The sequence below is a fragment of the Acidovorax sp. DMC1 genome (assembly GCF_056314325.1).
Map to the genome: position 1 here is coordinate 1 of NZ_JBQUYO010000013.1, position 56,607 is coordinate 56,607.

Below are 56,607 nucleotides of genomic sequence, written 5' to 3' on the forward strand. Positions count from 1 at the left end.
TGACCAGCGAGGTCTCGCCTGCGGTCAGGGCCGCATCGGATACCACCACGGTAGCGGTGGGGCGCTGGCTGTCGATGGCGTAGTTGTTGGAGTCGGTGGTGCCCGTGCCTGCGTTGCCTGCGGTATCGATCACCCCGGTGTTGTCAAGGGTGATGAGGTTGGTGGTGTCGGTGATGCCCGCGTTCGGGGTGAAGGTCGCGGTGTAGGTGATATTGTCGCTGGTGCTCAAGCCGCTCAAGGCGCCATTCTCCGACGTCAGATCGGCGAGGGAGAAGCCGGTGACGGCTTCGCTGAAGGTGATGGTGACCAACGAGGTCTCGCCAATTGCCAGTGCAGTGTCCGCCACCACCACGGTGGCTGTGGGACGCTGGGTGTCGATGGCGTAGTTGTTGGAGTCCGTGGTGCCGGTGCCTGCCGTGCTCCCAGCGTTGGTGACACCGGTGTTTTCCAGGGTGATAACGTTGGTGGGGTCGTCAATACCAGCCGTGGGGGTGAAGGTCGCCGTCCAGGTGATGCCACCGTCGCTGGAAGACGCTGCGCTGAGCGTGCCATTGGCAACGGTGAGGTCGCTGTTGTCAAAGCCAGTGACCGCTTCGCTGAACGTGATGGTCACGCCGGAGGTCTCACCTGCAGCCAGCGCGGTGTCTGCGACGACGATGCTGGCCGTAGGGCCCATCGTGTTGACGGTGTAATTGTTGGAGTTGGTGGTGCCCGTGCCCGCGTTGCCCGCTTGGTCAGTCACACCCGTGTTGTCCAACATGATGACATTGTTGGCGTCGTTGACGCTGGCCGTTGGGGTGAGGGTCGCAGTCCAGGTGATGCCGCCATCGCTGGAAGAGACCGCGCTGAGTGTGCCGTTGTCCACCAAGAGGTCGGCATTGGTAAAGCCCGTGACGGCTTCGCTGAAGGTGATGGTGACCAGGGACGTTTCGCCGCCGGTCAGGTCTGCGTCTGCCACCACCACGGTGGCGGTGGGGCGCTGGGTGTCCACCGCGTAGTTGCCACTGGTGGCGCTGCCGGTGCCAGCATTGCCCGCTGCATCAGTGATGCCCGTGTAGTCCAGCGTGAGCACATTGCTGGCAGCCAAGGTACTGGCGCTGGGTGTCAGTGTGGCTGTCCAGGTAACGCCGCCGTCGCTGCTACTCAGGCCGGAGAGAGATCCATTGGGAACCGTCACATCTGCGGTGGTGAAGCCACTCACGGGTTCGGTGAACGTAAAGGTGACCGTGGCCGTGTCACCAATGCGCAAGGCGGTGTCGCTGATGGTGATCGCCGAGGCTAGCGTCGGGCGCACCCCGTCAATGGCGTAGTTGTTGGAGTCCGTGGTACCTGTACCCGCATTGCCTGCTGCATCAACAACGCCGGTGTTGTCCAGAGTGATGACGTTGGCGGCGTCCGTGACGCTGGCTGTGGGTGTAAAGGTTGCCGTCCAGGTAGTACCGCCGTCGCTGGAGGACACGGCGCTGAGTGTGCCGTTGGCGATGCTGAGGTCGGCGTTGGTGAAGCCCGTAACGGCCTCGCTGAAGGTGATGGTGACGCCGGAGGTTTCTCCGATGGCCAGCGCGGTGTCCGCCACCACCAGGGTGGCTGTGGGGCGCGCGGTATCGATGACGTAGTTGTTGGAGTTCTGGGTGCCCGTGCCGGTGGCCGCCGTGGTGACCATGGCCACGCCCGCCATGTTCAGGACGATCAGGTTGGTCGTGTCGGTGACACCGGCCGTGGGCGTAAAGGTGGCCGTCCAGGTGATACCGCCATCGCTGGAACTGACGGCGCTCAGGCTGCCATTGGCGATGCTCAGGTCCGCATTGGTGAACCCGGTCACCGCCTGGGAGAAGGTGAACGTGACCAGCGAGGTTTCTCCCGCAGCCAGCGCTGTGTCGGCGACCACCACGGTGGCGGTGGGTCGCACGACGGCAGCCACAGTGATGTCGTCCACATAGATGGAAATGTCGGTCTCCCCGCTCTGGCGCACGATACGCACTTCATCCAGGTTCTGCCAAGCGTTGCCGGAGACCGTGACCAGGTTGCCGTTGTTGGGATATGTGCCTGCGGTGAAGTTCTGCGTGGCGCCACTGACAGCGCTGCCGTTGCGATAGCCCACCAGGCGATAGTCAGCGCCGCCCGACAGGTACTGTTCAACAACGATGGACTGGAACGCAAACTCCGATCCATCCGAAGCCGCCAGCACAGCAGCGGCTTGCCCCGTCCCCGCTGCATAACTGCCGTTGAGCAAGGCCGCGTGATCGCTTCCGTCGTTCGCCAGGGAGGATTCGTCAGTGCGATTGGTCACATCGACATAGCTGTTCACGCCGGTGTCGAGGGCGCCGTTGGCATCCAACAAGGAGAAGGTCCAGCCATTGATGACGCGTGCCTGACCGGGGGTGCCGAAGCTGTGACCGGAACCATCCACCGTGACACCGTCGAAGGTCTCCGTGGTCGGCGCCGCCAGCAAATGGGCATAAGTCACCCTATCGCCAACACCAAACAGCCCCGCTTCAATGCTGCCAGTGTGACGTTCGAGCTCCCAATCGCCTCCCAGGAGACTTGACCCGGTCGGGTTGGTAGAAGCCGCCACATCGCCCTCGGTCAACGACGACATTTCGCTGACAAAAAGTGCCCCTGCCTCACCCTCGGCCAGATTACAGCCATACAACAGGATGTCGCCATACTCCCCAAGCGCCTGGCCAATGCGCGCCAGCGCCTCGGCCTCTCCAGCCAAGGCCCCCTGGTCCAAGACCCTCGCGCCAAGTGTCAATTGCGCCTGCCCCCCGTGGCTGAAGATATGCAGCGCGTCAATGCCGCTTCGGCCTTCCAGATGCTGAACAATCAGCGCTAGGCCATCTTGACCGCCATCCAGCACCACCACTTCGGCCCCTGCTGGCAAGCCAGCTACAAGCGATTGCCAATCAGGCAAATCATCGAAAACAAAAACCACCTGGGTTTTGGCCGACACGCTGGCTGGAGCGGGTGGGAATGTGGTGGAGTCGCTGCTGTTCTGGGTCATATGTGACTTTCTGGTGCGATGAAGGCCACTGCCTGCAACTTGCCGGGCGTAGGCTGAAACGAGAAGGCGGAAACAGGATTCACAAAAAATGCCTCAGGAACATTTCCGGGCAGCATGCGAGCGGAAGTTTTTGGCTTCAGGCAATTGCCTGCGACGGCCCCTAGTGGAGCGCAACCAATTTTTACCAGAAAGTTACACATCTTCCCCGAACTTTTCGCACCAGCGCCTTTCGTGGATTCCCTCGCTCCAAAAAAAACCCCTGCGGGCACCAGCCGACAGGGGTTGAGCACGTAGGGTGTTGAAGCCCCAGGATTTACCAGCGGTCCGACCGCATGCGCAGCTCCCAGTTGCCGCTGCGCAGTTCGTACACCCCCACGGCGCCGTAGCGCTGCTCACCCTTGTCGTCCCAGGTCATGGTGCCAATCACCGGGGCGTAGCCGTTGATGCTGTGCAGCGCTTTGGTGATGTCCTTGGGGTCGGCGGACTTGGCTTTCTGGATGGCGGCCGAGAGCACGTAGGTGCTGTCGTAGCTGTAGTGGCCGCCATAGGCAGGAGGCTTCTTGAAGGCTGCGATGTACTTTTCAAGGAAGGTCTTGCCGGTGGTGAACTCCTTGGCTTCCAGCACGGGCGAGGTGGCGTACAGCCCCTGCACGATGCCTGCGCCCTTGGTCATGTCGGTGGTCTTGATGGTGTCGCCGCCCAGCAGGCTGACCTTGGTGTGGTCTACCTTCTTGAGCGATTCGAGCAGCGCCAGGGCCTGGAAGTCGTTGAGGGTTGAGACGATCACCTCCACATTGGCCGCCTTGAGTTCACCAGCCAGTTCGTCAAAGGCCACGGTCTTGTCGTCGAACGACTTGCGCACCACCACTTCTTTTTTCTCGGCCTTGAGCTGCGCTGCAGCACCGTCAGCCAGGCCCTTGCCGTAGGGCGTGCCGTCGTCCAGCGCGGCGTAGCGGTTGGCGCCCAGTTGCGTGGCGGCAAACGAGCCGATGGCGCGCGCCTGCAAGGTGTCGTTGGCCACCATGCGGAACGTGGTGGGGAACCCGAGCTGCGTGAACTTGGGGTTGGTGGAGATGGCGATCTGGGGAATGTCTTTGGCGGCATAGATGGGGGCGGTCTCGATGCTCACGCCCGAGTTGAGGTGGCCCACCACGGCCACCACTCCCGCATCCACCAGCTGCTGCGCCACAGCCTTGCCGGTGGTGGCGTCGGCCTTGTCGTCCACGGACACGACCTCCAGCGTCACGCGTTTGCCGTCCACGGTGTAGCCGGACTTGTTGAGTTCATCCACCGCCAGCTTCACGCCGTTGAGCAGATCCTGCCCCAGGGCGCCCAGCGGGCCAGAAAGGGGCTGCGCTACACCAATTTTGATGGTGTCCGGCACCTTGCCGCATCCGGTCAGGAGTGCGGCAGTCGCCACTGCGGTCAAGGCCATGCTGGCCGAGAAGCGGCGCCGGTTGATGTGCTTGTTCATGCAAAAAACTCCATTTCAGTGTGACTGTGTGTGCAGATGTATATGCGACGCCCTGCTGGGCGGGCTACCGGGTATGCCCTCCCACGGTGTCAGTATTAGCAACTTTCAGGCCCTGCAACGGGGCCCAGTACCGCGAGGCGCAGCGGGCTTGTGGCCGGGATAACCCGGAGCGCAGGGAGGCTGCAAGGGCCCGCGGAGGGTGTGCACCACCCCGGCGCACCAATTTGTGGCGTAAAAATTGCTTATCCTCGCCGGTATGAATGAGGCTTTGCGCATCGTGGTGGTGGCCCCGGATCTGGCAGTCGCCGACCCTGACGACGAACACTCCGTGGAACAGGCGGAGCGGTCGCGGGCGCTGCGCATCGGGCTGCTGGAGAACAACTTCAACCTGGTGGCCACGCTGCCCGCCGACGTGTTTCTGAGCGAGCGCATTGCCCAGCTCCAGCCCGACCTGATCATCGTGGACGCCGAGAGCGAGGCCCGCGACGCACTGGAGCATGTGGTGATGGCCACACGCGACGAACGCCGCCCCATCGTGATGTTCACCAACGATGAAGACACCTCGCACGTGAAGGACGCGGTGGCGGCCGGTGTGTCTGCCTACATCGTGGCGGGCCTGGCACCGCAGCGCATCCGCCCCATTCTGGACGTGGCCATGGCCCGCTTCCAGCACGAGCAGGCGTTGCGCGCCGAGCTGGCCGACGCCAAGACCGAGCTCAAAGACCGCAAGACCATCGACCGCGCCAAGGGCCTGTTGATGCAGCGCCAGGGTCTGACCGAACAGGCCGCCTACGAAAAGCTGCGCAAGACCGCCATGGACAAGGGCTTGAAGCTCGTGGACGTGGCCCAGCGCATGCTGGACGTGATGGATCTGCTGGGATAAAACCAGAGACCCCCCCCTGAGCGGCTGCGCCGCTTCCCCCTTCTCTCGAATGACTGCGTCATTCGGGAAGGGGGACGATGCCCTCGCACGCAAGCGAAGCGCCGCATACGCGGCTCGGCGGCCATTGCTTGGCATCCCTCGCCTGGGCCGCGCCCAATTCCAAGGCCCCTCCCAAATGGTGCGCCGCACAAAGGCAGTGCGACCACACTGATCACAACAAGAACACCCCTGCTGCAAGCCCCGCAGACGTGTAGCGCTTATCAATCAACCGCAGACAGCTATTCATTCCATAGCAACCAACGCTCCAATATGGCGCAGCGCACGCTGGCACGCGCTTTGCATTGCACAGTGCAAGACCAATGCAGGTCTGACCACTGACAGCACTGACCCAACGGCGGGCCGGTGCTGGCAAGGAGCCCCGGCCCCGTTCCAGGCTTCACCCAGGACAAAGGCGTCCCCACCCGCTCCCGGCGTTGCTTTGATGCAGCCAGGCGCGGTGTGAGGACGCCTTTTTTGTTTTTCACGCCACCAGGGATGCCCCATGACCGATCTGTTGAAAACCAGCCTCAACCGCCGCACCGTGCTGCAGGCCGCCACCGTGGGCGCTGTGGGTGTGAGCCCCGCGCTGCGCGCGCTTGTCCACGCAGCGGGCTCCGACGCCCCCGAGAAGAAGGAAGTCAAGATCGGCTTCATTCCGCTGACCGACTGCGCCAGCGTGGTCATGGCCTCGGTGCTGGGCTTTGACAAGAAATACGGCGTGACCATCGTCCCCAACAAGGAAGCCAGCTGGGCTGGCGTGCGTGACAAGCTGGTCAACGGCGAACTGGACTTTGCCCACGTGCTCTACGGCTTGGTCTACGGGGTGCACCTGGGCACCGCCGGTCCCAAGAAGGACATGGCCGTGCTGATGAACTTGAACAACAACGGCCAGGCTATCACCCTCTCCAAGGCCCTGGCCGACAAGGGCGCCGTGGATGGCCCGTCCCTGGCCAAGCTCATGGCCAGCGAGAAGCGCGAATACACGTTTGCGGGCACCTTCCCCACCGGCACCCACGCGATGTGGATGCACTACTGGCTGGCGGCTGCGGGCATCAACCCGCTGTCGGGCGCCAAGCTCATCACCGTGCCGCCGCCCCAAATGGTGGCCAACATGCGGGTGGGCAACATGGACGGCTTTTGCGTAGGCGAGCCCTGGAACCACCGCGCCATCATGGACGGCATCGGCATCACGGCCAACACCACGCAGGACATCTGGAAGGACCACCCCGAGAAAGTGCTGGGCACCACGGCCGAGTTCGTCAAGAAGTACCCCAACACCACGCGCGCCGTGATGATGGCCGTACTCGAAGCCAGCCAGTGGATCGATGCCAGCCTCTCCAACAAGATGAAGATGGCCGAGACCGTGGCCGGCAAGGCGTACGTGAACACGGGCGTGGACGCCATCAACCAGCGCATCCTGGGCCGCTACCAGAACGGCCTGGGCAAGACCTGGGACGACCCCAACCACATGAAGTTCTTCAACGACGGCGCGGTGAACTTCCCCTACCTGTCGGACGGCATGTGGTTCCTGACCCAGCACAAGCGCTGGGGCCTGCTCAAGAGCCACCCCGACTACCTGGCCGTGGCCAAGGAGGTCAATCAGGTCGATCTGTACAAGTCGGTGGCCAGCGCCATGAAGATCAGCGTGCCCAAGGATGTGCTGCGCACCAGCAAACTCATCGACGGCGTGGTGTGGGACGGCAAGGACCCCGCCAAGTACGCCGACGGCTTCAAGATCAAGGCCTGACGGCAACCCTGCCCCAGCGCCCGCCCGGCCACCCCGCAAGCAAGCCCTGCACAGGAGAAAACCATGGTCAGTGCCGTCTTTCACTCCCCGTTGGATGCAGCCCCCGTGGCCGCACAGAATGCTATGAATACTGTAGCTGCAAGCGCATCATCCACTAGCGCAAGAAGCCAAAAGGCTGCGATATCTGCCCCCAAGGCACCTGCAACGCCCTCCAGCGTGGCCACTGGCCGCGACTGGTCCGCCCTCTCGCGCAGCTTCTGGCTGGCCGTGCTGCCGCCGCTGTGTGGCCTGGGCCTGCTCATCGGCCTGTGGGCGGTGGTCTCCACCACCACGGGCGGCAGCATCCCCAGCCCCAAGGACACCTGGCTGCAGGCGCTGGAGGTGTTCAGCAACCCCTTCTACCGCAACGGCCCCAACGACCAGGGCGTGGGCTGGAACGTGCTGATGAGCCTGCAGCGCGTGGCCATCGGCTTTGGCATGGCGGCGCTGGTGGGCATTCCCGCGGGCTTCGTGATCGGGCGCTTCAGCTTTCTGTCGCGCATGTTCAACCCGCTGATCAGCCTGCTGCGCCCCGTGTCGCCACTGGCCTGGTTGCCCATCGGCCTGCTGGTGTTCAAGGGCGCCAACCCCGCCGCCACCTGGACCATCCTCATCTGCTCCATCTGGCCCATGATCATCAACACCGCCGTGGGCGTGCAGCGCGTGCCGCAGGACTACATGAACGTGGCCCGCGTGCTGAACCTGAGCGAGTGGAAGATCGCCACCAAGATCCTCTTCCCCGCCGTGCTGCCCTACATGCTGACCGGCGTGCGCCTGGCCGTGGGCACCGCGTGGCTGGTGATCGTGGCGGCCGAGATGCTGACCGGCGGCGTGGGCATCGGCTTTTGGGTGTGGGACGAGTGGAACAACCTCAACGTCAAGAACATCATCATCGCGATCTTTGTGATCGGCATCGTCGGGCTGCTGCTGGAGTACGCGCTCATCAAGCTGGCCACCGCATTTACTTTTGAAGAGGTGAAAGCATGAACACGAGCGCTACAGCATCCGCACACCCCTCCATGAGCACCAAGTTCATCGAGATCCACGGCGTCGAGCAGACCTTCAAGACGGCCAAGGGCTTGTTCCCGGCGCTGCGCGACATTCACCTGACGATTGCCAAGGGCGAGTTCGTCGCGCTCATCGGCCACTCGGGCTGCGGCAAGTCCACCCTGCTCAACCTGATCGCGGGCCTGACCACGCCCACCAATGGCGCGCTGCTGTGCGCCAACAAGGAAATCAAGGGCCCGGGGCCGGAGCGCGCGGTGGTGTTCCAGAACCACTCGCTGCTGCCCTGGCTCACCTGCTTTGACAACATCTACCTCGCGGTGGAGCGCGTGTTTGGCGCCAAGGAAAGCAAGGCCCAGCTCAAGGCCCGCACCGATGCCGCGCTGGCGCTGGTGGGCCTGACCCACGCGGGTCAAAAGCGCCCCGGCGAAATCTCGGGCGGCATGAAGCAGCGCGTGGGCATTGCACGGGCGCTCTCCATGGAGCCCCAGGTGCTGTTGATGGACGAGCCCTTCGGCGCGCTCGACGCCCTGACCCGCGCCAAGCTGCAGGACGAGTTGCTGGAGATCGTGGCCCGCACCCAAAGCACCGTGGTCATGGTGACCCACGACGTGGACGAGGCCGTGCTGCTGTCCGACAAAATCGTGATGATGACCAACGGCCCGGCCGCCACGATTGGCGAGGTGCTAACCGTCGACTTGCCCCGCCCCCGCAAACGCGTGGAACTGGCCGAAGACCCGCAGTACGTGCACTATCGCAAGGCGGTGATCGACTTTCTCTATACGCGGCAGGGCCACGTCGAAAAAGCTGCCTGAGCGGCCAGCTCAGACACCGCGCAGACCACCAAAAGGAAAGGGCACTGACCAGATCGGTCAGAGCCCTTTTTGTTTAGGTACCCATGCCAGAACCATAGCCCCCCCCCAAGGGGCGCCCCATCGCGCCGGGTGCGTCCCCCTTCCCGAACGGCACAACCCTTCAGAGAAGGGGCAGAAGGCGCATAGCGCCTCGGGGAGCTGCCCTCAATGGCTCCCGGTGATGTAGTTCTCCAACTGCTCAATGATGAATTTCTGCTCGGAGATGATGTCCTTGACCAGGTCGCCAATGGAAATCATGCCCACGAGCTTGCCGCCATCCACCACGGGCAGGTGGCGCAGGCGGTTGTTGCTCATGAGCTGCATGCACTGCTCGCTGGTCTGGTCCGGGCGCACAAACATCACGGCCGAGGTCATCACATCCTTGACCTGGGTGACGGCCGACGTGCGCCCCATGAGGGCAATTTTGCGGGCGTAGTCCCGCTCGGTGAAGATGCCGACGATGGACGCACCCTCGGTCACGATGAGCGCACCGATGCCCTTGTCGGCCATGAGCTGGAGGGCATCCAGCACGGAGGCAGCAGGGCTGATGGTGTGGACGGTGGCGTCGGGTTTGGACTGAAGAATCTTGGCGACTGCGGTCATGGAAACCTCCCTCGTGAAAACGGAAACAGGCACAGAGAGATTTCAGCCCATAAGCCCCGTGGGCGCAACCCACGCAAGCCCCATGTGCGGCGCTTTTTGAGCGTGCTGTTGCGCGGCGAACGCAACGGATGTTTCTGCGCCGTTGCATAGCGCACGCTGCGAAACAAACTGAAAAGAAGCGAAACCGCGGCGAGACGACGCCCCCGGGCTGCCCCGGCACGATGGAGCCCATGTTCACCGCACCGACCACACACCTCTTTCCGGCATCTGCGGCTTGCCAGCGCCCAGCGGTTTCCATGGCAAACCGCCACGGTTCCGAAGGCCGGCAAACACGGCAGACAGTCCGAAAGATTGTTTCCAATACTGGAACAGTTAGTTCGCGACTCAGTGGTTTTTCTCTGAACAGCACCGGCGTACAGTTCATCCCATCGATGAGCCGAACCCGCAAGGCGACTCACCGAACCCGGTGCGAAGCGAGTCGTTTCTGATCTTCACCCGGTTTTTTGAGACGCTTTTTTAACTTCAAGGATTTCCATCATGAACAACACCGCACGTTTCCTGTCTATCGCCGCTGTCGCTGCTTTCGCCTCTTTTGGCGCCCAGGCTGACGAAGCCGACGCTTCGCAATTCGCCACCCAATTCCAGACCAGCCGCACCCGCGCTGAAGTGATCGCTGAAGCCACCACCGCCGTGCAAATGCGCAGCCAAGAGCCCGCTGGCTCCCGCGTGGTGACCTACAAGTCCACGGCTGACCGCGCTGCCGTGCGTGCTGAAGCTGCTGCACAAGCCATGCGCACTGGCCGCGTGGGCCCCGCTGAAGGCGGCTGATTCAACCCGTTGAATCCACCACGTCACCCACCGCGTATTCCAGACACATCGTCCCCAATTTTTTGAATTTCACAGGAGTTTCATCATGAACAACGCTGCCCGTTTCCTCTCCATCGCTGCTGTGGCTGCTTTCGCCTCTTTTGGTGCCCAGGCTGACGAAGCCGATGCTTCGCAATTCGCCACCAAGTTCGAAACCAACCGCACCCGCGCTGAAGTCCAAGCTGAAGCCGCTACCGTGGCTCAAACCCGCTCCATCGAACCCGCTGGTTCGCGTGTGGTGACCTACAAGTCCACCGCTGACCGTGCTGCTGTGCGTGCCCAGGCTGCTGAAGCCGTGCGCACCGGCCAGATCTCTTCCGGCGAAATCGGCTCCCTGTAATTGGACCGGCCTGCACTTCGGTGCAGGTGGAAGATTGCAAATGCCAAAAGGCCGAGGCCCCTATTGGGGCCTCGGCCTTTTTCATGGCGCTTCGCTACACGGAGAGGTCGAAGCCTGCCATCGACAGCTCAAAGGCTGCCAATGGCGTCCACCCCGACTTACTTGCCAGCGCGCGCCTGGGCCACGGCTCCCTGCACTTCCTTCCACAAACCCTCACCCACGTTGGCGGCAATGCTGGCGTTCACAGCACTGAGCTTTTCGCGCATGCGGTTGGCTTCGGCGGCGGGCAGTTCGTTGACCTGCATGCCCTTGCCCTTGAGGTCGGCCAGCGCCTTGTCGGCCTCGGCACGCGTGTCCTGGCGCTCGAAGTCGCGGCTCTTCTTGGCGGCATCGAGCAGCACCTTCTGCTCGGCCTTCGACAGGCCGTCCCAGTACTTCTTGCTGACCAGCACGATCCAGGGGCTGTAGACGTGGTTGGTCACCGTGAGGTACTTCTGCACCTCATAGAACTTGCTCGACAGGATGGTGTTGTAAGGGTTCTCCTGGCCGTCCACCGTCTTGGTTTCCAGCGCGGTGAAGAGTTCGGAGAACGGCAGCGGCACAGCATTCGCGCCCAGGGTCTTGAAGCTGTCGAGGAACACGTTGTTCTGCATCACGCGCAGCTTGATGCCGTCCATGTCTTCCAGCTTGTTGACAGGGCGCTTGCTGTTGGTGAGGTTGCGGAAACCGTTCTCCCAGTACACAAGACCCACCAGACCCTTTTCCTGCAGCTTGTCCATCACCTTCTGGCCCACGGGGCCGTCCAGCACCACGTCGGCTTCCTTGGCGTTATTGAACAGGAACGGCGTGTCCCAGATCGCCATTTCTTTGGTGATGCCCACCAGCGTGGCCGTGGAGCCCACCATCATCTCCTGCGCGCCGCCGATCAGGGCCTGCTGCATCTGTACGTCCGAGCCCAGCGCGGCGGCACCGATGGCTCGAATCTTCATCTTGCCGCCCGAAGCCTTTTCCACTTCCTGGGCAAACAGCTTGGTGGCCCGGCCCTGGTTGGAGTCCTCATTCAGACCGTAGCCAAAACGGATGATGCGCGGCTTGAAGTCTTGGGCTGCGGCCTGGAACGAGCAGGTGATGGCAGCGACCGACAGAGCGGCCAGCAGGGTGCGACGGAAAGTTTTCATGGTTGTCTCCATTGGCAAGAAAAACGGGAAAGAGGAACAAGCAAACAGCTAACGGCTAGCGCAGCCAGACGACGGGCGCAGTCACGATCTGCGGGAAGACCACCAGCAACGCTAGGATCAGCACGTAGGTGATGAGAAACGGGTTCACGCCCTTGATGACGCTGTGCATCGAGATGCGCCCTACCCCGGCGACCACGTTGAGCACGGTGCCGACCGGCGGGGTGATGAGGCCGATGGCGCCGTTGAGCACGAACATCAGACCGAAATACACCGGGTCGATCCCCGCCTTGACGGCGATGGGCAGCATCACGGGCGCAAAGATCAGGATGGTGGGCGTGAGGTCCAGCGCCGTGCCGATGAGCACCAGCACGATCATCATCACGGCCATCAGCAGGCGCGGGTTCTCCACCAGCGGGCCCAGCCAGTTCGTCAACACATTAGGCAGGTCGGCCAGCGTGATCATGTAGCTGGCCACCTGGGCGCCAGCACACAAAAACATCACGACGGAGGTCGTCTTGGCTGCGCGCACCAGCACACCATAGATGTCGGCCAGCTTCATCTCGCGGTGCACGAACAGCGCCACCACCAGGGCGTAGAACGCGGCCACCACGGCGGCTTCCGTGGGGGTGAACACCCCCGTCTTCATGCCGCCGATGATGATGAGCGGCATCAGCATGGCCCAGAAAGCGCGCACGGTGGAGCGCAGGCGGTCCTTGATGGGCAGGGGCTCACCCTGGGGCAGGTCCATGCCGCGCAGCACCCAGCGCCAGGCAAAGATGAGGCCCACACCCATCATCAGCCCCGGCACGATGCCCGACACAAACAGCGCCGAGATCGAGGTGTTGGTCGTCACGCCATAGATCACGAACGGCATGGACGGCGGGATGATGGGCGCAATGATGCCGCCCGAGGCAATCAACCCAGCAGACGTATTCATGGGGTAGCCCTGCTGCCGCATCATGGGCAGCAGGATGGTGGCCAACGCGGCGGTGTCGGCCAGGGCCGAGCCGCTCATACTGGCCATGAGCACCGCAGCGCCAATGGCCACATAGCCCAACCCGCCCCGGATGTGCCCGACCCAGGCCTGCGCCATGTCGATGATGCGGCGGCTGATGCCGCCCGAGTTCATCAGCTCACCGGCCAGGATAAAGAAGGGCACGGCCAGCAGCGGAAAGCTGTCCACCCCCGCCACCAGGTTCTGGGCCAGCAACTGCGCGTCCCAGAAGTCCAGCACCCAGGCCATGCCAGCGCCCGTGAGCACCAGGGCGAGGCCCATGTTCATGCCGGTGCCCATCAGCACCAGCATGCCCAGCGAAAAGACCACAAAGGCCAAGGCTTCAGGCGTCAGTCCGAACATCACTCCACCTCCGCGCCATGGCCCAAGTCCAAGGGCTTGCGTTGAATCAATTCAATGGTTGCCATCACCCCGATGGCCACCGCACACAAAAAGGCTGGCAGCGGCAGCAAGGCCGCCGGGTAGGCCATGACCACCGAGCGGCTGCCCATGCCCACCACCACCTGTTGCCAGGCGCCCCAGGCCAGCATGGCGCAGGCGGCCATCACCAGCAGCCGGATCACGGCCGTGAGCACACCAAAGGCCACCGGGCGTTGGGCCAACAGGCCTGCCAAGCTGGTGAAGGCCATGTGCTCACCTGCGGGGTAGGCCGCTGCGGCACCGATGAACACCATCCAGACGAACAGCAGGCGCGAGAGCTCTTCGCTGGCCGCCACGCCACTGCCAAAGCCGTAGCGCAGCACCACGTTGATGAACACGGCCACGGCCATCACGCCCAGGCAGCTGGCCATGAGCACCTGGGAGACCCGGGCAAAGCGGCTTTGCGGCACGGCTTGTTGTGCGGGGGAACTCATGCGGTCTCCTTCGTGGCCAGCCAGGCGGAGGCTTGCTGTTGCAGCGTGGGCAGGTCCAGCAATGCATCCAGGCGCAGCACGCCCGCCTCGCCCACTGGGGATTCCAGCGTGGCGAACTGGCTGTCCACCAAGGCGCTGGAGAAAAAGTGGGTGCCCGCACGGGCAGCCACGCGTTGGCCTGCGCTCGCGCGGTCAATCTCCAGAAAGACAAACCGCAGCCCGGGGCAGGCGTTGCGCAAGCGGTCCCGGTAGACCTTCTTGAGCGCCGAGCAGGTCAGCACCGCGCCCTGGGGCTGGGCTTGCAGCAGTTGCCCCAAGGTGGTCAGCCAGCCTTCCCGGTCTGCATCGGTCAGTGCAATGCCCTGGCGCATCTTTTCGCGGCTCGTGGGGCTGTGGTGGTCGTCCCCTTCGATCAGGGGCAGGCCCTCGGCCTGTGCCAGGGCAGAACCCAGGCTGGACTTGCCACAGCCCGCCACGCCCATGACGACCACAAAAGCGGGTGACGCTTGAAAACTCATATTGGTAGCGCTATCCAAACAATCCATAAAAAAGGCACCCGGTCTGGATGCCGCACAAACTGTGGCAAGCTGAGCAACTTGATCCAAAATGGCTGGCGTTGCCTTGCCCAAGAGTTTGGACAGCGCTATCCTAACCAGATCCACCCCCAGCCCCATGAGGGTTAACCCTTGAACAAACCCGAGACAAAACCCGACGCCAAACGCCGTTCCAGCGGCCGCATCACGCTGAGCGACGTGGCCAAGGCCGCCGAGGTCAGCCCCATCACCGCGTCCCGCGCACTGCGCGGCGAGCGGGGTGTGGCGCAAGAACTGGTGCAGCGCGTGAAGGCCGCCGCAGAGCAACTGGGCTATGTGCCCGACCCTGCCGCCCGCGCACTGGCGTCACAGCGCAGCGTGCAGGTGCCGGTGCTGGTGCCGCTGCTGTCCAACGCACTGTTTGTGGACGTGCTGGAAGCCGTGCACCGCACCCTGTTCCCACAGGGCTACCAAGCGCTGATCGGCGTGACGCACTACGACCCGCAGGAGGAAGAGCAACTGCTGCGCACCTACCTCGCGCACCGCCCGGCGGGCCTGCTGGTCACCGGCTTTGACCGCACAGAGGCGTCGCGCCACCTGATTGCTGCCAGCGGCGTGCCGTGCGTGCACCTGATGGAGATGACCTCGGCGCCGGGCGTGTTCTGCGTGGGGTTTTCGCAGCAGGACGCGGGCCACAGCATGACGGCCCACCTGCTGGCACGGGGCTACAAAAAAGTCGCCTTTGTGGCCGCCCAGCTGGACCCACGCACCATGCAGCGCGCCGAGGGCTACCGCCGCTGTCTGCGCGACGCAGGCCTTTACGACCCCAAGCTGGAACTGCTGAGCCCGCAGCCCTCGTCGATGCGCCTGGGCGGCGAACTGCTGGAAGAGCTGCTGCGCACACGCCCGGGTGTCGATGCCGTGTTCTTCTGCAATGACGACTTGGCCCAGGGTGGCCTGCTGGCCGCGCAGCGCCTGGGCCTTTCGGTGCCCGGTCAGGTGGCGATTGCGGGCTTCAACGACCTGGCAGGCAGCGACCAGATGCTGCCGCCGCTGACCACGGTGCGCACACCCCGCGCCGCCGTGGGCGAGGCCAGCGCACGCATGCTGCTGGCGCTGATGCGCGGCGAGGTGCCCAAGCACAACTCGGTGAATCTGGGGTTTGAGCTGACGGTGCGCGAGAGCACCTGATGTCTGCCTTCGCGCCGGCCCTCCAGCAAGGCGCTGACCGAGGCTTGGCGACATCCGTTGCAGGGAGGCACAGAGGCACCGTGCCGGCTCGGGGGCGGCACCGTGCGGCGCGGCTCCGCAAAAACTCAGGCCGCCGCCAGCGCCCGGCTGCTGGATGAGGCCTTCATCTCCTTGCGCAGCGCCACCGCATCGCGCGACTGGGTGGGAGCCGACGCGTCGATGCGGAACACCTGCACCGTCTCGGTCATGGTCTGCGCCTGGCCATTGAGCTGCATGGCCGATGCCGCGTTCTCTTCCACCAGCGCGGCGTTTTGCTGCGTGATGGTATCGAGCTGCGCCACGGCTGAGTTGACCTGCGAGATGCCGCTGAGCTGCTCGTTGGAGGCGCTGTGGATCTCGCCGATCAGCGTGTTGACCCGGCGCACCAGCTCCAGCGACTCGGCCATGGTCTTTTGCGCGGCATCGGTCTTTTCATGGCCTTCGGTGACCTTGGTGGCCGAGTCATCGATGAGCTGGCGGATCTCCTTGGCGGCCGAGAGCGTGCGGTGCGACAGGCTGCGCACCTCCGAGGCCACCACCGCAAAGCCACGCCCCTGGTCGCCAGCGCGGGCCGCCTCCACCGCTGCGTTCAGCGCGAGGATGTTGGTCTGGAAGGCAATGGAGTCGATCAGCTGCGTGATCTCGCTGATGCGGCCGGACGCGGCCTGGATCTGCTTCATGGTGTCGGCCACACCGTCCACCGCGCTGCTGCTGCGCTCGGCGACCTGGGTGGCCTGCGTGGCCAGCACCGAGGCCTGGCGCGCGGATTCTGCGGTCTGCTTGACGGTGCCGGTGATCTCTTCCATCGACGCGGCGGTCTGCTGCAGGTTGCTGGCCTGCGCCTCGGTGCGCGACGACAGGTCCTGGTTGCCCTGGGCGATCTCCCGGGTGGAGACCTGCATGTGCTCGCTCTCCTGCCGCGCATCGCGCACGATGGACAGCAGGTTCACGTTGAGCTGCGCCAGCGCCTTTTGCAGCTGGCCCACGGTGTCACTGCGCGTGGCCGATATCTTCTGCGTAAGGTCACCCGCCGCCATGCGGTTGGCCCACAGCAGCATCTGCGACAACGGTGCCACCGTGACTTGGTGCAGGTAGACCGCCATGCCCAGCGCCAACACCACCACCCCGAGCCACGCCGCCCCCGAGGCCAGCGACAGCGTGTGCCCGCCCAGCAAGGCGGCGCACCACGAGGCCACCACCAGCAGCAGGGTGCACGCCATCATCTTGCCCATGGGCCCCAGCGCCAGGGCCCGGCCCACGCGGCCCCAAAGCGTGTCTTTGACCAGCTGACCGGCCGACAGCCGGTGCACCAGCGTGCCGGCTTGTTTTTCGGCCTGCATCTGCTTGTATAACGCATCCGCCGCCTGGATCTGCTCGCGCGTCGCTTCGGTGCGCACGGACATGTAGCCGGTGGGCTGGTCGCCCTGCATGAGTGGAGTGACATTGGCCATCACCCAGTAAAACGTGCCGTCCTTGCGCCGGTTCTTGACGGGGGCCGACCAGGGGATGCCCTTGGCAATGGTCTCCCACATGTCGCGGTAGGCCTCCTCGGGCATGTCGGGGTGTCGCACGATGTTGTGGGGCTGGCCCAGCAATTCTTCCTTCTCATAACCGCTGACCTCGATGAACATCGGGTTGCAGTACAGGATGCGGCCCTTGAGGTCCGTGGTGGACACCAGGGTCTGGCCCTTGGGAAACGCATATTCGTGCTGGCTGACCGGCAAATTGACGCGCATGGGAGCCCCATTTCTTGGGTGCCTTGTCGCTCCAGAACCGGGCAACTCGGCAGTGGAAAAGTCAGGAACATCCTATGACGAATGCCGGGGATTTGAAACAGATAAATAGCGCCGCCATCGCGAATTCACCAGCCTGGTGCGCCACACCAACACTGTGCAGCGCCCTCCGCTGCAATGCACCAATGTGAACAACAGAGAGACCGCTCGCTTCAGTTTTGATAGCTGCAGAGGCTTATCCAGTATTCACAGCACGGCTGGCGGTAGCCCTGGCGACGCCTTTGGCGGCACTGGCATAGCCATTGCTTGCCACTAGGCGCGGCCAACGCTGGCCGCGTGTCAGCCCGGTGCAATGGCGGATTGGGCGAACAGGACGTTGGCGTCTTCATGGAGTGCGTTGGGGCTGGTCAGCCCGCGCGGTCCGTGTGGACGCTTTTTTGTTTTCTGGCCGGGCCAAGGGGCAAGCCCCCCTGCCCTTTGCACTCACACCCATGCATTACTTCAGAGAGTTCCTCAAATCCGGCCACGCCCCCACGCTGTGGGCGTCGTTTCTGTACTTCGGTTTTTCGTGCGCGGTGTGGGTCATCAACGGTGCGATGGCGCCGTTCATCCGCGAGAGCTTCCAGCTCTCCCCCACGCAAATGGGGATGATGCTGTCCATCCCCATTTTTGCGGGCGCGCTGATGCGGTTTCCGCTGGGCATCCTGGCGCAGTACATCGGGCGCAAGCGCGCCACGCTGGTCGAGATGGCAGGCATCTTTGTGGCCATGGGCTATGGCTACCTGTTCGTGCACACCTTCAACGACCTGCTGGCGCTGGGCATTCTGCTGGGCGTGGCGGGGGCGAGCTTTGGCGTGGCGCTGTCGCTGGGCTCGGGCTCGTTCCCACCGCGCTTCAAGGGGCTGGCCATGGGCATCGTGGGCGCAGGCAATGTGGGCACGGCGGTAGCCGCACTGCTGGCGCCCGCTCTGGCGCAGCAATTTGGCTGGCAGGCGGTGTATGGCTTTGCCGCCGTGAGCGTGGCTGTGCCCGCCGTGGTGATGGCGGTGTATGCCAAGGAGCCCCCCGACCTCGCGCCCCACGCCACATTCCGCGAGCACATTGCCTGCCTGTTTGAAAAAGACGGCTGGGCCTTCAGCCTGATCTACGCCGTGACGTTTGGCGGCTTCATCGGTCTCACGGCCTTCTTGCCCAGCTACTTCTACGACCAGTTTGGCGTGAGCAAGGTGCAGGCCGGGCAGCTGACCATGCTGGCGGCCTTTCTGGGTGCCGCACTGCGGGTGATGGGCGGCTGGCTGTCGGACCACTGGGGCGGCGTCAACACGCTCACGGGTGTGCTGGCCATCACCGCCGTGAGCATGGTGCTGTGCGGCCTGGCCGAGAACTCGCTGCCGGTGACGATGCTGCTGTTTCTGGTGTGTTTTGCAGCACTGGGCGCGGGCAACGGCGCGCTGTTCCAGCTGGTTCCGCTGCGCTGGCCGCTGTCCACGGCGGTGGCGGGCTCGATGATTGGTGAGATCGGCGCGCTGGGCGGCGGCCTCATCCCCAACGGCATGGGCTTTTCACGCCAGTACACAGGCACCTACCTGTGGGGCTTCGTGGGCATTGCGGTGTGTGCCGCTGCCATGCTGGTGTTGTTGCGGGTGATGCAGATCCGCTGGACCCGCACGTGGGCGGAGAAAGGTGGACGCGCGCGCAGCGCGTGAACGGCGTAGCCGTTAGGGCGCGGCAGCACCTTGCCGCATTTCAAGCCAAGTAGGCGCCCAGCGCAATTTCCTCATACCTTGATAGCTATATTTCTAATAGCAAATCAATCGCCTCACCTCGGCAAAAACAGCAGCCAGTACACCAGCAACAGGTTCACCAGCACGCTCACCGCCAACGCGATCTTCCACAGTGCCGTGGCATCGCGTTGCATCAGCGGCTGTGGGCCCGGGGCGGACAAGGGGCGTGACGCACCCCGTTCCAGCGCCAGCAGCAACTCCTCGGCGGTTTCAAAGCGCTGCGTGCGCTGGCGGGCCACAGCCTTCAAGGCGATCTGGTCCAGCCAGATGGGCACGCTGGGGTGGTGGCGGCTGGGCGCCACTGGGTCGCGGTGGTAGCGGCCCAGCTGGTACTGCACCACCTCGCCATAGGGCAGGCGCCCGTGGCTCAGCAGCTGGTACAGCGTGACACCCAGCGCAAACAGGTCGCTGCCCGCATCGGGCAACTGGCCGGCCGGGTCGCCGTTCTTCTCGTAGCCGGGCCACTGCTCGGGGTTCATGTAGCTGGGGGTGCCTGCGTGCAGGCGGCGCGTGGCCTCGGGCTCGCGGCCTGACAGGGCCACGCCCAGGTCCAGCACACGCAGCACGCCGTCGTCGCCCAGGTGCAGGTTGTCGGGCTTGATGTCGCGGTGCACCACGCCTTGCCGGTGCAGCCATCCCAACACCTGCGCCGCCTGCATCACCACCGACACGACCTGGGGCACACCCAGGTGCTGGCGGGCACGCAGGCGCTGGCCCAGGGTCTGCCCCGCATGCCAGTCATAGAGCAGATAAAACGCACTGGCACCGGGGCCTGCACCGCCCTGCTCGGGCGGCCAGGTGTTCAGGCGCGCCAGGTGCACCGCCACGTGGCCGGACTGCATGCGCCGGGCCACCCAGGCTTCGTGCGCCAGCGTGGCGCGCTCGTGCGCATCGTGCGCGCGGGCGGGGACCAGGGTCTTGAGCGCATACAGCCGCTGGGTGGCCGGGTCGCGCACCTGGTAGATGCGGTGCACGCCGCTGTCGGCCACCAGCGCGGTCACCACCAGGCCATCCACGGGGTCACCCACTTTAAGCAAGGGCAACACCGGCAACTGCAGGGCTCGGCGGGACTCGTCCTGCAAGGTGGCCTCCAGCACCCCTTGCACCCGCACCACCAGTGCGGTCACGTTGTCGGTGCTGCCCCGGCGCAGGGCTGCGCGCGTGATCTCGTCGCTCAGTGCCTGGGCGCTCGCGTCCGCCCGCAGAAGCTGGCGCAGCTCACGCTCGGGCAAGCTGCCGTGCACGCCGTCGGACAGCAGCACCAGCAGGTCGCCGCTGTGCAGTTCGCCCTGGCTGTAGTCCACCACCACATGGTCGTCCAGGCCCATGGCGCGGGTGAGCTGATGCGCAAAGTCGCGCTGCGCCATCACATGGTCGGTCGTCAGCAGCTGCAGCCGGCCTCCCCGCAACAGATAGGCGCGCGTGTCACCCACATGGGCCAGCGTGTACGACTGGCCGCGCAGCACGATGGCGGTGAGCGTGGTCAGGCCCACGGCGGGCTGGCGGCGCCGGTTCATCGACGCGAGCCAGCCGTTGTGCGCGCTCAGGATGCGGTCCAGCGCCACGGTGGTGTCCCAGGTGTCGGGCGTGGCGAAGTAGTCGTTCACCAGCGTGTTCACCGTGGTCTGGGCGGCTTCGCGCCCGTTGCCTCCGGTGCTCACGCCATCGGCAATGGCAGCGATGGCGCCACGTTCGCGGTCGCGCCCCTGCCCCTGCAACAGGGCGGCAAAGTCTTCATTGACTTCATTGCGCCCGGCCTGCGAGGTGTGGCCGATGTCCAGTTCAAAACTCATGCACCAGCTCCATGCAGGTTCCATGCCCAAGCTGGTGCATGCATGCACCGCTGCGCGCAGCCCGGTCCACGGCTACCGCCCCCAAGCGCGTGCTGCACAGGGCAGGCCCCTGTGCTGTCACCCCAGATCAGTGCACAAACTCTGGCACGGCCATTGCTTAACCCAAGCAACGGCCCCACGGGGCCACGCAATTCAGCGGTGCAACGGCGCACCAAGGGGTTGTATGGACGAAGGCGTCCCCACATGCGGTTTCGATGGAAGGTCGGAGCTGCATTGTGTGGACGCCTTTTTTGTTTTTGGCATCGCCCAGGCGATGGAACCGACGGAGTCACGATGAAAAAGCTCAAACTGGTGATGGTGGGGAACGGCATGGCCGGTGTGCGCACGCTGGAAGAGCTGCTCAAGATTGCCCCCGATCTGTATGACATCACGGTCTTCGGGGCCGAGCCGCACCCCAACTACAACCGTATTCTGCTGTCGCCCGTGCTGGCGGGCGAGCAGACGATTGACGAGATCATCCTCAACGACTGGCAGTGGTACGCCGACAACCACATCACGCTGCACACCGGCTTCACCGTGACCGATGTGGACCGCGTACGCCGCGTGGTCACCGCCACCAGCAAAGACGGTGATGTGATCACCGCCGAGTACGACCGCCTCATCATGGCCACGGGCTCCAACCCCTTCATCCTGCCCGTGCCCGGCAAAGACCTCCAGGGCGTGCTGGCCTACCGCGACATTGCCGACACACAGGCCATGATCGACGCAGCCGCCACATACAAGCACGCCGTCGTCATCGGCGGCGGCCTGCTGGGCCTGGAGGCTGCCAACGGCCTCATGAAGCGCGGCATGACCGTGAGCGTGGTGCATGTGATGCCCTCGCTGATGGAGCGCCAGCTCGATGACGTGGCGGGCAAGATGCTGCAGAAGTCGCTGGAAGACCGTGGCATGCGCTTCTTGATGGGCGCGCAGACGCAGGAGCTGGTGGGCAACGCCGAAGGCCGCGTGAGCGCCGTCAAGTTCAAGGACGGCACCGAAGTGCCCGCCGACCTGGTGGTGATGGCCGTGGGCATCCGCCCCAACACCGCGCTGGCTGAAAAGATGCGCCTGCATGTGAATCGCGGCATTGTGGTGAGCGACACGCTGCAAACCACCACCGACGCGCGCATCTACGCCGTGGGCGAATGCGCCGCGCACCGGGGCATTGCCTATGGCCTGGTTGCGCCCCTGTTCGAGCAGGGCAAGGTGCTGGCCAACCAACTGGCCGAGTTCGGCATTGGCCGCTACCAGGGCTCGCTCACCTCCACCAAGCTCAAGGTGACAGGCATCGACCTGTTCAGCGCAGGCGACTTTCAGGGTGGCGAGAACACCGAAGAGATCGTGATGAGCGACCCCTTTGGCGGCGTGTACAAAAAGCTGGTCATCAAAGACGACAAGCTGGTGGGCGCCTGCCTGTATGGCGACACCGTGGACGGCAGCTGGTACTTCAAGCTGCTGCGCGACGGCCGCAGCGTGAGCGACATCCGCGACAAGCTGATGTTTGGCGAGAGCAACATCGGCGACGTGGGCCACCAGGGCCAAAGCAAGGCATCGGCCATGGCCGACAGCGACGAGGTGTGCGGCTGCAATGGCGTGACCAAGGGCGCCATCTGCAAGGCCATCAAGGACAAGGGCCTGTTCACGCTCGACGAAGTGCGCAAGCACACCAAGGCCAGTGCATCGTGCGGATCGTGCACGGGCCTGGTCGAGCAGATCATCATGTTCACCGCCGGTGGCGACTACAGCGCCACACCCAAGACCAAGGCCATGTGCGGCTGCACCGACCACGGACACCAGGCGGTGCGCGACGCGATCCGTGCCAACAAGCTGCTGAGCATTGGCGACGTTTTCAAGTTCATGGAATGGAAGACGCCCAACGGCTGCGCCAGCTGCCGCCCCGCCGTCAACTACTACCTCATCAGCACCTGGCCCAAGGACGCCAAGGACGACCCGCAAAGCCGCGCCATCAACGAGCGCAGCCACGCCAACATTCAAAAGGATGGCACCTACAGCGTCATCCCCCGCATGTGGGGCGGCGAGACCACCGCCGACGAGCTGCGCCGCATTGCCGACGCAGTGGACAAGTACCACATCCCCACCGTCAAGGTCACGGGCGGCCAGCGCATTGACCTGCTGGGCGTGAAGAAGGAAGACCTGGTCAACGTGTGGAAGGACATCGGCATGCCCAGCGGCCACGCCTATGCCAAGGCGCTGCGCACCGTGAAGACCTGCGTGGGCAGCGAGTGGTGCCGCATGGGCACGCAGGACAGCACGCAGATGGGCAAGGACCTGGAGCGCGCCATGTGGCGCATGTACGCGCCGCACAAGGTCAAGTTTGCCGTGAGCGGCTGCCCGCGCAACTGCGCCGAGGCCGGCATCAAGGACGTGGGCATCATCGGCGTGGACAGCGGCTGGGAGATGTACGTCGCTGGCAACGGCGGCATCAAGACCGAGGTGGCGCACTTCTTCACCAAGCTGAAAACTGCCGAAGAAGTGCTGGAGTACACCGGCGCGTTCTGCGAGCTGTACCGCCAGGAAGGCTGGTACCTGGAGCGCACCGTGCACTACGTGAGCCGCGTGGGCCTGGACTATGTGAAAAAGCGCATCCTCGAAGACCACGAAGGCCGCAAGGCGCTGTGGGAACAGCTGCAGTTTGCGCTGGACGGCGAGCCCGACCCCTGGTTCGAGTTCGACAAGGCCGCCGTGGACACGCGCCAGTTTGCCCCGCTGACCGCCGCCTGAAGCGCCCGGAGCCGCACACCATGCAACGCCGCACCTTGCTGACCGCCGCCGGCTACACCACGGCCTGGAGCACCCTGGGCATCATGTCGCTGGGCACCGCCCAGGCCCAGGTCACGGACCTGAACGACGCCATCAACAAGGCAGGCCGCCAGCGCATGCTGAGCCAGCGCATGGGCAAAGCCTGGCTGGCGCTGGCCCACAAGTCCGACACGCCCGCAGCGCGCGCCGTGCTGGACCAGTCGCTGGCGCTGTTCGAGCGGCAGCTGGCCGAACTCAAGGCCTATGCGCCCTCGCCCATCATCCGCGACACCTACACGAAGCTGGAATCGGCGTGGGCCGACCACAAGGCCACGCTGCTGGGCACCGCACCGTCGCGCGACGGCGCGGCCGCCCTGCTGCAGGCCGATGCCAAGGTGCTGGCGCTGGCCCACCAGGGCACCGTGCAGTACGAAGCCGCCTCGGGCAAGCCCGTGGGCAAGCTGGTCAACGTGGCAGGCCGCCAGCGCATGCTGAGCCAGCGCATGGCCAAGTTCTGCCTGTCGGCCATGCTGGGGGTGGACACCTCCACCGCCACCACCGAGATCGCCAAGGCGCGCGACGAGTTCATCAGCGCCACCGAGCTGCTGCGCAACGCGCCGCAGGCCACCAATCGCATCCGGCAAGAGCTGTTGCTGGCCGATGGCCAGTGGGTCTTTTTTGACGCTGCGTTGCAGCGCCTGGGCACCAGCAACAACACCTTCCGCCAGGTGTCGGAAGTGTTTGTGAGCAGCGAGAACCTGCTCGCCAGCATGGACCGCGTGACCGGCCTGTATGCCGCACTGGGCAGCAGCTGACAGCCTGCCCTGCAACGGCCCCACACGCGCCCCCGACATCCCACCGAACAACACCAAGGACGATTCCCATGACCACCAACAACCCAACCCCTGAATGGAAGCTGATCTGCCGGGTGGACGACATCCCCGTGCTGGGCTCACGCCGCGTGGCGCGCCCCCAGGGCCTGGATGTGGCCGTCTTCCGCAACGACGCCGGTGGTGTGTTTGCGCTGCTGGACCGCTGCCCCCACAAGGGCGGCCCGCTGAGCCAGGGCATTGTGTTTGGCACGCATGTGGCGTGCCCCCTGCACAACTGGACCATTGGCCTGTGCGACGGCCAGGCCTCGGCGCCCGACGAGGGCTGCACGCCGAAGTTTGCCGTGAAGGTGGAAGACGGCGCGGTGTACCTGGACGCCGCCGAGCTGGCAACGGTGGCCACGGATCTGACGCGCCCCATCGCCGGGCCTGCGCGCAGGGCGGTGGGCGTGTGAGCGGTGGCGAGTGTTGCGCCCCAGGCGCCGCATGCGCCCCCCCGGCGAGGACACGAAACACTATCAAAACAATAGCTGACAGCGCAATATGCACTAGCGCCTGAGGCCAAAACAGCCCAAAACACGCCATGCAAGAAACCCAATCCACCTGCCCCTACTGCGGCGTAGGCTGCGGCGTGATCATCGAATCCGAAGGCGCACAAATCACCGGCGTGCGCGGCGACCCCACCCACCCCGCCAACTTTGGCCGCCTGTGCACCAAGGGCTCGACCCTGCACCTCACCGCCACCAGCCCCGTCACCCTGCAAACCCGCCTGCTGCACCCCCTGCAACGCGCACAGCGCAACGAAGCCGCCCTGCCCGTGACCTGGGACGCCGCACTGACGCTGGCCGCAGACAAGTTCGCCCACACCATCGCCCAGCACGGCCCCGACGCCGTGGGCTTTTACGTCAGCGGCCAGTTGCTGACGGAGGACTACTACGTCTTCAACAAGCTGGCCAAGGGACTGATCGGTACCAACAACATCGACACCAACTCGCGCCTGTGCATGAGCAGCGCCGTGGCGGGCTACAAGCAGACCCTGGGCGCTGACGCGCCACCCGCCTGCTACGACGACGTGAAACACGCGCAGTGCCTGTTCATCGTGGGCAGCAATGCGGCCTGGGCGCACCCCATTTTGTTCCGCCGCATCGAAGACGCACGCGCCGCCAACCCGGGCATGAAGGTCATCGTGGCCGACCCGCGCCGCACCGACACGGCCGGCATGGCCGACCTGTTCTTGCCCATCCAGCCCGGCAGCGACGTGATGCTGTTCAACGGCATGCTGCACCTGATGCTGTGGGAGGGCTGGACCAACGCCGAATACATCGCCGCGCACACCACGGGCTTTGACGAACTCAAGGCCCTGGTGCGCGACTGCACGCCCGAGCGCGTGGCGCAGACCTGCGGCATCAGCGTGGCCGACCTGACCACGGCGGCCAAGTGGTTCGCCACCTCCAAAGCGACCCTGAGTCTGTACTGCCAGGGTCTCAACCAAAGCAGCAGCGGCACCGCCAAGAACGCTGCGCTCATCAACCTGCACCTGGCCACCGCGCAGATCGGCAAGCCCGGCGCGGGCCCCTTCAGCCTGACCGGCCAGCCCAACGCCATGGGCGGGCGCGAGGTCGGTGGCCTGGCCAACCTGCTCAGCGCCCACCGCGACCTGGCCAACCCGCAGCACCGCGCCGAAGTCGCCGCGCTGTGGGGCGTTGCCGATGTGCCCAGCCAACCCGGCAAGACGGCGGTGGAGATGTTCCAGGCCGCTGCCGACGGCGAGATCAAGGCCCTGTGGATTGCCTGCACCAACCCCGCGCAGAGCATGCCCGACCAGGCCACCGTGCGCCGCGCGCTGCAACGCGCCGAGTTTGTGGTGGTGCAGGAGGCTTTTGCCACGGCCGCCACCTGCGACTACGCAGACCTGCTGCTGCCCGCCACCACCTGGGGTGAAAAGACCGGCACCGTGACCAACAGCGAGCGCCGCATCTCGCGCGTGCGCACTGCCGTGCCTGCGCCCGGCCTGGCGCGGCACGACTGGGCCATTGCGGTGCAGTTTGCGCACCAGCTGGAGGCGCGCCTTCGGCCCGGCGCGCCGACGCTGTTCCCGTACGCCACCGACGCTGCCGACGCAGGCGCAGAGGCTGTATGGAACGAACACCGCGAAAGCACGCGCGGGCGCGACCTGGATATCACCGGCTTGTCGTGGGACATGCTTGAAGCGCAAGGCCCGCAGCAGTGGCCGCTGCCTGAAGGCGCCACCACCGGCAAGGCACGCCTGTACCAAAACGGCGTCTTCCCCACCACCGATGGCCGCGCGCGTTTTGCCGCTCACGCATGGCAGCCCACCACTGAGCAGCGCGAGTCGCGCTACCCCTTCAGCCTGACCACCGGCCGCCTGCGCGACCAGTGGCACGGCATGACCCGCACCGGCACGCTGGGCCGTCTGTTTGGCCATGTGGCCGAACCCAGCCTGCAGATGCACCCGCAGGACATGGAGCGGCGCAAGCTCGCCAGCGGCGACCTGGTGCACGTGACCAGCAAGCGCGGCTCCATCGTGGTGCCCGTGTTGGCCGACACCACGCTGGGCCTGTCGCAGGTGTTCATGGCCATGCACTGGGGCAGCGAGTTTTTGAGCGGCGTGTCTTCCACCGGCGAACGGCTGGCGGGCGTGAATGCGCTCACCACCTCGGCGTTCTGCCCCACCTCCAAACAGCCCGAGCTGAAACACGCCGCCGTCAAGGTGCTCAAGGCCGAACTGCCGTGGACGCTGCTGGCCATGGCTTGGCTGCCCGCCGACAAAAACCAGGCCACACGCGAAGCGCTGTCTGCCCTGATGGCGCAGTTCCCGTTCGCGAGCTGCGTGCCCTTCAGCAACAACACCCCGCTGGATGAGCCCGGTCGCGAGCGCACCGGGGTGCTGCTGCGCGCCGCCGCCCACGAGGCACCGCCCGATGCGCTCATCGCACAGATCGAAGCCCTGCTGGGCATGGCAGGCGCCGACACGCTGCGCTACGCCGACAAAAAACGCGGCCAGCGCCGGGCGGCACGGCTGGCGCACCAGGGCGACAACACCACGCTCGAAGGCATCGTGCTGGCAGGCGACACCAGCGCCGAAGGCTGGCTCAAGACCCTGCTGCAGGAAGAACTGCCCGCACAGACCTACGGCCGCCTGCTGCTGGTGCCCGGCGCCAAGGCGCCCGTAACCGTGCAGTCGCGCGGCAAGCCGGTGTGCACCTGCTTCAACGTGACAGACGCCGCCATCACCGCCCAACTGGCGCACTGCCACGGCACCGACGATGACCGCCTGGCACAACTGCAAGGCCAACTGCGCTGCGGCACCAACTGCGGCTCGTGCGTGCCCGAACTCAAGCGCATGGTGCGATCCACGGGGCCGCTGGCATCCAAGCCGTTCGCGCAGGCCGTCATATAACCAAAAGTTCTCTTGCTTGCAGGAAAATAGACCTCAGACCAACAAACCCCACCAGGACTTGTGCAACAGGGCTCCAGCTAGGCGCTTTCGGCGCAGACAGTACGCCTTGTACGGCAAGCCGAGATAACGACGCTAGTGTGGTGTTGCGCGCTATCTGGCACATGAAAACCGATGGATTTTTGGTCAGGGCAAGGCGCAAACCACAGCGATACCCGGAGGTATCGCGAGGATTTGCAACGCAGCCCTGGCCGAAAAGACACGGTTTGAAGTGCCGGATAGCGTGCAACACCACACTAGAGCCCTGTTTCACAAGTCCCGCCACCAAGAACCATGGCCATCGCCCAGTACATCAAGGAAATCGGACGCGGCGCGCGCGGCGCCAAGCCGCTGTCGCGCGAGCAGGCCACCGACCTGTTCGGCCAGGTGCTGGACGGCGCCGTGACCGACCTGGAGATCGGCGCCTTCTGCCTGGCCATGCGCATCAAGGGCGAAACGTCCGAAGAGATGTGCGGCTTTCTGGATGCCACGCACAGCCGCCTGGCGTTGCTGCCCGCCACCGACCGCCCGCTGATCGTGCTGCCCAGCTACAACGGCGCCCGCAAGCTGCCGGTGCTGACCCCGCTGCTGGCGCTGCTGCTGGCCCGTCAAGGGTTGCCCGTGCTGCTGCATGGCATGCGCACCGAGGCGCGGCGGGTTTTGGCATCGGATGTGCTTGATGCGCTAGAAGTACCTGCCCTGATAGCTCCTGAAAAGATAGCAAACGGTATGGTGCGCCATATCCACACCCAGCACCTGCACGCGGGGCTGGCGCGCCTGCTGGCAGTGCGCGAGGTGGTGGGTCTGCGCAACCCGGGGCACAGCGTGGTCAAGCTGATGAGCCCGTGCGCGGGGCCGTCGGTGGTGGTCACGGCGTACACACACCCCGAATATTTCGAGATGCTGCAGACCACCTTCCGCACGTTGGGCATGAACGCCTTGCTCTCGCGCGGGCTGGAGGGAGAGGTCGCTACCGACCCGCGCCGCACGCCGCGCTACGACGGCTTTGTGCGCGGTGAGCACACGGTGCTGGAGGCACAGCAACCAGGTACCGCCAGCGAGGTGCCGGGCCTGCCTGCCGAGATCGACGTGGCCACCACGGCCACCTACACACGCCAGGTGCTGGCGGGCGAGTTGCCGATTCCACCCGCCATCAAGCGGCAGGTGGAACACATCTTGCACGTTGCTGGTCAAACTGCTTCGGAGACATCCCCATGACCCGCCCCACGCCTTCCACCACGCCGCCCACGACCCCACCGCACCTGGGCACCGGCGGCCGTTGCACGCTGGTGGGCGCAGGCCCGGGTGACCCGGAGCTGCTCACCCTCAAGGCGCTCAAGGCCATCCAGGCGGCCACGGTGCTGCTGGTGGATGACCTGGTGAGCGATGCCATCGTGGCCCATGCCTCGCCCACGGCGCGCATCGTCTATGTGGGCAAGCGCGGCGGCTGCAAGAGCACACCCCAGGCCTTCATCGAAAAGCTGATGCTGATGGCCGTGAACGAAGGCGAGAACGTGGTGCGCCTCAAGGGCGGCGACCCGTTCATCTTTGGCCGGGGCGGCGAAGAGGTGGAGCACCTGCGTGCCGCAGGTGTTGAGGTCACCGTCATCAACGGCATCACCGCAGGGCTCGCAGGGCTGACCTCGCTGGGCGCACCGCTCACGCACCGCGAGCATGCCCATGGCGTGGTGTTTGTCACCGGCCACGCCAAGCCCGGCGACGCGGGCACCGACTGGCGCCAACTGGCCGCCACGGCGCGTGACGCCAAGCTCACGCTGGTCATCTACATGGGCGTGAGCGGCGCCGCCACCATCGAGCAGGAACTGCTCACCGGCCTGCCCGCCGACACGCCTGTGGCCGTCATCCAGCACGCCAGCCTGCCGCACCAGCGGCATGCCATCACCACACTGGGCTCACTGCACGCCACCATCACCCGCGAAGGGCTGGCCAGCCCTTCGGTGATTGTGGTGGGCGATGTGGTGCGCGGTGTTGCGCTGGCTGTGCAGGACGCGGGAGCAGCGCCGTTGCAGGCCCGGCGCGCGGGCTGAGCACACAAAACGACCTAGACAACGCCACAGCCCCACTTGCGCGCTGCGCAGGCAGGGGATGCGCCGTGCTCGCGCGCAAAAAAAAGCGCTCCAAGGCGTGCCTACGCGCTGCGCCGTCGCGTGTTTCATTCAGCACGGGCTCCCTCTACACAGCACCGCATTGGGTCACGCGCCTGCATGCATATTGGCCCGGGTATTGCTTGAAAGCATGCATCTGAATGCAACCCGCACAAGGAGCACCATGGCAGCCTTTCCCCTCCCCGCACGCACTTCCAGCCTGCCCACGCTGTCGTCTTCCACTCAGGCTCCCTCGCGCGACGCGGGCATGTCACTCGTCAACCTGGCGGCGCGCCAGCGCATGCTGTCTCAGCGCATGGTGCTGCAGACCGTGCTGGCCGCACGCGGCAGCGACCTGCACCTGAAGGCCGCGCGCAGCTCGCTCACCCTGTTCACCGACAGCCAGGCACGGCTGGTGGACACGCCGCGCCACCTGGATGCCACCAGTGCCGAGATCATCCGCAAGGCCTACCACGGCCCCCAGGGCGTTGGCGCCACCATCGACGCGTTTGCGCAGCAGGTCGGCACAGCGCTGGACCTGGCCGAGCGCCAGAGCCCGCGCGTGGAAGACACGTTGGCCCGCTTGGTGGAAACCACCGACGGTGTGCTCGACGCCCTCAACACGGCCACCACGGCGTTCGACCAGGTGAGCAAGGCGCAGTCCGAAACCTTGATGAAAGAGCTGGCGGGCATCGTGGCCTCGATCCAGACCGTGGCGCGCGAGGCCAAGGTGGTCAGCTTCAACGCCCAGGTGATGGCGGCGCGTGCCGGGCAGCACGGGCGCGAGTTTGCGGTGGTGGCCAATGTGCTGTCGGGCATCACCAACGAGATCGACGGCCTGTCACTGCAGGCCGTGTCACTGGCCGGGCGCAGCCGCAGCGCGGCCTGAGCGCCACAGCGTGAGAGACAGAGAAAAGGCCCGGGGCGATCTGCCCAGGGCCTTCAAAGGCGTCCATTCAAGGCGCCCACTCAAAGCGTTATTGCCCAGCGGTTTCGCGCACCTGCTGGAACCGCTGCGCCAGCTCCTTGCGCAGCGTCTTGCGCATCAACGCAGCGTCCCAGCGGCGGCGCTCGTCGGGGGTGGAGGGCGTCAGTGGCGGCACCTGCACGGGCTTGCGTGCCTCGTCCACGGCCACCATGGTGAAGAAGCAGCTGTTCACATGCCGCACCACCTGCGAACGGATCTCTTCGGCCACCACCTTGATGCCGACTTCCATCGACGAGCTGCCCGTGTAGTTCACGCTGGCCAGAAAGGTCACCAGCTCGCCCACATGGATGGGCTGCAAGAACATCACCTGGTCCACGCTCAGCGTCACGGTGTAGCAGCCCGAATAGCGGCTGGCGCACGAGTACGCCACCTGGTCCAGCAGCTTGAGGATGGCGCCGCCGTGCACGTTGCCCGAAAAGTTGGCCATGTCGGGCGACATGAGCACGGTCATGCTCAGTTGGTGTGAAGGGATGTTCATGCAGCGATTTTAGAAAGCTGCACGTGCTGTGTGGCACGCAAATCGGGCTGCAGGCACGGCGGGTGGCGGCTTCGCTACACTCGCGCAGCACCTGCTAACCGGGTGCGAGGAGGAACCGATGATCGAACTAGAAAAACTCAACGAATTCACCGAAAGCCATGGCGCATTGCGCACCGGCAAGGGACTGGTGTCGGGCGTGATTGCGCTCACGCTGGCCATCCTGTGCTTTTTGGGCGTGCTGGCCTTTCACTTTCCCGAGTACCTCACCACGCCGCAGCTGCGCAAGAGCTACGACGTGACGGTGATCCGCAACATCATGCTGGTGGCCATGGCGATTGCGGGCGGCATCTCGCTGGTCAACATTGTGTTCAACCGCGCCCGCTGGCTGGCCACCTTTGCGTTTGCCATCGTGGCGATCACTGCGCTGCTGGGCGGCCACAAGGTGGAGGTGGACCCGAACTTCCCCGACAACACGCCCTACATCGGCCTCGACTGGTTCATCCTCGACCTGCTGGGCAGCTCGCTGATCTTCATCTTCATCGAGAAGCTGTTCGCTCTGCGCAAGGACCAGCCCATCTTCCGCGCCGAGTGGCAGACGGACTTTCACCACTTCATCGTCAACCACATGGTGGTGGGCTTTGTGCTGTTGGCCACCAACCTCATCGTGCACAAGTTCTTTGGCTGGGCGGCCAGCGACGGCATTCGCGGCTGGGTGCAGGGCCTGAACTTCTGGGTGGCGCTGTTCCTCATCATTCTGGTGGCCGACCTGGTGCAGTACTGGACGCACCGCGCCTACCACGAGGTGCCGTTGCTGTGGCGCTTGCACGCCGTGCACCACAGCGTCAAAAGCATGGACTGGATGGCCGGCTCGCGCCAGCACATCCTGGAGCTGCTGATCACCCGCACGTTGGTGCTGGCCCCCATCTATGTGCTGGGCTTCAGCAAGGAAGTGATCGATGCATACATCGTGGTGGTGGGCTTCCAGGCCGTGTTCAACCACGCCAATGTGAGCGTGCGCCTGGGGCCGCTGCGCTACGTGCTGGTCACGCCCAACTTCCACCACTGGCACCACAGCCAGGACCAGGAGGCGCTGGACAAGAACTACGCTGCGCACTTCGCGTTTCTGGACTACCTGTTTGGCACTGCCGTCAAAAGCACCAAGCTCTGGCCCGAGCACTACGGCGTGCTGGGCGACTACGTGCCCAACGGCTTTGTGAAGCAGTTCAAGTTTCCGTTCACCTGGAAGGGGTGAGGGCTCCTCATTGACTGAGACGCTGTCTCAGGGCATCGCCGCCAGCTCTCGCTCCAGCACCCGCAGTTGCTCCCGCAGCGCCTCGGTCCGTTCTTCACACGCGGCCTTGGCATCGGCGGCCTTTTCCGCGCCCTCCTGCACAAACTGGTTGCCTGCCGGCAGGTTGCCGCGCCGTAGCGGGCCCGCCGTGGCCACGGCGCCGGGCGGGGCCGAGCATTCACGCTGGTTGCGCTCGACAGCGGCGCGGGCCTGCGGGATGCCCTGGGTCTGCAGGTAGTTCTTGCGCTGCCAGGTGGGGCCGAATGCGCCCTCACCCACGGGTGCCGCTGCGGGCTGCACCGGGGTGGCGCCACGGGTGGTGGGGCGCACGTCGATCTTCTCGCCCTCCCCTACACAGGGTGCGTCCTGGAACGACACCTTGCCGTTGGCGTCCGTGCATTTGTTGATGGCCCACGCCGGGGACAGGCAGCCCAGCGCCAGGGCACAGAGGGCGTAGCGGATCAGAGTCATGGTGTCTTCCTTGGCAGGTCCATGCCGCATGCTACCGCGATGCGAGGAGCGGCCGGCAGGCAACGCAAGTGCAGTGGCAGACAGCGCCGCTGGAGATAGGCACCTGTCCCTAACATGACGCCTCCCCAGTACAAACCCGGTGCGCGCGCTGCGTGCTGCCCTCCTACCATCGCCGCTCGCTGGGGCCGCTGTGGCCCGTTCTGAGCAGGAGACACCGCGTGATGACCACCCCGAATGTGAATGTTGAGCCCGCCGAGCAGCGGCTGCCCCTGGCGCGCCGCCGCAGCCTGGTCTTGGCGCTGGCGGGTGGCGCCGCCCTGGCCAGCCTTCCAGCCCGCGCACAGTCCACTGCAGGCGGCAAGGGAGACATCCTCATTGGCCGATCTACCGCGCTGTCTGGCGGCATGGCGCCGTTCCTGTCGCCCATCCACGAGGGGCAGGAGGCCGCTGTGGAGGACGCCAATGCCAAGGGCGGCATCGGTGGCCGCAAGATCCGGCTGGTGTCGCTGGACGATGGTTTTGACGCCCGCCGTGCGCTGGCCAACGCCAAACAGCTGAGCGAAAAGGACGGGGTACTGGCGCTGTTTGGTGTGGCCGGGACCTCGCAGGTGATGACGCTGCTGCCCTACCTGGCGCAAGCCAAGCTGCCACTGATCTCGGTGTACACAGGCAGCCCTGCCGTGCGCGCGCAGCAGCACCCCTACCTCTTCACCACCCGCGCCAGCTATGCCGACGAGCTGGTGAAGATCGTGCGCAACCTGGTGGCCGTGCAGACCTCGCGCATCGCCGTGGCTTACGAAAACAACGATTTCGGCAAGCTGCTGCTGCCCCTGGTGGAAAAGACGATTGCCGCCGAGGGTGCTGCGCTGGCCGGCTCGCACGCACTGGCCTCTTCGGGTGAAGACGCGAACGATGCTGCCAAGGCCCTGGCCACACAAAAGCCGCAGGCCGTGCTGCTGGTGGCGGCAGGCCCGTCCGTGGTGGCCTATGTGCGGGCCAACCGCGCGCACCTGGGCGTGCCCATCTATACCTTGTCGCTGGGCGCAGGCAGCGCCGTGCTCAAGGCGCTGGGCGACGACGCGCGTGGCCTGGCCGTGGCGCGCACCGGCCCGTCCCCCACCAAGCCCACCATTGCGCTCACGCGCGACTTCCAGGCCTCCATGAAGCGCCACGACAAGCCGGCGGACTACGACCGCTATACCGGCTACATGGACGCACGCGTGCTCATCGAAGGCCTGCGCGCCGCAGGCCCCGGTGTCACACGCGCCAGCCTGGTCACGGCCATGGAGGGCCTGGGCAACCTGGACCTGGGCGGTTTCAGCTACCAGTTCAGCCCGCAGAACCACCATGGGTCCAACTACGTGGACATTGCGGTGGTGGGCACGGGCGGGGTGTACCGGCAGTGAAAGCCACGATTCGCTGGCGGCTTCGGCGCCAGCGGGTCTGCAAGACATGGCGCACCGCGTAGCCGTGCCGCAGTGACCACCACAGCGCCACACAAAGGCATCACCCCAGCTACCGGGTGCGGCAGACTGCGTCCCACCCGGTGAGTTGTGCCGCCAGAACAACAAAACCCGCACATTGGGGCCATATCTGCCGTTTTTTTGCGAATAGTTCGCATTTGTATTTAAAATTTTACAAATCCCAGCCAGCCGTGCATCCCATCGGAGGAGCGTTGCCAGCCAGCCTGCCAACGCATTTCCCCCAGGAGCCCTCTCATGCACGCACCCTGCAGACACCTTGTCTGTGCCCTCCATCCGCTGGCGGTGGCCGCCTTCCTCGCAGCCAACCTAGCGGGCACCGCCAGTGCCCAGACCACCGCCGGGTCACCCGCAGATACCACCGAGACCTCCCCTGCAGGCGCCACCCGCACCGACCAGATCGTGGAGCCCAAGGCGCTGGACAGCGTCACCGTGTCGGGCGCGCGCGAGAGCGCGTCCACCCGCCTTCAGCTCACACCGCGTGAAACGCCGCAGTCCGTCAGCACGGTGACGCGCGCGCAGATCGAGCGCCAGTCGCTCACCAGCATCGACAGCGTGCTGCGCAACGTGAACGGCATTGCCGTGAGCTTCTACGACACGCAGCGCCCGCTGTACTACGCGCGCGGCTTCCAGATCACCGACTTCCAGACCGACGGCCTGCCCAGCTACAGCAGCAGCACCAACCAGGAGTTCGACACCGCGCTGTACGAGCGCATCGACATCGTGCGCGGTGCCAACGGCATCCAGACCGGCGTGGGCGTGCCCTCGGCCACCATCAACATGATCCGCAAGCGCCCGCAGCGCGAGTTCGCCGCGTCTGTAGCGCTCACCGCCGGGTCGTGGAACCTGTACCGGGGCGAGCTGGACATCAATGCACCGCTCAACAGCGACGGCAGCGTGCGCAGCCGCCTGGTCGTAGCCCCGCAGAAGAAAGAGAGCTTCCGCGACCGCTACTCCGAGGACAAGACCGCCCTGCTGGCTGCGGTGGAGGCCGACATCGGCCCATCCACCGTGGTGTCGGTGGGCTACCAGCGCCAGTCCAACGACCCCAAGGCGCCGATCTGGGGCACCATCCCGCGTTTCGCCACCACGGGCGTGCCCATCGACCTGCCGATCTCCACCAGCTTCTCGCCATCGTGGACACGGTGGGAGCGCACCTCCGGCACGCTGTACGCCACGCTGGACCACCAGATCAACGACGACTGGAGCCTGAAGGCCGCACTGAACCACACCAAGGGCGACACCTTCCGCCTGAGCACCTACGGCTATGGCGCCACCACCAGCCAGGCCCCCTTCATCAACCCGGTGACTGGCGCAGGTACGACCCTGTATGCCTCCGTGAGCGGCGGCAGCGAAACGCAGGACACGGTGGACGCCTACCTGTCGGGCAAGTTCGAACTGGGCGGCCGCAAGCACGACCTGGTGGTGGGCATGAGCTCCACCCGCACCGCCACGCGCACCGATGGCTACACCTCGGTGGCGGGCTGGAGCTACGTGATCCCCAACATCTACACCTGGGATGGCAACGCGCCCGCGCCCACGTATTCCAAGACCGGCGCCTGGCGCACACAGATCACGCAGCAGACGGGCCTGTTCGCCTCGGCACGCTGGCGCTTGGCCGACCCGCTGTCGGTGCTTACCGGCCTGCGCCTGACCGACTGGCACCGCCACTCCGACACCTATGGCACCACGGGCGCCTATGCGGGCCGCTCAGCCATTCAGGACGAGAACCGCAAGGTCACGCCCTTCATCGGCGCCGTGTACGACATCACACCCACGCTGTCGGCCTACGCCAGCTACGCGCGCATCTTCAACCCGCAGAACTACAAGGACCGCAACAACAATCCGCTGTCGCCCGTCATCGGCAGCAATGCCGAGGCCGGCCTCAAGGCCGAGCTGTTCGAGCGCCGCATCCAGGCGCACTTTGCGGTGTTCCAGACGAAGCAAGACAACTTCGGCATTCGCGACAGCGCCATCACCACGCCGCTGCCCGACGGCACCCTGCCCTACGTGGCCGTGAACGGCACCAAATCCACCGGCTTCGAGCTGGAGTTCGCAGGCATGGCCACCCGGCAGTGGCGCGTGAGCGCAGGCCTGACCCGCGCCAAGGTCACGCGCGCTCCCACCGACCTCATCTACGCCAACATGCCCGATTACCTGCTGCAACTGGGCACGGACTACCAGCTGTCGGGCGCGCTCGCACCGCTGTCGGTGGGCGGCAACCTGACTTGGCAAAGCGCCATCGAGGGCTTCAACATCCCGCACCCCAGCGGCACGGTGACGGTGAAGCAGTCGCCCAAGGCCATCCTCAACCTGCGCGCATCCTGGCGGTTCAACCCCAAGGTCAGCGCCACGCTGGCGGTGAACAACGTGACCAACCGGAAGTACTGGGCCAACCTGGACTACGGCAACTATGCCGACCCGCGCAATCTGAGCGTGACCTTGCGCGCAGCGTTCTGACCGGCCCACTAGCAACACAAGAGGGAGAGAGGGAGCGACCGGGGCTTGCGCCGCTGCGGCATCGCGCCGTGCGGGGCAAGCCCCGGGTCAGCCGGGGGACAATCACGCCTTTGTCCCTTTTGATGCCTCCTCGTGTCCCTTCCATTTTTTGACGCCATCATCATCGGCGCCGGCGCCGCCGGCCTGTTCTGCGCGGGCCAGGCGGGCCAGCGGGGCCTGAAGGTCTTGCTCATCGACCATGCGGACAAGGTGGCCGAGAAGATTCGCATCTCGGGCGGTGGGCGCTGCAACTTCACCAACCGCGACCTGGACCCGGCCGCGCCGCACAAGCACTTTGTGGGGCAGAACCCGCAGTTCTGCCGCTCGGCGCTGTCGCGCTACACACCCGCCGACTTCATCGCGCTGGTGCAAAAGCACGGCATCCCGTTTCACGAAAAGCACAAGGGCCAGCTGTTTGCCGACCGCTCGGCCGAGGACATCATCGCCATGCTGCTGGCCGAGTGTGAGGCGGGCGGCGTGACCCGTTGGCAGCCCTGTGGCGTCAAAAAAATAGCCTTTTTGGCCTCAAGCGCCAGTGAATCATGCCGGGGCAGCTATCAAATTGATACTGATCGCGGGCCGCTGTCGGCGGGTGCGCTGGTCATTGCCACGGGCGGCCTGTCCATCCCCAAGATCGGTGCCACCGACTTTGGCTACCGGCTCGCCCAGCAGTTCAACATCCCGCTCGTCGAGCGCAAGCCGGGCCTGGTGCCGCTGACCTTTGACGGCACGGGCTGGGCGCCGTATGCGCAACTGGCAGGGCTGGCGCTGCCGGTGCAGATCAGCACGGGTGCCAAGAAAGCCCGCATGGCGTTTGACGAAGACCTGCTATTCACCCACCGGGGCCTGTCGGGCCCGGCGGTGCTGCAGATCTCCAGCTACTGGCAGGAGGGCACGCCGCTGGCCATCAACCTCGCGCCCACGGTGGACCTGCCCGCCGCGCTGGCGCAAAGCAAGGCCCGCTCGCGCAAGCTGGTTGCCAACGAGCTGGCCACGCTGGTCCCAAGCCGCCTGGCCGATGCCTGGGCCAGCCGCGAGGCCGACTGGCAGCGCCCCATCAACGAGGCCAGCGACAAGGCCCTGGCGCGCCTGGCGGAGCAGCTGGCGCGCTGGGAGCTGACGCCCACCGGCACCGAGGGCTACAAGAAGGCCGAGGTGACGCTGGGCGGCGTGGATACCAAGGCGCTGTCGCAGCAGACCATGGAGTGCAAGGCCCAGCCGGGGCTGTACTTCATTGGCGAGGTGGTGGATGTGACAGGCTGGCTGGGCGGCTACAACTTTCAATGGGCCTGGGCCAGCGCATATGCCTGCGCGCAGGCGCTGCCACTGCCACAGGCAGAGCCTGCTGGCGCTGCGCACTGACGGCCCCGTAAAAGTCCATCAGGCCAGCACAGCGGCCTCCCGCACCGGCGCGCCCGAGGGCTGGTGCTGGCAGGCCCAGGCCTCCAGCTCCGGCACGGGCAGCGGCCGGCTGAAGTGGTAGCCCTGCAGCTCCTCGCAATCGAGTGCACTCAGCACCTGGGCCGTGGCCAGGTCTTCCACGCCCTCGGCCACGATGCGCAGGCCTAGTGTGTGGCCCAGCGCGATGATGGCGCGGGTGATGGCCATGTCGGCAGGGTTGGCGAGCATGTCGCGCACAAAGGATTTGTCCACCTTGAGGCGGTCGATGTCAAAGCGCTTGAGGTAGGCCAGGCTGGAATACCCGGTGCCAAAGTCGTCGATGGACAGTTGCACGCCCAGCGCCTTGAGCGCCGCCAGTTGCTGCTCGGCCGCGTGGGCGTTGTCCATCAGTTGAGACTCGGTGATCTCCAGCTCCAGCCGGTGCGCGGGCATTCCGGTGCGCAGCAGCAGTGCCTCGATGTCGGTGACCAGCGCGGGGTCGGACATCTGCGCGGCCGACAGGTTGACCGAGATCGACACCCGAGCCAGCGGGTGCAGAGATGCGGCATCGCCCACGCCCGCATCCAGCACCAGTTGCTGCCAGCGCACCCACTGCTCGCACGCCTGTTGCAGCACCCAGCTGCCGATGGCGCGGATCATGCCGGTCTCCTCGGCGATGGGGATGAACTCGCTGGGCGGTATGGAGCCCAGCACCGGGCTGGTCCAGCGCAACAGTGCCTCCACGCCCAGCAACTGGGCGCCCTGGGCGCTCAGGCGGGGCTGGTAGTGCAGGCTCAGCTCGTGGCGCTCCAGTGCGCGGCGCAGTTGCTGCTCCATGGTCTGGCGGGCCACCGCGCGCTGGTCGGTCTCCATTGAATAGAACAGCGCCATGTCGCGGCCGGTGGTCTTGGCCTCGTACATGGCGGCGTCGGCGCGGCGCATGAGTTCATCGATGTCGCTGCCGTCCTCGGGGTACACGGCAATGCCCACGCTGCAGGACACGTTCAGCTCATGCCCCTCCACCGGGTGGCTCTGGCGGATGAGCGGGATCAGCCGCCGCTCCACCAGCTGCTGCACGTCCTCGCGCCCGGCCACGTCGCGCATCACCACCACAAACTCGTCGCCGCCCAGGCGGCTCACGGTGTCGCGGCTGCGCACGGCCTGCGTGAGGCGCGCGGCCACCGAGCGCAGCAAGCCGTCGCCAATGTGGTGGCCCAGCGTGTCGTTGATGGCCTTGAAGCGGTCCAGGTCGATGAACAGCACCGCGACCTTTTCGCCGGTAATGGGCGCCTGTGCCAGCGCCATCTGCAGGCGCTGCACGCACAGTGAGCGGTTGGGTAGCTCGGTGAGCACATCGTGGTGCGCCAGAAACTGGATGCGCTCCTCGTTGAGCTTGCGGTCGGTGATGTCGATGGCGATGCCGATGTGGTTGGCCACCGCACCGCCCTTGCCCTCGCGCACGGCCGACACCATGAGCCAGGCCGGGTAGGTCTCGCCCGAGCGGCGGCGAAACCGCACCTCGCCCTGCCACGACTCCTTGTCGAGCATGGTGCGCTGGATCTGCGCGGACAGCGGCTCGGTGCCCGACTCTTCCAGCAGAAAGCCCAGATCCTCGCCAATGACCTCGTAGAAGTCGTAATGCGTGCTGCGGCAGAACGCCTTGTTCACGCTGATGATCTGCTGCTCGGCGTTCATGATGATGATGCCCTCGGACGAGGCCTCGAACACCTTGGCCCACAGCTCCAGGCGCTGCTCCATCACCTTGAGCACGTTGATGGGCGTGAAGGCCGTGAGCACCGAATCGCGCCCCTGGAACTGCAGGCGCCGCGCCGACAGCACGGCCCAGGAGGGCTCGGGGCTGCCCTTCCAGCGCACTTCAAATTCATCGACTGATCCCTGGTCCGCCAGGCGCTGGAAGAAGCGCGCGCGCACGCCGGGCTCCAGCCCCACGGCCCAGGGGTCGGTCTTGCGGCCCCCCAGCCAGTGGGCGGCGGGCGCGTTGGAATGCAGCACCTCGTGCTCGGGGATGGACGTGACGACCATGGGGATGGGGAAGGCCTCCACCAGCTCGCGCTGCGCCTCGGCCGCGCGGGCGCTGGCGGCCAGCTCCTGCTGCAGCAGGCGGTCGCGGTCGAGCTGCGAGAGCATCTCGTTGAACGCGGTGACCAGGCGGCCGATTTCGTCGCGGCTATTCCACTGCGCGCGCAGGGTGTGGTCGCCGCTCTTGCGCACCTCGTCGGCCACACGCGCCAGTTGCTGCAGCGGCTTGGCGATCTGGCGCGCGACCAGGGTGACGAGCGAAAGGATGCAGCCCAGCAGCACCAGCGCCGTGCCCAGGTGCAGCCACATGCGGGCAAACAGGCTGTCGGCGCGCTGGTTCAGCAACCGCTCCAGGTCCACAATGCCCACCGACCACGCATCGCGCAGCGCGCCCAGCACGAGGGCCTCCTGCACACCCACTTGCGCCACCGTCAGGCGCGACTCGCCCGATGCAATGCCCTGCAGCAAGGCCTGAAAGCCCTCCTGCGCTGCCTTGAGCGCCTCGCGCTGGCGCACCAGCGCGGCCCGCATCTCGGGCGAACCCGCGATGAACGCCTGGTTGTAGTCCGACTCGATGCCCAGCATCACCGCATCCAGCCGCCCCACCAGCGTCAGCAGCTCGGACGACCATTGCGGCCCGCGCCGAGATGGCGCCGCGTTCAGGAAGCTGACGGTGTCATGCACCGCCTGCAGCAGCTCGGGAAACCGCAGCACCACCAGCGACATCACGTAGTAGCTGTCCAGGTCCGGGTCCAGGATCAGGTTGGACTGATTGCCCACGGTGGTGAGCAGCTCGCGCCCCTCGCGCAACAACTGGCTGCGCTGGCGGGTGAGCGTCTGCGGATCGACGGTGGGCGAGCCCCCCGGGGGCGGCCCCGCCAGCTGCTGCAGCGCCACGCCAAACCGCTGGGCGACATCGGCGGTGCGCAGCTGCTCGTCGTGGGCCGCGCGCACGGCCTCCAGCCGGGTGAGCACGTCGGCCACCAGTGGCGGCTGCTGCGACGCGTCCAGAAACTGCCCCATCAGCCCGTCGCGCACCACCGCCGCATAGGTCGTGCCCACCACCTCCTTACGCGTGAAGTCAATCGCCAGGTACTTTTCGTGGATCAGGATGCTGGAGACGTAGATCACCGCCGTCAGGTCCAGCAGATAAATGAGCATGAGCTTGCGGCCCACACTGAGCCGGCCCAGCCAACCCGATACGCGGTGCATGAATGCCATGGTGTCTGCGGCGGGGCCGCCCGGGCGGATGGCCAGGGCTCCCCACCGGTGAATAGGAGTGTTACAACATGAAGCAACTTCCGCGCCATTGCGGTGCAGTCCGTCTGAAAGCAGCCCGCCCAGCGCCCTGCCCACAGGCAGACGCCCACCCCTTGCGCCATGGGCGTGGATAAAGGCTATAATCTCCGGCTTTGCTGGCAATGCCCCGTCGGCCAAATACTAGTTACAGACGGGGAAACCGCTTTGTACGGACTTGAGGCCCGATCTCCCCAAGCCCCTCTGCAGGCACCATTTGGAAAACATTAGCTAATGACTACGATCCGCGTAAAAGAAAACGAACCCTTTGACGTTGCCCTGCGCCGCTTCAAGCGCACCATTGAAAAGCTCGGCCTGCTGACCGACCTGCGCGCCCGTGAGTTCTACGAAAAGCCCACCGCCGAGCGCAAGCGCAAGAAGGCTGCTGCCGTGAAGCGTCACTACAAGCGCGTTCGCAGCATGCAACTGCCCAAGAAGCTGTACTAAGTACCGCTTTGGCACCGTCCTGATACGGAGTGCCGACAAACCCGCGCTAGGGACGCCAAGCGCGGGTTTTTGTTTTTGGGGTTTGCCAAAAGGCTTTCTGGCGTCGTTGCAACGCCTTGCCGTAGCAGCACTACTGTCTGCGGCGTTGACGCCTAGCCAGAAAGCCTTTTGGCCAACCCCTGTTCTTGTCTAAAACCAACCAAGGAAGCCGCCATGAGCCTCAAGGACCAGATCACCGAAGACATGAAAACCGCCATGCGCGCCAAGGACAGCGAGCGCCTGGGCACCATCCGCCTGCTGCAGGCCGCGATGAAGCAAAAGGAAGTGGACGAGCGCATCACCCTGGACGACGCCGCCGTCGTGGCCATCGTGGACAAGCTGATCAAGCAGCGCAAGGACTCCATCACAGCGTTTGAAGGCGCGGGCCGCCAGGACCTGGCCGACAAGGAAAAGGCCGAGATGGCCGTGCTGCAGGCCTACCTGCCCGAGCGCATGTCGGCCGAAGAAACGCTGGCCGCCGTCAAGGCCATCGTGGCCGAAGTGGGCGCCTCGGGCCCCGGCGACATGGGTAAGGTGATGGGCGTGGTCAAGACCCGCCTGGCGGGCAAGGCCGATATGGGCCAGGTGTCGGCCGCCGTGAAAGCGGCACTGGCGGGCTGATCGCCCCTGCGGTCGTGCCCACGGCACAACCGGTATCTTTTTGATAGCTGTCAGCGCATGTGAGACGTGCGCTGACAGCTATTTTTGCTTCAAACCGAGGCGTTTGCGCCCACACCGGTCTTTGCGCTGCGCGACGCCCACCCGTCGCGAAAGAGCGCCTGCAAAAACTCCACGCACACCCGCACTTTGGCCGAGCGCTCCAGCCGCGTGGGGTAGACGGCCCACACATTGGCTTCTTGCTGCCACTGCGGCAGCACCTGCACCAGGCGCCCGGTCTGCAGGTGCGCGCCCACATCCCACAACGAGCGCAGCACAATGCCGCGCCCATCCACCGCCCACTGCACGGCCATCTCGCCGTTGTTGGCCGACAGCGGGCCACGCACCTTGACCGACTCTTCCTGCGCACCGCTGCGCAGGCGCCACACGCCAAATGGATGGTCACGCTCCTTGATCACCAGGCAGTCGTGCGCGGACAGGTCGGCCACCGTGCGCGGCGTGCCCTTACGCTGCAAATACGAGGGTGCTGCGCACAACACGCGATGGTTGTCGGCCAGGCGGCGGGCTATGAGGTGCGGCGCAATCTCGTCGCCCACGCGCACGTCCAGGTCAAACCCTTCGCCCGCCACATCCACCAGCCGGTCGAACACTTCGAGCCGCACCTGCAACCCCGGGTGCTGCTCCACCAACCGCGACAGCGCGGGCGCCACGATCTGGCGGCCAAAACCGAAGCTGCTGCTCACCCGCAGCAGCCCGCGCGGCTCGCTGCGCGTCACCGCGACCTCCTGCATCAGCTGCTCCATGTCGTCCAGAATGCGCTGCGCCCAGTGGAAGACGCGCTCGCCCTCCTCCGTCACCGCCACGCGGCGGGTGGTGCGGTGCAGCAGCTTGACCTGCAGGTCCTGCTCCAGCAGGCGGATGCGTTTGCTGACGTAGGCGGGCGAAGTGCCCAGCTCGGTGGCGGCGCCGCCAAAGCTGGCCTTGCGCACCACGGCCGTGAACACGCGCAGGTCTTCCGCTGCAGGATTTTTGTGCACGAAATGTGAATGATGAAGCCACGGTTGGCAGATTGTAGTTATCGGCAGCCCTGGGAACAATGCACGCCATACCGCTGGCTGCGCCCTGCAGCCGCATCCCCGACGCCATTGCAAGGACCGCTTGATGACCTCTTCCACCCCCCCAAAAACTTACCGCATCGCCCTCATTGCCGGAGACGGCATAGGCAAGGAGGTAATGCCCGAAGGCCTGCGCGTGGTGTTGGCCGCCGCAGAACGCTTTGGCATCGCCCTCGAAACCACCACCATCGACTGGGCCAGCTGCGACTACTACGCGGCCCACGGAAAAATGATGCCGGACGACTGGAAGGCGCAACTGTCAGGCATGGACGCCATCTTCTTCGGCGCCGTGGGCTGGCCTGCCACCGTGCCCGACCATGTGTCCCTCTGGGGCTCGCTGCTCAAGTTTCGCCGCGAGTTCGACCAGTACATCAACCTGCGCCCGGTGCGCCTGTTCGAGGGCGTGCCCTGCCCCCTGGCCGGTCGCCAACCCGGCGACATTGACTACTACGTGGTGCGTGAGAACACCGAGGGCGAATACACCTCGCTGGGTGGCGTGATGTACGAGGGCACCGACCGCGAGATCGTGATCCAGGAGTCGGTCTACTCCCGCCACGGTGCCAACCGCCTCTTGAAGTTCGCCTTCGACCTGGCCCAAAGCCGCGCCAAGAAACACGTGACCCTGGCCACCAAAAGCAACGGCATCGCCATCAGCATGCCCTGGTGGGATAAGCGTGCCGATGAGGTTGCCAAGGACTACCCCGAGATCACGCTGGACAAGCAGCACATCGACATCCTTACCGCCCGCTTTGTGCTGCAGCCCGGCCGCTTCGACGTGGTGGCTGCCACCAACCTGTTCGGCGACATCCTGAGCGACCTGGGCCCCGCCACCACCGGCACCATTGGCCTGGCCCCCTCGGCCAACCTGAACCCCGAGCGCCACTTCCCCAGCCTGTTCGAGCCCGTGCACGGCTCGGCGCCCGACATCTACGGCAAAAACATCGCCAACCCGATTGCCATGATCTGGTCGGGTGCGCTGATGCTGGACTTCCTCACCCACGGCCAGGGCGCAGGTCGGCAGGCGCACGATGCGATCGTGAGTGCCATCGAAGAGACGATCAAGAGCGGGCCACGCACGCCGGACCTGGGCGGCACGGCCAGCACGACGCAGGTGGGTGAGGCCGTCGCGGCGAGAGTGAGTGCACAGACCGAATGACGGCTGGCGGCCAGTCGCTCCTGAATTGATAGCTACCAGCGCATGAAACACCTGCGCTACACCCTCATTCCATTCAAAAATGCCTCTTACCCTCCCCCTGGAGGCACCTTGAACTGCTCCGTGACGCGCTGCTCGGCACGCGCCGCAGCAGCCGCCAAACGGTCCCAGGCGTTGCGCGCGCCCACCATGGCTCCCTGCAGGGCGCGCAGAACAAAGACCACGGCAACCGACCGCAGTGTTCGCCAGCGGCCCACTAGGTGGGGAGTGGAAACGGCTCTGACGGCGGTGGTGGAGGAATGCGGGTGTTTCATGGCCCCGCAATGCTCTCGCCGGGCTTACCATCTGTAAAGTTGAATTCAATGACGATTCACTTCACAAATCCTGATGCGTAACCTGAACCTCGACCAGCTGCAGACCCTGATCGCCATCGCCGACCGGGGTACTTTTGCCGCCGCCGCGCAGGCGCTGCACCTGGCGCCGCCCACCGTGAGCATGCACATCAAGGAACTGGAATCGCGCCTGGGCGCCGAGCTGGTGGTGCGCGGGCGGCGGCAGGCCGACCTCACCCCCGCCGGCGAAGTGCTGGTGCGCGAAGGCCGCCAGCTGCTGCTGGCCAGCGATGACCTGGTGGAGCGCGTTCTGCGCCACGCATCCGGCCGCGAAGGCATTGTGCGGGTGGGCGTGTCGGCGGGCGTCAGCACCCGGCTGCTGCCGCGCATGCTGGAGGCGCTGGCGGCGCGCAGCCCCGGTGTTGAAATCCGCCTGGAGGCCGTGGGCTCGGCCGAGTCCATGCAGCGCCTCAAGGCGGGCACGCTGGACATTGCCATCGTCGCCAGCCCCCAGCCCCCGATGGCCGAGGTGAAGCAAACACCCTGGCGCAACGACCCCATGGTGGCCCTGCTGCCCGCCGCGTGGGAGGCACCCGACCGTATCGGCCCCGACTGGCTGGCCAGCCGCCGCTGGGCATCCTTTGCGCCCGCCACGCAGATGCACGGGCTGATCGCCAACTGGTTTGGCCAAGCGGGGCATCACCCGCGCCCATTTCTGGCGCTGAGCTACCCCGGCGCCCTCAAAAGCCTGGCCGTGGCCAGCCAGTGTGCCGCCTTGCTGCCGATGGAAGAGGTGGAAGACCTGCAGGGCACGCCCGGTGTGCAGATCCGCCCCCTGCAGCCGCCGCTGATGCGCCCCATGGCCGTGGCGCACCGCCACCAGCCGCCGCCCTCCCCGGCGGTGGAGAGCGTGCTGGAGTTGCTGGCGGAATTTGCGGGCCTCGCAGAGTGATGGCGGAGCACACCGCGCGCCGTCACGCGGGCGGCAAGCCCTGGGCAGGCCGGGCAGAAGACCCGGCAGCAAGCCGCTGCAGGTAGGGCTGCACGAACAGGTACAACCCCGTCAACAACAGCAGCGCCAGGGGCGGCAGGGGCGCATAGGTCACCCAGTCCGGCGGGTTGCCTACCCCCTGAGCACGGACCACAAAATTGGCGATGACGGCCAACGTGAACGCCATCGACACCCAGCGATGAAACCGCCGAATTCCCGCACCGGCGCTCATTGCGCACCTCCAGCGGCCAGCTGGATCATCTTCCAGCCGTTGCCCGCCGGGTCCCGAAAGCCTGCGTCCACGTTGCCGTACCGGTCCACGGGCTCCTGTGTGAACTCCACACCCAAGTCCCGCAGTCGGGCATAGTCCGCGCGGCAGTCCGCCACATGGAGCACCAGCGCAGGCATGGCACCTTTGGCCACCATCGCGCGCAAAGTTTGCGCTGTGGCTTCATCATGGATCGGTGGGCCGGGCCTGAACAGGCCGAGCTGGAAGCCCGGCTGGTCAGGGTGCTGCACCGTCAGCCAGCGGTAGGGCCCGTTGCGCACGTCCGTGTGCACGCGAAACCCGAGCTTGCCCACGTAAAACGCGAGCGCTTCGTCCTGGTCGTCCACATACACGCCCACCACACCAATGCCTTGGTTCGCCGTCATCAGATCTCCTGGTTTGTTGCTGATGTCGGCTTTGTACCTGCGGCCTGGCGGCGGCGCTTCTCCGAAACTGCGGTGGTGAGGTCGGGACGTTGTGCAGCCTTCAAAACGCAGGCGGGCACCTTGTCCAGTGGCTCCACAGTGGCCTGGGCCTGCTGGCGCACCACACTAGGACTGTGCCCCGTGATGTCACGGAAGGTGCGCCCAAAAGTGCCCAGGCTCTCCCAGCCGGTGGCAAACGCGATCTCGGTGATGGGCAGGTCCGTGTCGCGCAGCAGCGTGGTGGCTTGCTCGATGCGGCGTGTCAGCAGGTAGCGGTGGGGCGGGATGCCAAAGGCCTGCCGGAAGGACCGGGCGAAGTGCGCCTCCGAGACGCCACTCACCTCCGCCAGCCGCTGGACCGGCCAGGCCTCGTGCGACGCAGCGTCCATGTGGTCCTTGGCGCGCAACAAGCGGCGCAGCAGGGCTGGGTCCTGGGGCGCAATCGGGTGGGCGGCTTCGCCTTTGGCTGGGAGCTTCGGGGGCACGGAGGGCATGGTGGCTGCAGCATATCGCCTGTCTGGCGGCACGCCTGCACCGCCGGTACAGAGGCAGGCAAGACTTGCGAGGCACCACAGGTGAACACAAGCACCGTGAACAAAGTCACCGTCTTCGCGATGGGCCTCACCCGCTGCGGGTGCTGCCGAGGCAAGGGCATGGAATCATCGCGGCATCGCCCGTCGATGGCCGCCCGGCCGTCGGCAGTCCCCATCATTCATCTCTTCGTGAACCATCCACCATGAAGCGTCTTCTCATCCTGGGAGCCACGGGCTCCCTCGGCCGCCACGTGCTGCAGCAGGCTGTGGCGGCCGGCCACCAGGTATCGGTCATCGTGCGCAACCCCGCCAAGCTGCCCCCGGACCTGCGGTCACGCATCACGGTGCACCCTGTGGACCTGGGCACGGTAGCCACCGGCGCTTTGGCCGACTTGGTCCGGGGCCACGAGGCACTGATCAACTGCGCGGGGCTGGTCACCGAAGGCCGCGCATTTGTCGAGCTTGTGGACCGCGTAGTTTCCAGTGTGGAATCCCTGGCGCCTTCCGAGCGGCCGATCTGCTGGTTCATGGCGGGCGCCGCCGTGCTCGACATCGGCCAGACAGGCCGCCGGGGGGTTGAACTGCCCAAGGTGCGCGACACCTATTGGCCGCACCGGAAGAACTTTGAGCGCCTGAACACCTCCCCCATTGACTGGCGGCTGCTGTGCCCCGGGCCGATGGTGGACCAAGCCGCGCTCGGCATCGACCGGCTGCGCATTGCAGCGGACCAGTTGCCGGTCGCTGTGCCGTCCTTTGCAGGCAAGCTACCCAGCCCGCTGTTGCTGCTGCTGTTTGCGTCGAAGGTGCCGCAGATGATCGTGCCCTATGCCGATGCAGCGGCGCTGATGCTGGCCCATCTTGCGCCCCGGGATGCGATGTCCCGGCACCGCGTGGGCCTCGCGCTGCCCGTGGGCATGCGCGGCAAGAAAGACACCTGGGCGGCCAAGCCCCGCAGTGCCAGCTGACGCAGACCTCCATGAAAAAAGGCCCTCGCAGTCACGAGGGCCTTGGGGGCAGGAAAGCTGCCGAAACTTGTCTCACATCAGCAACTTGCAGCATCCGCCTGCGGCAGCCATAAAGATCAGCTGCCCGCCACCTTCATGCGGTTGACCAGGATGGAGCCCACCGTCTTGGCGCCGTAGTTGTAGGCATCCGCGCCCACAGCCTCGATGCCCTTGAGCATGTCTTTCAGGTTGCCCGCGATGGTGATCTCGTGCACCGGGAAGGCGATCTTGCCGTTCTCCACCCAGAAGCCGCTGGCGCCGCGCGAATAGTCGCCCGTCACGTAGTTCACGCCCTGGCCCATCAGCTCCACCACAAACAGGCCGGTGCCCAGCTTTTGCAGCATGGCGTCCAGGTTGTCGCTGGCCTGCGTGAGGCGCGAGGTCATCACCAGGTTGTGCGAGCCCCCGGCGTTGCCGGTGGTCTTCATGCCCAGCTTGCGGGCCGAGTAGCTCGACAGGAAATAGCCTTCCACCCGACCGCCTTTGACGACCTTGCGCGGCGCCACGCGCACGCCTTCCTCGTCAAACGGCGAGCTGCCCTTGCCGCCCAGAATGAACGGGTCTTCGAGGATGTCGATGTGCTTGGGGAAGACCATCTTGCCCAGCGAGTCGAGCAAGAAGCTGCTCTTGCGGTACAGCGAGCCGCCACTGATGGCCTGCACAAAACCGCCCAGCAGGCCCGCGGCCAGGGTGGATTCGAACAGCACAGGGCACTGCGTGGTGGGGATCTTGCGGCTGCCCAGGCGGCTCAGCGCGCGCTGCGCTGCGTAGCGGCCCACGGCCTCGGGCGATGCCAGGTCGGCCGCATTGCGCATGGAGCTGTACCAGGCATCGCGCTGCATCTCGCCGTTCTTGCCGGGCAGCGAAGCGATGGGTGCCACCGAGAAGCTGTGGCGCGAACTGGCATAGCCGCCGCGAAAGCCGCGCGTGTGAGCGCTGAAGAAATGGCTTTGCTGGGCCGACACGCCCGCGCCTTCGCTGTTGGTGATGCGGCGGTGCGTCTTGAATGCGGCGGCTTCGCAGGCCTTGGCCATCTCTGCAGCCTCTTCGCTGGTGATGGCCCAAGGGTGGAAGAGTTGCAGGTCGCGGTGCGTGTCAGCAGGCGCGATGTCGTCGGCATCGGGCAGACCAGCCACGGGATCTTCGGCCGTGAAGCGGGCGATGTCGTAGGCCGCCTGCACGGTCTGCTCGATCGCCTTGGTAGAAAAGTCTGACGTGCTGGCATTGCCCCGGCGGTGGCCGATGTAGACCGTCACACCCAGCGACTTGTCGCGGTTGCGCTCCACATTCTCCAGCTCGCCCTTGCGCACACTGACCGACAGGCCGCAGCCTTCGGACGCCTCGGCGCCTGCGTCGGTGGCGCCCAGCTTTTTGGCATGCGCCAAGGCGCGGTCCACCAGCTCTTCAAAAAACGGGCGGCTGTAGCTGAAGCCGCTGTCAGGGGTGCGAGAGGAGGCGGCTGCGGGCGCGGCGGCCAGCGCGCAAGGGGTGCGCGGGGCGCGATTCGAGGGTTTGTTCATAGCGGCAGCTATGATACTTGCCACTGTGGCGCGCTCTGCGCCACTCGTTTTTTGCCCCCACCATCCATGTCACGCAAACCCAAAAAAGGCTACTTTGTGCGAGGCCAGTTCGTTGCCGAAGGCAGCGAACTGGACATCCAGCTCAAGGCCGAACTCAAAGGCACGCCCGATGCCAGCCGCACCGATCTCAAGCGCGAAAGCGATGAACTGCAGGACCTGGGCAAGGAGTTGCTGACCCTGCGCGCCGACCTGTTCGACGCCGTGGGCCTGCCCGACAAGCTGGTGGAGGCGCTGGCCGAGGCCAAGCGCATCACCAACTTTGAAGGCAAGCGCCGCCAGATGCAGTACGTGGGCAAGCTCATGCGCAAGCTCGAACCCGAGCTGGTGCAGGCCGCCCGACAGGCCCTGGAAGAGCAGCACAAGGGCTCTGCCACCGAAAAGCTGCAGCTGCACCTGGCCGAACAATGGCGCGACCGCCTGATCGCCGATGACGACACGCTGGCCGCCTGGATGGCCGAGCACCCCACCACCGACACCCAGCAGCTGCGCGCGCTGATCCGCCAGGCGCGCAAGGACGCACAGCCCGCAGGCAAAGAGGCCAATGTCCAGGTCTCGCAAGGCCTGGCGCCCCGCAAGGGCCGTGCGTACCGCGAGCTGTTCCAGCTGGTGCGCGAGCACCTGGGCGGCACCGGCACGGCAGATGCCAGCGACACCGACGAGGACAACGACGATGAGTGAAGCCGTCCACGACGCCGTCAAGATCGGCATCGTCTCCATCAGCGACCGCGCCAGCACCGGCGTCTATGAAGACAAGGGCCTGCCCGCGCTGCAGGACTGGCTCACGCGTGCGCTGCACAACCCCATCACCTTCGAGCCGCGCCTGATCCCCGATGAGCAGGCCGGCATCAGCGCCACGCTGATCGAGCTGGTGGACGCTGGCTGCAGCTTGGTGCTGACCACCGGCGGCACCGGCCCCGCGCTGCGCGATGTAACGCCCGAGGCCACGCTGGCCGTGGCGCACAAGGAGATGCCAGGCTTTGGTGAGCAGATGCGCCAGATCAGCCTGAAGTTCGTTCCCACAGCCATCCTCTCGCGCCAGGTGGCAGTGGTCCGGGGGAACAGCCTCATCATCAATCTGCCCGGCCAGCCCAAGGCGATTGCCGAGACGCTGGAGGGGCTGAAGGATGCCGACGGCAAGCAGATCGTGCCCGGCATATTTGCCGCCGTGCCCTACTGCATCGACCTGATCGGCGGGCCGTACCTGGAAACGCGCGATGAGGTGTGCAAGGCGTTCCGGCCCAAGACGGCGATTCGCGCACCGCGCACATCCAACTGATCGCCGGACAGCCCGACACTGTGGCGCTATACGCTTTCTCAGTACGCATCGGTAGCAGTGCGGACCTGCTATGAAATACCTCTGGCTTGTCCATCTGCCGCTGCTGGTCCTGCTTGGCTACCTGTACTGGCGAAACCGCAGCATGAAACAGCGGCAGGATGCGCTGGTGCAAGGCCTGAAGGGGCAGCACTACTGGCGCATCAATCTGGCACGGCCTGGTTTCTATAAGAGCTGGCTGCGCATCATGCCGTTTGAAGCCAAGGGTGTGCTGATTGACGACGGCGAGACACTGCGCATCAAAGGTTTCTGGCTGAAGGGCCACCGCCCATTCGAATCGTCTATCGACAAGGCCAGCGCCAGCGTGCAATGGCTTGGTAACCGGCACCTGCGCGCGGGCAACCTGTATTGGGCCGAGCTGAACACCCCGCGCGGGGCGCTGTTGTTTTGTGCGGATACCGGCATGTACGCGCTGCCTTCGCGCGAGGCGCTGTCAGACATATTTCGCAGCGCCTTCCCGGACTACGCACTTGACGAGCAACAGACCACGGACTTTGCCCTGGAGAAGAACCCCCGCAGCATCAGCATGGTGGCCGCGTTCTTCGCGCTTTTCCTTTTCAGCCTGATCGACACCTTCGTCATCAGCCGCTTCGAACTGACCGATGCGCAGTTGCTGAACATGCTGGTAAGCCCCCTGCTACCACTGGGCGCAGCTGCTGGGGCCGGCGTTCTGCTGCTGTCGTGCTACCTCTTCATGAACCGCGGGGGAGTCCCCGCCCGGGAATCCATGGTGGTGGGCACCTTCGTCGCCCTCGCGGCGCTGGGCGCTGCACTGCCCGCCGCCAAGCGCGTGGACCAATGGCTTGCAGACGGACCGACGCAGGCCTATACCTACCGCGTGACTTCCGCCATGCGGCTGGAACCGGTCGACCCGTCCCTGGGCCTGCCCCGCATGTACTTCCCGCGCGCACGGGAGTACTGGGATCAGTTTCCCCCAGGCAGTGACTACCAGATACCTTTTCTGCGGGGCCCTCTGGGACTATGGCAACTCGACCATGCCGCTTTTGATCCGCCGCTGATCGCCTTCTACGAGAAGCGATAGCCGCAGGTGTCGCGGCGGCCCAGCACCCAACTCGCTGCAGGACTACTTGCCCACCAGCTCGTTGAGCTTGCCCGCCTCGAACTGTTCCTTGATCGCCGCATCACACGGCACGCAGTCCTTGGCCTGCTGGTTGGCGGCCGAGAGTTTTTCGATGGCCTGCCACAGCAGCGCAATCTGGTGCTCTTGCGAGGACGCACTGTCGATCAGGCCCCGCATGGCTTGCGACAGCGGGTCGTCTTCCTGCGTGATGCCATAGGCCGTGAACTTGCGCGCCGGCTGGGATTCGGTCACGTCGGCGCTCTGCCCCTCTTTGGACGGGATGATGCGCGCCGGGATGCCCACCGCCGTGGCGCCTGCAGGCACCGGCTTGATGACCACGGCGTTGGAGCCGATCTTGGCACCATCACCCACCTCAAAGCCGCCCAACACCTTGGCGCCCGCGCTCACCACCACGTCCTTGCCCAGCGTAGGGTGGCGCTTGGTGCCCTTGTACAGCGAGGTGCCGCCCAGGGTCACACCCTGGTAGATGGTGCAGCCGTCGCCGATCTCGGCGGTCTCGCCCACCACCACGCCCATGGCGTGGTCGAAGAACACCCGCTCGCCGATCTTGGCGCCGGGGTGGATCTCGATACCGGTGAACCAGCGCGCAAAGTGCGAGATGAAGCGGCCCAGCCACTTGAGGCCGTGGTGCCAGCACCAGTGCGCGGGGCGGTGCAGCCAGATCGCATGCAGGCCCGGATAACAGGTGATCACCTCCCACGTGCTGCGCGCGGCAGGATCGCGGTCGAGGATGCACTGGATATCGGAGCGCAGGCGGGCGAACATTGGTTGTTATGGTTATTTGTAAATGGGCTGCACAGTCTATCGTTTCGCCTGCGCCGTCTCGATCATGGCTTTGGCGACACCTCTCAAGATGTGGATTTCCTCAGGGCTGAGCTGCGCGCGGTTGAAAAGCTGGTTAAGGCGGGGCATTAGCTTCTTGGGCGCGGCCGGGTCCAGAAAGCCGATGGAGGTGAGCGCCTGCTCCCAGTGGCTCAGCATGCCCGCGACCTGCGCCGCGTCGGCCAGCGCGCGCGGCGGGGTGGCATCTTGCACCGCAAATCCGCCCAATGCCTGGCGCCATTCGTAGGCGATCACCTGGATAGCGGCCCCTAGGTTGAGCGAGCCAAAGCCGGGGTTGGTGGGAATCGACAGCGCTACATGGCAGCGGTACACGTCTTCGTTGGTCATGCCAAACCGCTCTGAGCCGAAGAGAAAGGCCACGCCGGCTTGCGGGGCCACGCTCGGGTCTGCAGGGGTGTCGCTGGATGAATTTGAAGGGTTTTGAGCCTCTTGCGCTAGAAATTCATGCCTGAGCAGCTCACTTTTTAATAGCATTTCAAAGTGGGCACGTGGCGCGGCCGTGGGCGGGCCGAAGTCGCGGGGCGTCATGGCAGTAGCGCACAAGTGGCTCATGCCGTCCAGGGCCTCGTCCAGCGTGGCGACGATGCGCGCGTTGTTCAGCACATCCAAGGCGCCACTGGCGCGCTGGATGGTTTCCTCGCGCCGCAGCACGTTGGCCCAGCGTGGAGCGACCAGCACCAGGTCGTCAAACCCCATGGTTTTCATGGCACGGGCGGCGGCGCCCACATTGCCGGCGTGGCTGGTGTTGATCAGGACAAAACGGGTCTTCATGGACGGGCGGAGCGAGAGGGAGAAAGCGGCCGGTTAGGCAAAAAAGGGCTCTGCGGGTAAAATCCCGCCCTCTATTGTCGCCGCCCGCATCGCCGGGACGGGTCGGACCTCCCCGCTCATCCTGTACGCAGACGCCCGCGCCACCTTGGCCGTGCGCTGCCAACCACCACAATTTATGTCGTCTACTCTGCACCCCATGCTCAACGTGGCCATCAAGGCTGCACGCGCCGCCGGCGCCATCATCAACCGCGCGGCCCTGGACGTGGAATCGGTGCGGATCTCGCAAAAGCAGATCAATGACTTTGTGACCGAGGTGGACCACGCCTCCGAAAAGATCATCATCGAGACGCTGCTGACGGCATACCCCGGCCACGGCATCCTGGCCGAAGAGTCGGGCAAGGAATACGGCGCGAGGGATTCGGAGTTTGTCTGGATCATCGACCCGCTGGACGGCACCACCAACTTCATCCACGGCTTCCCCGTGTACTGCATCAGCATTGCGCTGGCCGTGAAGGGCAAGATCGAGCAGGCTGTGGTGTACGACCCCACCCGCAACGACCTGTTCACCGCCACCAAGGGCCGCGGCGCCTTCCTGAACGAGCGCCGCATCCGCGTGAGCAAGCGCACCCAGCTCAAGGACTGCCTGATCTCCACCGGCTTCCCCTTCCGCCCGGGCGACAACTTCAAGAGCTACCTGAACATGATGGCCGACGTGATGCAGCGCACCGCCGGCCTGCGCCGCCCCGGCGCCGCTGCGCTGGACCTGGCCTATGTGGCGGCGGGCTTCACCGACGGTTTCTTTGAAACAGGTCTGTCGATCTGGGACGTGGCAGCGGGTTCGCTGCTGGTGACCGAGGCCGGCGGCCTGGTGGGCAATTTCACGGGGGAAGCAGACTTCCTGGAGCAGCGCGAGTGCCTGGCGGGCAACCCCCGCGTGTACGGCCAGCTGGTGCCCATCCTGGGCAAGTACAGCAAGTTTGCGAGCGCTGGCGACAAGGCGGCTGTGCGCCAGGCGGCGACTGCCGACGCGCCCGAAGCCAGCAACACACCAGAGGCAGAAGGCGCTGCAGATGCAGCCGAATCGGCGGCTCCCCAGGCCGACACCGCCAAGGGCGAAGACGCGCCGTTCTAAATCCACCCACCGCGCCCTGCGGCAAAGCCGACGCACGATGCCCCCTGGTGAGGTCTGGTAGCTGGACCGCGCAGTGGGCGCAACCCACACCAGCGCAGCCGCGCAAGGGCCGCCCCGCCGCGCTGGCTGCGTCCCCCTTCCCGAATGGCGCAGCCATTCGAGAGAAGGGGGAAGGCGCGAAGCGACTCAGGAGGATGAACCCTACACCGGGTCTGGATATTTCTGCGCAATGCTGCGGAAGTCTTCCGCAATGTCCACAAACGCATCCACCATGTCGGGGTCGAAGTGGGTGCCCTTGCCCCGCACGATGGTGCTGCAGGCCTGGTCGTGCGAAAACGCGGGCTTGTACACGCGCTTGCTGATGAGCGCGTCGTACACGTCGGCCACGGCCATCAGGCGGGCCGACACCGGGATGGCATCCCCCGCCAAGCCCTGCGGATAGCCGGAGCCGTCCCACTTTTCCTGGTGGCTGTAGGCGATCTCCTTGGACACGCTCAAAAACGCCACGCGCATGCCCAGGCGACGCTCGGCTTCTTCGATCGCGTCGCGGCCCAGCGTGGTGTGGGTCTTCATCACCTCAAATTCTTCCACCGTGAGCTTGCCGGGCTTGAGCAGGATGCTGTCCGGGATGCCGATCTTGCCAATGTCGTGCAACGGCGCCGACTTGTAGAGCAGCTCAATCATGCGGTCATTGAGCAGATGCTCAAAACGCGGGTGGTGGCGCAGGCGCTCGGCCAGCGTCTTCACATACAGCTGGGTGCGGCGGATGTGGTTGCCGGTTTCGTTGTCACGCGTCTCGGCCAGAGAGGTCATGGCCATGATGGTCACGTC

The 56,607-nt window shown here is 65.4% G+C and carries 49 protein-coding genes (1 of these 49 only partly in view); 28 read left to right on the forward strand and 21 right to left on the reverse strand.

Annotated elements, in window-relative coordinates; translation table 11 throughout:
• A partial coding sequence (locus ACT531_RS20765) for an Ig-like domain-containing protein (protein ID WP_476018649.1) occupies positions 1-3,004 on the reverse strand: 3,004 nt, incomplete at its 3' end.
• 313 nt (positions 3,005-3,317) lie between these two features.
• Positions 3,318-4,478: a branched-chain amino acid ABC transporter substrate-binding protein gene (locus tag ACT531_RS20770; protein ID WP_476018650.1), complete on the reverse strand. Its 1,161-nt coding sequence runs from the start codon at positions 4,476-4,478 to the stop codon at positions 3,318-3,320.
• A gap of 256 nt (positions 4,479-4,734) precedes the next feature.
• Here ACT531_RS20770 and ACT531_RS20775 point away from each other — a divergent pair, with 256 nt between their 5' ends.
• The 4 genes from ACT531_RS20775 (at position 4,735) to ACT531_RS20790 (ending at position 9,006) form a co-directional block, all read left to right on the forward strand.
• Positions 4,735-5,361, forward strand: coding sequence for an ANTAR domain-containing response regulator (locus tag ACT531_RS20775; RefSeq protein ID WP_476018651.1), 627 nt, complete (start codon positions 4,735-4,737; stop codon positions 5,359-5,361).
• 541 nt (positions 5,362-5,902) lie between these two features.
• Positions 5,903-7,147, forward strand: a complete 1,245-nt coding sequence (locus ACT531_RS20780) for a CmpA/NrtA family ABC transporter substrate-binding protein (RefSeq protein ID WP_110959885.1) — start codon at positions 5,903-5,905, stop codon at positions 7,145-7,147.
• Positions 7,148-7,210: 63 nt separating this feature from the next.
• A complete protein-coding gene (ntrB, locus tag ACT531_RS20785; RefSeq protein WP_476018652.1) occupies positions 7,211-8,173 on the forward strand; it encodes a nitrate ABC transporter permease in 963 nt (320 codons plus the stop codon).
• Positions 8,170-9,006, forward strand: coding sequence for an ABC transporter ATP-binding protein (locus ACT531_RS20790; RefSeq protein WP_043565578.1), 837 nt, complete (start codon positions 8,170-8,172; stop codon positions 9,004-9,006). The genes ntrB and ACT531_RS20790 overlap by 4 nt, the downstream gene beginning before the upstream one ends.
• A 204-nt stretch (positions 9,007-9,210) precedes the next feature.
• Here the strand turns inward: ACT531_RS20790 and ACT531_RS20795 are convergent, their stop codons facing one another.
• On the reverse strand, positions 9,211-9,648 hold the full coding sequence (locus tag ACT531_RS20795) for a CBS domain-containing protein (RefSeq protein ID WP_015015148.1): 438 nt from the start codon (positions 9,646-9,648) through the stop codon (positions 9,211-9,213).
• A gap of 537 nt (positions 9,649-10,185) precedes the next feature.
• Here ACT531_RS20795 and ACT531_RS20800 point away from each other — a divergent pair.
• Positions 10,186-10,476 carry a DUF4148 domain-containing protein gene (locus tag ACT531_RS20800; protein ID WP_015015149.1) on the forward strand — a complete coding sequence of 97 codons (291 nt, stop codon included), beginning with the start codon at positions 10,186-10,188 and terminating at the stop codon, positions 10,474-10,476.
• 85 nt (positions 10,477-10,561) lie between these two features.
• Positions 10,562-10,855: a hypothetical protein gene (locus ACT531_RS20805; protein WP_060984433.1), complete on the forward strand. Its 294-nt coding sequence runs from the start codon at positions 10,562-10,564 to the stop codon at positions 10,853-10,855.
• A 158-nt stretch (positions 10,856-11,013) separates the two neighbouring features.
• On the opposite strand, the gene ACT531_RS20810 is transcribed toward ACT531_RS20805, so the two are convergent.
• The 4 genes from ACT531_RS20810 to ACT531_RS20825 are packed head-to-tail and all read right to left on the reverse strand — an operon-like array spanning position 11,014 to position 14,420.
• Positions 11,014-12,033: a TRAP transporter substrate-binding protein gene (locus tag ACT531_RS20810; protein WP_015015151.1), complete on the reverse strand. Its 1,020-nt coding sequence runs from the start codon at positions 12,031-12,033 to the stop codon at positions 11,014-11,016.
• 55 nt (positions 12,034-12,088) lie between these two features.
• Complete coding sequence (locus ACT531_RS20815) at positions 12,089-13,390, reverse strand: TRAP transporter large permease (RefSeq protein WP_476018653.1); 1,302 nt, start codon at positions 13,388-13,390, stop codon at positions 12,089-12,091.
• Positions 13,390-13,902 (reverse strand): TRAP transporter small permease, encoded by a 513-nt coding sequence (locus ACT531_RS20820; protein ID WP_476018654.1) that lies wholly within the window; start codon positions 13,900-13,902, stop codon positions 13,390-13,392. The genes ACT531_RS20815 and ACT531_RS20820 overlap by 1 nt, the downstream gene beginning before the upstream one ends.
• The gene (locus ACT531_RS20825) at positions 13,899-14,420 is read right to left on the reverse strand and encodes a gluconokinase (RefSeq protein ID WP_343736144.1); all 522 of its coding nucleotides are present in this window, start codon (positions 14,418-14,420) and stop codon (positions 13,899-13,901) included. The genes ACT531_RS20820 and ACT531_RS20825 overlap by 4 nt, the downstream gene beginning before the upstream one ends.
• Positions 14,421-14,588: 168 nt before the next feature.
• Here ACT531_RS20825 and gntR point away from each other — a divergent pair, with 168 nt between their 5' ends.
• Positions 14,589-15,626 carry an HTH-type transcriptional regulator GntR gene (gene gntR, locus ACT531_RS20830; protein ID WP_476018655.1) on the forward strand — a complete coding sequence of 346 codons (1,038 nt, stop codon included), beginning with the start codon at positions 14,589-14,591 and terminating at the stop codon, positions 15,624-15,626.
• 125 nt (positions 15,627-15,751) lie between these two features.
• Here gntR and ACT531_RS20835 read toward each other — a convergent pair whose 3' ends face one another.
• On the reverse strand, positions 15,752-17,401 hold the full coding sequence (locus tag ACT531_RS20835) for a methyl-accepting chemotaxis protein (RefSeq protein ID WP_110959901.1): 1,650 nt from the start codon (positions 17,399-17,401) through the stop codon (positions 15,752-15,754).
• Positions 17,402-17,889: 488 nt separating this feature from the next.
• Between ACT531_RS20835 and ACT531_RS20840 the strand changes: the two genes are divergently transcribed.
• Positions 17,890-19,104 carry an MFS transporter gene (locus ACT531_RS20840; protein WP_476018656.1) on the forward strand — a complete coding sequence of 405 codons (1,215 nt, stop codon included), beginning with the start codon at positions 17,890-17,892 and terminating at the stop codon, positions 19,102-19,104.
• Positions 19,105-19,217: 113 nt separating this feature from the next.
• On the opposite strand, the gene ACT531_RS20845 is transcribed toward ACT531_RS20840, so the two are convergent.
• On the reverse strand, positions 19,218-20,975 hold the full coding sequence (locus ACT531_RS20845) for a bifunctional protein-serine/threonine kinase/phosphatase (RefSeq protein ID WP_476018657.1): 1,758 nt from the start codon (positions 20,973-20,975) through the stop codon (positions 19,218-19,220).
• 333 nt (positions 20,976-21,308) lie between these two features.
• Between ACT531_RS20845 and nirB the strand changes: the two genes are divergently transcribed.
• The 7 genes from nirB (at position 21,309) to ACT531_RS20880 (ending at position 31,055) form a co-directional block, all read left to right on the forward strand.
• Positions 21,309-23,756, forward strand: coding sequence for a nitrite reductase large subunit NirB (gene nirB / locus ACT531_RS20850; protein WP_476018658.1), 2,448 nt, complete (start codon positions 21,309-21,311; stop codon positions 23,754-23,756).
• Between the two features lie 20 nt (positions 23,757-23,776).
• Positions 23,777-24,589, forward strand: coding sequence for a type IV pili methyl-accepting chemotaxis transducer N-terminal domain-containing protein (locus tag ACT531_RS20855; protein WP_476018659.1), 813 nt, complete (start codon positions 23,777-23,779; stop codon positions 24,587-24,589).
• Between the two features lie 68 nt (positions 24,590-24,657).
• Entirely contained in the window at positions 24,658-25,059 is a 402-nt protein-coding gene (gene nirD, locus ACT531_RS20860) for a nitrite reductase small subunit NirD (RefSeq protein WP_476018660.1), read from the forward strand.
• A 128-nt stretch (positions 25,060-25,187) separates the two neighbouring features.
• Entirely contained in the window at positions 25,188-28,025 is a 2,838-nt protein-coding gene (locus tag ACT531_RS20865; RefSeq protein ID WP_476018661.1) for a nitrate reductase, read from the forward strand.
• Between the two features lie 330 nt (positions 28,026-28,355).
• Positions 28,356-29,279, forward strand: a complete 924-nt coding sequence (gene ybiB, locus ACT531_RS20870; RefSeq protein WP_476018662.1) for a DNA-binding protein YbiB — start codon at positions 28,356-28,358, stop codon at positions 29,277-29,279.
• Complete coding sequence (gene cobA / locus ACT531_RS20875; protein WP_476018663.1) at positions 29,276-30,109, forward strand: uroporphyrinogen-III C-methyltransferase; 834 nt, start codon at positions 29,276-29,278, stop codon at positions 30,107-30,109. The genes ybiB and cobA overlap by 4 nt, the downstream gene beginning before the upstream one ends.
• A gap of 241 nt (positions 30,110-30,350) precedes the next feature.
• The gene (locus ACT531_RS20880) at positions 30,351-31,055 is read left to right on the forward strand and encodes a methyl-accepting chemotaxis protein (protein ID WP_476018664.1); all 705 of its coding nucleotides are present in this window, start codon (positions 30,351-30,353) and stop codon (positions 31,053-31,055) included.
• 88 nt (positions 31,056-31,143) lie between these two features.
• Here ACT531_RS20880 and ACT531_RS20885 read toward each other — a convergent pair whose 3' ends face one another.
• Positions 31,144-31,632, reverse strand: a complete 489-nt coding sequence (locus ACT531_RS20885) for an acyl-CoA thioesterase (protein WP_015015165.1) — start codon at positions 31,630-31,632, stop codon at positions 31,144-31,146.
• A 118-nt stretch (positions 31,633-31,750) separates the two neighbouring features.
• Here ACT531_RS20885 and ACT531_RS20890 point away from each other — a divergent pair, with 118 nt between their 5' ends.
• The gene (locus tag ACT531_RS20890; RefSeq protein WP_015015166.1) at positions 31,751-32,884 is read left to right on the forward strand and encodes a sterol desaturase family protein; all 1,134 of its coding nucleotides are present in this window, start codon (positions 31,751-31,753) and stop codon (positions 32,882-32,884) included.
• A 27-nt stretch (positions 32,885-32,911) separates the two neighbouring features.
• On the opposite strand, the gene ACT531_RS20895 is transcribed toward ACT531_RS20890, so the two are convergent.
• Positions 32,912-33,394, reverse strand: coding sequence for a DUF4124 domain-containing protein (locus tag ACT531_RS20895; RefSeq protein WP_476018665.1), 483 nt, complete (start codon positions 33,392-33,394; stop codon positions 32,912-32,914).
• Positions 33,395-33,615: 221 nt separating this feature from the next.
• Here ACT531_RS20895 and ACT531_RS20900 point away from each other — a divergent pair, with 221 nt between their 5' ends.
• The 3 genes from ACT531_RS20900 to ACT531_RS20910 all read left to right on the forward strand — a co-directional run bounded on the left by ACT531_RS20900 (position 33,616) and on the right by ACT531_RS20910 (position 38,736).
• Positions 33,616-34,800, forward strand: a complete 1,185-nt coding sequence (locus ACT531_RS20900; RefSeq protein ID WP_476018666.1) for an ABC transporter substrate-binding protein — start codon at positions 33,616-33,618, stop codon at positions 34,798-34,800.
• Positions 34,801-35,112: 312 nt separating this feature from the next.
• Positions 35,113-37,335, forward strand: coding sequence for a TonB-dependent siderophore receptor (locus tag ACT531_RS20905; protein WP_476018667.1), 2,223 nt, complete (start codon positions 35,113-35,115; stop codon positions 37,333-37,335).
• Between the two features lie 132 nt (positions 37,336-37,467).
• Positions 37,468-38,736 carry a BaiN/RdsA family NAD(P)/FAD-dependent oxidoreductase gene (locus ACT531_RS20910; RefSeq protein WP_476018668.1) on the forward strand — a complete coding sequence of 423 codons (1,269 nt, stop codon included), beginning with the start codon at positions 37,468-37,470 and terminating at the stop codon, positions 38,734-38,736.
• Positions 38,737-38,754: 18 nt separating this feature from the next.
• Here the strand turns inward: ACT531_RS20910 and ACT531_RS20915 are convergent, their stop codons facing one another.
• A complete protein-coding gene (locus tag ACT531_RS20915) occupies positions 38,755-42,015 on the reverse strand; it encodes an EAL domain-containing protein (protein WP_476018669.1) in 3,261 nt (1,086 codons plus the stop codon).
• A 309-nt stretch (positions 42,016-42,324) separates the two neighbouring features.
• Here ACT531_RS20915 and rpsU point away from each other — a divergent pair, with 309 nt between their 5' ends.
• Entirely contained in the window at positions 42,325-42,537 is a 213-nt protein-coding gene (gene rpsU, locus ACT531_RS20920; RefSeq protein WP_007833691.1) for a 30S ribosomal protein S21, read from the forward strand.
• 213 nt (positions 42,538-42,750) lie between these two features.
• Entirely contained in the window at positions 42,751-43,197 is a 447-nt protein-coding gene (locus tag ACT531_RS20925) for a GatB/YqeY domain-containing protein (RefSeq protein WP_015015172.1), read from the forward strand.
• Positions 43,198-43,286: 89 nt separating this feature from the next.
• Here the strand turns inward: ACT531_RS20925 and ACT531_RS20930 are convergent, their stop codons facing one another.
• Positions 43,287-44,231 carry a LysR substrate-binding domain-containing protein gene (locus tag ACT531_RS20930; protein WP_476018670.1) on the reverse strand — a complete coding sequence of 315 codons (945 nt, stop codon included), beginning with the start codon at positions 44,229-44,231 and terminating at the stop codon, positions 43,287-43,289.
• 124 nt (positions 44,232-44,355) lie between these two features.
• Between ACT531_RS20930 and ACT531_RS20935 the strand changes: the two genes are divergently transcribed.
• A complete protein-coding gene (locus ACT531_RS20935) occupies positions 44,356-45,465 on the forward strand; it encodes a tartrate dehydrogenase (RefSeq protein ID WP_476018671.1) in 1,110 nt (369 codons plus the stop codon).
• A gap of 86 nt (positions 45,466-45,551) precedes the next feature.
• On the opposite strand, the gene ACT531_RS20940 is transcribed toward ACT531_RS20935, so the two are convergent.
• Entirely contained in the window at positions 45,552-45,776 is a 225-nt protein-coding gene (locus ACT531_RS20940; protein WP_476018672.1) for a hypothetical protein, read from the reverse strand.
• Between the two features lie 73 nt (positions 45,777-45,849).
• On the opposite strand from ACT531_RS20940, the gene ACT531_RS20945 reads away from it, so the two are divergent.
• Positions 45,850-46,746 carry a LysR family transcriptional regulator gene (locus ACT531_RS20945; protein ID WP_476018673.1) on the forward strand — a complete coding sequence of 299 codons (897 nt, stop codon included), beginning with the start codon at positions 45,850-45,852 and terminating at the stop codon, positions 46,744-46,746.
• A 22-nt stretch (positions 46,747-46,768) separates the two neighbouring features.
• Here ACT531_RS20945 and ACT531_RS20950 read toward each other — a convergent pair whose 3' ends face one another.
• The 3 genes from ACT531_RS20950 to ACT531_RS20960 are packed head-to-tail and all read right to left on the reverse strand — an operon-like array spanning position 46,769 to position 47,972.
• On the reverse strand, positions 46,769-47,017 hold the full coding sequence (locus tag ACT531_RS20950) for a hypothetical protein (protein WP_476018674.1): 249 nt from the start codon (positions 47,015-47,017) through the stop codon (positions 46,769-46,771).
• On the reverse strand, positions 47,014-47,439 hold the full coding sequence (locus tag ACT531_RS20955; RefSeq protein WP_288851546.1) for a VOC family protein: 426 nt from the start codon (positions 47,437-47,439) through the stop codon (positions 47,014-47,016). Before ACT531_RS20955 ends, ACT531_RS20950 begins: the two co-directional genes overlap by 4 nt.
• Positions 47,439-47,972 (reverse strand): helix-turn-helix domain-containing protein, encoded by a 534-nt coding sequence (locus ACT531_RS20960; protein ID WP_476018675.1) that lies wholly within the window; start codon positions 47,970-47,972, stop codon positions 47,439-47,441. The genes ACT531_RS20955 and ACT531_RS20960 overlap by 1 nt, the downstream gene beginning before the upstream one ends.
• A 242-nt stretch (positions 47,973-48,214) precedes the next feature.
• Between ACT531_RS20960 and ACT531_RS20965 the strand changes: the two genes are divergently transcribed.
• The gene (locus ACT531_RS20965) at positions 48,215-48,976 is read left to right on the forward strand and encodes an NAD(P)-dependent oxidoreductase (RefSeq protein WP_476018676.1); all 762 of its coding nucleotides are present in this window, start codon (positions 48,215-48,217) and stop codon (positions 48,974-48,976) included.
• A gap of 116 nt (positions 48,977-49,092) precedes the next feature.
• On the opposite strand, the gene pmbA is transcribed toward ACT531_RS20965, so the two are convergent.
• Positions 49,093-50,535, reverse strand: a complete 1,443-nt coding sequence (pmbA, locus tag ACT531_RS20970) for a metalloprotease PmbA (RefSeq protein ID WP_476018677.1) — start codon at positions 50,533-50,535, stop codon at positions 49,093-49,095.
• 66 nt (positions 50,536-50,601) lie between these two features.
• Here pmbA and yjgA point away from each other — a divergent pair, with 66 nt between their 5' ends.
• The 3 genes from yjgA to ACT531_RS20985 all read left to right on the forward strand — a co-directional run bounded on the left by yjgA (position 50,602) and on the right by ACT531_RS20985 (position 52,970).
• A complete protein-coding gene (gene yjgA / locus ACT531_RS20975) occupies positions 50,602-51,273 on the forward strand; it encodes a ribosome biogenesis factor YjgA (RefSeq protein ID WP_209819021.1) in 672 nt (223 codons plus the stop codon).
• Positions 51,266-51,871, forward strand: a complete 606-nt coding sequence (gene mog / locus ACT531_RS20980) for a molybdopterin adenylyltransferase (protein ID WP_476018678.1) — start codon at positions 51,266-51,268, stop codon at positions 51,869-51,871. The genes yjgA and mog overlap by 8 nt, the downstream gene beginning before the upstream one ends.
• A 70-nt stretch (positions 51,872-51,941) precedes the next feature.
• The gene (locus ACT531_RS20985) at positions 51,942-52,970 is read left to right on the forward strand and encodes a hypothetical protein (RefSeq protein WP_110959924.1); all 1,029 of its coding nucleotides are present in this window, start codon (positions 51,942-51,944) and stop codon (positions 52,968-52,970) included.
• A gap of 42 nt (positions 52,971-53,012) precedes the next feature.
• On the opposite strand, the gene cysE is transcribed toward ACT531_RS20985, so the two are convergent.
• Positions 53,013-53,795 (reverse strand): serine O-acetyltransferase, encoded by a 783-nt coding sequence (gene cysE / locus ACT531_RS20990; protein ID WP_476018679.1) that lies wholly within the window; start codon positions 53,793-53,795, stop codon positions 53,013-53,015.
• 36 nt (positions 53,796-53,831) lie between these two features.
• Complete coding sequence (locus ACT531_RS20995) at positions 53,832-54,644, reverse strand: RNA methyltransferase (RefSeq protein ID WP_476018680.1); 813 nt, start codon at positions 54,642-54,644, stop codon at positions 53,832-53,834.
• A gap of 175 nt (positions 54,645-54,819) precedes the next feature.
• Between ACT531_RS20995 and ACT531_RS21000 the strand changes: the two genes are divergently transcribed.
• Positions 54,820-55,776, forward strand: a complete 957-nt coding sequence (locus ACT531_RS21000) for an inositol monophosphatase family protein (RefSeq protein WP_476018681.1) — start codon at positions 54,820-54,822, stop codon at positions 55,774-55,776.
• Between the two features lie 201 nt (positions 55,777-55,977).
• On the opposite strand, the gene ACT531_RS21005 is transcribed toward ACT531_RS21000, so the two are convergent.
• Positions 55,978-56,607, reverse strand: the 3' portion of a protein-coding gene (locus ACT531_RS21005) for a response regulator (protein ID WP_476018682.1). It continues 501 nt past the right edge of the window; only the last 630 of its 1,131 coding nucleotides appear in the window; its start codon lies off the right edge, out of view — the gene reads right to left on this strand; its stop codon occupies positions 55,978-55,980.

Excerpts from the sequence above, each read along its gene's own strand:
- ACT531_RS20770 (WP_476018650.1), bottom strand. The coding sequence starts at position 4,478 with ATGAACAAGCACATCAACCGGCGCCGCTTCTCGGCCAGCATGGCCTTG.
- ACT531_RS20775 (WP_476018651.1), top strand. The coding sequence starts at position 4,735 with ATGAATGAGGCTTTGCGCATCGTGGTGGTGGCCCCGGATCTGGCAGTC.
- ACT531_RS20780 (WP_110959885.1), top strand. The coding sequence starts at position 5,903 with ATGACCGATCTGTTGAAAACCAGCCTCAACCGCCGCACCGTGCTGCAG.
- ntrB (WP_476018652.1), top strand. The coding sequence starts at position 7,211 with ATGGTCAGTGCCGTCTTTCACTCCCCGTTGGATGCAGCCCCCGTGGCC.
- ACT531_RS20790 (WP_043565578.1), top strand. The coding sequence starts at position 8,170 with ATGAACACGAGCGCTACAGCATCCGCACACCCCTCCATGAGCACCAAG.
- ACT531_RS20795 (WP_015015148.1), bottom strand. The coding sequence starts at position 9,648 with ATGACCGCAGTCGCCAAGATTCTTCAGTCCAAACCCGACGCCACCGTC.
- ACT531_RS20800 (WP_015015149.1), top strand. The coding sequence starts at position 10,186 with ATGAACAACACCGCACGTTTCCTGTCTATCGCCGCTGTCGCTGCTTTC.
- ACT531_RS20805 (WP_060984433.1), top strand. The coding sequence starts at position 10,562 with ATGAACAACGCTGCCCGTTTCCTCTCCATCGCTGCTGTGGCTGCTTTC.
- ACT531_RS20810 (WP_015015151.1), bottom strand. The coding sequence starts at position 12,033 with ATGAAAACTTTCCGTCGCACCCTGCTGGCCGCTCTGTCGGTCGCTGCC.
- ACT531_RS20815 (WP_476018653.1), bottom strand. The coding sequence starts at position 13,390 with ATGTTCGGACTGACGCCTGAAGCCTTGGCCTTTGTGGTCTTTTCGCTG.
- ACT531_RS20820 (WP_476018654.1), bottom strand. The coding sequence starts at position 13,902 with ATGAGTTCCCCCGCACAACAAGCCGTGCCGCAAAGCCGCTTTGCCCGG.
- ACT531_RS20825 (WP_343736144.1), bottom strand. The coding sequence starts at position 14,420 with ATGAGTTTTCAAGCGTCACCCGCTTTTGTGGTCGTCATGGGCGTGGCG.
- ACT531_RS20835 (WP_110959901.1), bottom strand. The coding sequence starts at position 17,401 with ATGCGCGTCAATTTGCCGGTCAGCCAGCACGAATATGCGTTTCCCAAG.
- ACT531_RS20840 (WP_476018656.1), top strand. The coding sequence starts at position 17,890 with ATGCATTACTTCAGAGAGTTCCTCAAATCCGGCCACGCCCCCACGCTG.
- ACT531_RS20845 (WP_476018657.1), bottom strand. The coding sequence starts at position 20,975 with ATGAGTTTTGAACTGGACATCGGCCACACCTCGCAGGCCGGGCGCAAT.
- nirB (WP_476018658.1), top strand. The coding sequence starts at position 21,309 with ATGAAAAAGCTCAAACTGGTGATGGTGGGGAACGGCATGGCCGGTGTG.
- ACT531_RS20855 (WP_476018659.1), top strand. The coding sequence starts at position 23,777 with ATGCAACGCCGCACCTTGCTGACCGCCGCCGGCTACACCACGGCCTGG.
- nirD (WP_476018660.1), top strand. The coding sequence starts at position 24,658 with ATGACCACCAACAACCCAACCCCTGAATGGAAGCTGATCTGCCGGGTG.
- ACT531_RS20865 (WP_476018661.1), top strand. The coding sequence starts at position 25,188 with ATGCAAGAAACCCAATCCACCTGCCCCTACTGCGGCGTAGGCTGCGGC.
- ybiB (WP_476018662.1), top strand. The coding sequence starts at position 28,356 with ATGGCCATCGCCCAGTACATCAAGGAAATCGGACGCGGCGCGCGCGGC.
- cobA (WP_476018663.1), top strand. The coding sequence starts at position 29,276 with ATGACCCGCCCCACGCCTTCCACCACGCCGCCCACGACCCCACCGCAC.
- ACT531_RS20880 (WP_476018664.1), top strand. The coding sequence starts at position 30,351 with ATGGCAGCCTTTCCCCTCCCCGCACGCACTTCCAGCCTGCCCACGCTG.
- ACT531_RS20885 (WP_015015165.1), bottom strand. The coding sequence starts at position 31,632 with ATGAACATCCCTTCACACCAACTGAGCATGACCGTGCTCATGTCGCCC.
- ACT531_RS20890 (WP_015015166.1), top strand. The coding sequence starts at position 31,751 with ATGATCGAACTAGAAAAACTCAACGAATTCACCGAAAGCCATGGCGCA.
- ACT531_RS20895 (WP_476018665.1), bottom strand. The coding sequence starts at position 33,394 with ATGACTCTGATCCGCTACGCCCTCTGTGCCCTGGCGCTGGGCTGCCTG.
- ACT531_RS20900 (WP_476018666.1), top strand. The coding sequence starts at position 33,616 with ATGACCACCCCGAATGTGAATGTTGAGCCCGCCGAGCAGCGGCTGCCC.
- ACT531_RS20905 (WP_476018667.1), top strand. The coding sequence starts at position 35,113 with ATGCACGCACCCTGCAGACACCTTGTCTGTGCCCTCCATCCGCTGGCG.
- ACT531_RS20915 (WP_476018669.1), bottom strand. The coding sequence starts at position 42,015 with ATGGCATTCATGCACCGCGTATCGGGTTGGCTGGGCCGGCTCAGTGTG.
- rpsU (WP_007833691.1), top strand. The coding sequence starts at position 42,325 with ATGACTACGATCCGCGTAAAAGAAAACGAACCCTTTGACGTTGCCCTG.
- ACT531_RS20925 (WP_015015172.1), top strand. The coding sequence starts at position 42,751 with ATGAGCCTCAAGGACCAGATCACCGAAGACATGAAAACCGCCATGCGC.
- ACT531_RS20935 (WP_476018671.1), top strand. The coding sequence starts at position 44,356 with ATGACCTCTTCCACCCCCCCAAAAACTTACCGCATCGCCCTCATTGCC.
- ACT531_RS20940 (WP_476018672.1), bottom strand. The coding sequence starts at position 45,776 with ATGAAACACCCGCATTCCTCCACCACCGCCGTCAGAGCCGTTTCCACT.
- ACT531_RS20945 (WP_476018673.1), top strand. The coding sequence starts at position 45,850 with ATGCGTAACCTGAACCTCGACCAGCTGCAGACCCTGATCGCCATCGCC.
- ACT531_RS20950 (WP_476018674.1), bottom strand. The coding sequence starts at position 47,017 with ATGAGCGCCGGTGCGGGAATTCGGCGGTTTCATCGCTGGGTGTCGATG.
- ACT531_RS20955 (WP_288851546.1), bottom strand. The coding sequence starts at position 47,439 with ATGACGGCGAACCAAGGCATTGGTGTGGTGGGCGTGTATGTGGACGAC.
- ACT531_RS20960 (WP_476018675.1), bottom strand. The coding sequence starts at position 47,972 with ATGCCCTCCGTGCCCCCGAAGCTCCCAGCCAAAGGCGAAGCCGCCCAC.
- ACT531_RS20965 (WP_476018676.1), top strand. The coding sequence starts at position 48,215 with ATGAAGCGTCTTCTCATCCTGGGAGCCACGGGCTCCCTCGGCCGCCAC.
- pmbA (WP_476018677.1), bottom strand. The coding sequence starts at position 50,535 with ATGAACAAACCCTCGAATCGCGCCCCGCGCACCCCTTGCGCGCTGGCC.
- yjgA (WP_209819021.1), top strand. The coding sequence starts at position 50,602 with ATGTCACGCAAACCCAAAAAAGGCTACTTTGTGCGAGGCCAGTTCGTT.
- mog (WP_476018678.1), top strand. The coding sequence starts at position 51,266 with ATGAGTGAAGCCGTCCACGACGCCGTCAAGATCGGCATCGTCTCCATC.
- ACT531_RS20985 (WP_110959924.1), top strand. The coding sequence starts at position 51,942 with ATGAAATACCTCTGGCTTGTCCATCTGCCGCTGCTGGTCCTGCTTGGC.
- cysE (WP_476018679.1), bottom strand. The coding sequence starts at position 53,795 with ATGTTCGCCCGCCTGCGCTCCGATATCCAGTGCATCCTCGACCGCGAT.
- ACT531_RS20995 (WP_476018680.1), bottom strand. The coding sequence starts at position 54,644 with ATGAAGACCCGTTTTGTCCTGATCAACACCAGCCACGCCGGCAATGTG.
- ACT531_RS21000 (WP_476018681.1), top strand. The coding sequence starts at position 54,820 with ATGTCGTCTACTCTGCACCCCATGCTCAACGTGGCCATCAAGGCTGCA.